The organism is Ruegeria sp. HKCCA5463 (assembly GCF_013034175.1).
In the GTDB taxonomy this organism is placed as follows: domain Bacteria; phylum Pseudomonadota; class Alphaproteobacteria; order Rhodobacterales; family Rhodobacteraceae; genus Ruegeria.
Genome location: NZ_WQFL01000007.1, coordinates 1 through 56,505 on the forward strand (window position 1 = coordinate 1; position 56,505 = coordinate 56,505).

Annotated in this window: 54 protein-coding genes (1 of these 54 only partly in view); 18 read left to right on the forward strand and 36 right to left on the reverse strand. The window is 59.0% G+C overall.

Annotated elements, in window-relative coordinates; genetic code table 11:
* Window positions 1-246: 246 nt before the first annotated feature.
* Window positions 247-1,008, forward strand: coding sequence for an NAD kinase (locus GOW09_RS14860; RefSeq protein WP_253283451.1), 762 nt, complete (start codon window positions 247-249; stop codon window positions 1,006-1,008).
* Between the two features lie 240 nt (window positions 1,009-1,248).
* Here the strand turns inward: GOW09_RS14860 and GOW09_RS14865 are convergent, their stop codons facing one another.
* The 4 genes from GOW09_RS14865 to GOW09_RS14875 form a co-directional block, all read right to left on the reverse strand.
* Entirely contained in the window at window positions 1,249-2,700 is a 1,452-nt protein-coding gene (locus GOW09_RS14865; RefSeq protein WP_171119410.1) for an amidase family protein, read from the reverse strand.
* Window positions 2,701-2,789: 89 nt separating this feature from the next.
* A complete protein-coding gene (gene prpE, locus GOW09_RS14870; protein ID WP_171119411.1) occupies window positions 2,790-4,679 on the reverse strand; it encodes a propionate-CoA ligase PrpE in 1,890 nt (629 codons plus the stop codon).
* A gap of 10 nt (window positions 4,680-4,689) precedes the next feature.
* A complete protein-coding gene (locus tag GOW09_RS22365) occupies window positions 4,690-4,881 on the reverse strand; it encodes a hypothetical protein (protein ID WP_217360281.1) in 192 nt (63 codons plus the stop codon).
* A 164-nt stretch (window positions 4,882-5,045) separates the two neighbouring features.
* Window positions 5,046-7,319, reverse strand: coding sequence for an NADP-dependent malic enzyme (locus GOW09_RS14875; RefSeq protein ID WP_171119412.1), 2,274 nt, complete (start codon window positions 7,317-7,319; stop codon window positions 5,046-5,048).
* Between the two features lie 185 nt (window positions 7,320-7,504).
* Between GOW09_RS14875 and GOW09_RS14880 the strand changes: the two genes are divergently transcribed.
* The 7 genes from GOW09_RS14880 (at window position 7,505) to upp (ending at window position 13,892) form a co-directional block, all read left to right on the forward strand.
* On the forward strand, window positions 7,505-8,209 hold the full coding sequence (locus GOW09_RS14880) for a hypothetical protein (RefSeq protein WP_171119413.1): 705 nt from the start codon (window positions 7,505-7,507) through the stop codon (window positions 8,207-8,209).
* Window positions 8,172-9,275: a cupin domain-containing protein gene (locus GOW09_RS14885; protein WP_171119414.1), complete on the forward strand. Its 1,104-nt coding sequence runs from the start codon at window positions 8,172-8,174 to the stop codon at window positions 9,273-9,275. Before GOW09_RS14880 ends, GOW09_RS14885 begins: the two co-directional genes overlap by 38 nt.
* Before the next feature lie 68 nt (window positions 9,276-9,343).
* Window positions 9,344-9,760 (forward strand): cytidine deaminase, encoded by a 417-nt coding sequence (locus GOW09_RS14890; protein ID WP_171119415.1) that lies wholly within the window; start codon window positions 9,344-9,346, stop codon window positions 9,758-9,760.
* 4 nt (window positions 9,761-9,764) lie between these two features.
* The gene (locus tag GOW09_RS14895) at window positions 9,765-11,072 is read left to right on the forward strand and encodes a thymidine phosphorylase (RefSeq protein WP_171119612.1); all 1,308 of its coding nucleotides are present in this window, start codon (window positions 9,765-9,767) and stop codon (window positions 11,070-11,072) included.
* A complete protein-coding gene (locus GOW09_RS14900) occupies window positions 11,069-12,280 on the forward strand; it encodes a phosphopentomutase (protein WP_171119416.1) in 1,212 nt (403 codons plus the stop codon). The genes GOW09_RS14895 and GOW09_RS14900 overlap by 4 nt, the downstream gene beginning before the upstream one ends.
* On the forward strand, window positions 12,277-13,263 hold the full coding sequence (locus GOW09_RS14905) for an adenosine deaminase (RefSeq protein WP_171119417.1): 987 nt from the start codon (window positions 12,277-12,279) through the stop codon (window positions 13,261-13,263). Before GOW09_RS14900 ends, GOW09_RS14905 begins: the two co-directional genes overlap by 4 nt.
* Window positions 13,260-13,892 (forward strand): uracil phosphoribosyltransferase, encoded by a 633-nt coding sequence (gene upp / locus GOW09_RS14910; RefSeq protein WP_171119418.1) that lies wholly within the window; start codon window positions 13,260-13,262, stop codon window positions 13,890-13,892. Before GOW09_RS14905 ends, upp begins: the two co-directional genes overlap by 4 nt.
* A gap of 6 nt (window positions 13,893-13,898) precedes the next feature.
* On the opposite strand, the gene GOW09_RS14915 is transcribed toward upp, so the two are convergent.
* Window positions 13,899-14,912 carry a hypothetical protein gene (locus GOW09_RS14915; RefSeq protein WP_171119419.1) on the reverse strand — a complete coding sequence of 338 codons (1,014 nt, stop codon included), beginning with the start codon at window positions 14,910-14,912 and terminating at the stop codon, window positions 13,899-13,901.
* Between the two features lie 159 nt (window positions 14,913-15,071).
* On the opposite strand from GOW09_RS14915, the gene GOW09_RS14920 reads away from it, so the two are divergent.
* On the forward strand, window positions 15,072-15,995 hold the full coding sequence (locus GOW09_RS14920) for a DMT family transporter (RefSeq protein ID WP_254442747.1): 924 nt from the start codon (window positions 15,072-15,074) through the stop codon (window positions 15,993-15,995).
* Between the two features lie 281 nt (window positions 15,996-16,276).
* Window positions 16,277-17,050, forward strand: coding sequence for a Hint domain-containing protein (locus GOW09_RS14925; protein WP_367396931.1), 774 nt, complete (start codon window positions 16,277-16,279; stop codon window positions 17,048-17,050).
* 56 nt (window positions 17,051-17,106) lie between these two features.
* Here the strand turns inward: GOW09_RS14925 and GOW09_RS14930 are convergent, their stop codons facing one another.
* The 8 genes from GOW09_RS14930 to GOW09_RS14965 form a co-directional block, all read right to left on the reverse strand.
* Window positions 17,107-19,308 carry a 3-hydroxyacyl-CoA dehydrogenase NAD-binding domain-containing protein gene (locus GOW09_RS14930; RefSeq protein ID WP_171119421.1) on the reverse strand — a complete coding sequence of 734 codons (2,202 nt, stop codon included), beginning with the start codon at window positions 19,306-19,308 and terminating at the stop codon, window positions 17,107-17,109.
* Entirely contained in the window at window positions 19,301-19,789 is a 489-nt protein-coding gene (locus GOW09_RS14935; protein WP_171119422.1) for a cupin domain-containing protein, read from the reverse strand. The genes GOW09_RS14930 and GOW09_RS14935 overlap by 8 nt, the downstream gene beginning before the upstream one ends.
* Entirely contained in the window at window positions 19,789-21,000 is a 1,212-nt protein-coding gene (locus tag GOW09_RS14940; protein WP_152457420.1) for an acetyl-CoA C-acetyltransferase, read from the reverse strand. Before GOW09_RS14940 ends, GOW09_RS14935 begins: the two co-directional genes overlap by 1 nt.
* Before the next feature lie 11 nt (window positions 21,001-21,011).
* A complete protein-coding gene (locus tag GOW09_RS14945; protein WP_171119423.1) occupies window positions 21,012-21,650 on the reverse strand; it encodes a glutathione S-transferase family protein in 639 nt (212 codons plus the stop codon).
* A 278-nt stretch (window positions 21,651-21,928) separates the two neighbouring features.
* Window positions 21,929-22,141, reverse strand: a complete 213-nt coding sequence (locus tag GOW09_RS14950) for a hypothetical protein (protein ID WP_171119424.1) — start codon at window positions 22,139-22,141, stop codon at window positions 21,929-21,931.
* Window positions 22,142-22,194: 53 nt separating this feature from the next.
* On the reverse strand, window positions 22,195-23,976 hold the full coding sequence (locus GOW09_RS14955) for an acyl-CoA dehydrogenase C-terminal domain-containing protein (protein WP_171119425.1): 1,782 nt from the start codon (window positions 23,974-23,976) through the stop codon (window positions 22,195-22,197).
* Window positions 23,977-24,018: 42 nt separating this feature from the next.
* Complete coding sequence (locus GOW09_RS14960; RefSeq protein ID WP_152457424.1) at window positions 24,019-24,420, reverse strand: MerR family DNA-binding transcriptional regulator; 402 nt, start codon at window positions 24,418-24,420, stop codon at window positions 24,019-24,021.
* A 267-nt stretch (window positions 24,421-24,687) separates the two neighbouring features.
* A complete protein-coding gene (locus GOW09_RS14965; protein WP_152457425.1) occupies window positions 24,688-25,056 on the reverse strand; it encodes a MerR family DNA-binding transcriptional regulator in 369 nt (122 codons plus the stop codon).
* Window positions 25,057-25,171: 115 nt separating this feature from the next.
* On the opposite strand from GOW09_RS14965, the gene GOW09_RS14970 reads away from it, so the two are divergent.
* The 3 genes from GOW09_RS14970 to GOW09_RS14980 are packed head-to-tail and all read left to right on the forward strand — an operon-like array spanning window position 25,172 to window position 27,430.
* Window positions 25,172-25,591, forward strand: a complete 420-nt coding sequence (locus GOW09_RS14970) for a PaaI family thioesterase (RefSeq protein WP_171119426.1) — start codon at window positions 25,172-25,174, stop codon at window positions 25,589-25,591.
* A gap of 1 nt (window position 25,592) precedes the next feature.
* Complete coding sequence (locus tag GOW09_RS14975) at window positions 25,593-26,111, forward strand: PaaI family thioesterase (RefSeq protein ID WP_152457427.1); 519 nt, start codon at window positions 25,593-25,595, stop codon at window positions 26,109-26,111.
* Between the two features lie 2 nt (window positions 26,112-26,113).
* Window positions 26,114-27,430 (forward strand): MATE family efflux transporter, encoded by a 1,317-nt coding sequence (locus GOW09_RS14980; protein ID WP_171119427.1) that lies wholly within the window; start codon window positions 26,114-26,116, stop codon window positions 27,428-27,430.
* On the opposite strand, the gene arsC is transcribed toward GOW09_RS14980, so the two are convergent.
* Genes arsC through GOW09_RS15000 form a run of 4 tightly spaced genes read right to left on the reverse strand, consistent with a single transcriptional unit; the run spans window position 27,427 to window position 29,586 of the window.
* Window positions 27,427-27,768, reverse strand: coding sequence for an arsenate reductase (glutaredoxin) (arsC, locus tag GOW09_RS14985; RefSeq protein WP_171119428.1), 342 nt, complete (start codon window positions 27,766-27,768; stop codon window positions 27,427-27,429). The genes GOW09_RS14980 and arsC overlap by 4 nt on opposite strands.
* Window positions 27,765-28,823, reverse strand: a complete 1,059-nt coding sequence (locus tag GOW09_RS14990; RefSeq protein WP_171119429.1) for a quinone-dependent dihydroorotate dehydrogenase — start codon at window positions 28,821-28,823, stop codon at window positions 27,765-27,767. The genes arsC and GOW09_RS14990 overlap by 4 nt, the downstream gene beginning before the upstream one ends.
* Window positions 28,820-29,251, reverse strand: a complete 432-nt coding sequence (locus tag GOW09_RS14995) for a DUF1330 domain-containing protein (protein ID WP_171119430.1) — start codon at window positions 29,249-29,251, stop codon at window positions 28,820-28,822. Before GOW09_RS14995 ends, GOW09_RS14990 begins: the two co-directional genes overlap by 4 nt.
* Window positions 29,248-29,586 carry a DUF952 domain-containing protein gene (locus GOW09_RS15000; protein ID WP_152457432.1) on the reverse strand — a complete coding sequence of 113 codons (339 nt, stop codon included), beginning with the start codon at window positions 29,584-29,586 and terminating at the stop codon, window positions 29,248-29,250. The genes GOW09_RS14995 and GOW09_RS15000 overlap by 4 nt, the downstream gene beginning before the upstream one ends.
* Before the next feature lie 107 nt (window positions 29,587-29,693).
* On the opposite strand from GOW09_RS15000, the gene GOW09_RS15005 reads away from it, so the two are divergent.
* A complete protein-coding gene (locus tag GOW09_RS15005) occupies window positions 29,694-31,277 on the forward strand; it encodes a bifunctional UDP-sugar hydrolase/5'-nucleotidase (RefSeq protein WP_171119431.1) in 1,584 nt (527 codons plus the stop codon).
* Between the two features lie 62 nt (window positions 31,278-31,339).
* On the opposite strand, the gene GOW09_RS22665 is transcribed toward GOW09_RS15005, so the two are convergent.
* Both GOW09_RS22665 and GOW09_RS22670 read right to left on the reverse strand, forming a co-directional pair.
* Entirely contained in the window at window positions 31,340-32,353 is a 1,014-nt protein-coding gene (locus GOW09_RS22665; protein WP_254442748.1) for a sulfotransferase, read from the reverse strand.
* Between the two features lie 39 nt (window positions 32,354-32,392).
* The gene (locus tag GOW09_RS22670) at window positions 32,393-32,953 is read right to left on the reverse strand and encodes a lipopolysaccharide assembly protein LapB (RefSeq protein WP_254442749.1); all 561 of its coding nucleotides are present in this window, start codon (window positions 32,951-32,953) and stop codon (window positions 32,393-32,395) included.
* 94 nt (window positions 32,954-33,047) lie between these two features.
* On the opposite strand from GOW09_RS22670, the gene GOW09_RS15015 reads away from it, so the two are divergent.
* Entirely contained in the window at window positions 33,048-33,713 is a 666-nt protein-coding gene (locus tag GOW09_RS15015; protein WP_171119432.1) for an SOS response-associated peptidase, read from the forward strand.
* Window positions 33,714-33,760: 47 nt separating this feature from the next.
* Entirely contained in the window at window positions 33,761-34,813 is a 1,053-nt protein-coding gene (gene mnmH, locus GOW09_RS15020) for a tRNA 2-selenouridine(34) synthase MnmH (RefSeq protein WP_171119433.1), read from the forward strand.
* Here mnmH and selD read toward each other — a convergent pair.
* Genes selD through GOW09_RS15055 form a run of 7 tightly spaced genes read right to left on the reverse strand, consistent with a single transcriptional unit; the run spans window position 34,804 to window position 42,896 of the window.
* Window positions 34,804-36,963 (reverse strand): selenide, water dikinase SelD, encoded by a 2,160-nt coding sequence (gene selD / locus GOW09_RS15025; RefSeq protein WP_171119434.1) that lies wholly within the window; start codon window positions 36,961-36,963, stop codon window positions 34,804-34,806. The genes mnmH and selD overlap by 10 nt on opposite strands.
* 5 nt (window positions 36,964-36,968) lie before the next feature.
* The gene (locus tag GOW09_RS15030) at window positions 36,969-37,355 is read right to left on the reverse strand and encodes a Na+/H+ antiporter subunit G (protein ID WP_152457438.1); all 387 of its coding nucleotides are present in this window, start codon (window positions 37,353-37,355) and stop codon (window positions 36,969-36,971) included.
* 7 nt (window positions 37,356-37,362) lie between these two features.
* A complete protein-coding gene (locus tag GOW09_RS15035; protein ID WP_152457439.1) occupies window positions 37,363-37,632 on the reverse strand; it encodes a K+/H+ antiporter subunit F in 270 nt (89 codons plus the stop codon).
* The gene (locus tag GOW09_RS15040; RefSeq protein WP_171119435.1) at window positions 37,629-38,126 is read right to left on the reverse strand and encodes a Na+/H+ antiporter subunit E; all 498 of its coding nucleotides are present in this window, start codon (window positions 38,124-38,126) and stop codon (window positions 37,629-37,631) included. Before GOW09_RS15040 ends, GOW09_RS15035 begins: the two co-directional genes overlap by 4 nt.
* Window positions 38,126-39,670, reverse strand: a complete 1,545-nt coding sequence (locus GOW09_RS15045) for a monovalent cation/H+ antiporter subunit D (RefSeq protein WP_171119436.1) — start codon at window positions 39,668-39,670, stop codon at window positions 38,126-38,128. The genes GOW09_RS15040 and GOW09_RS15045 overlap by 1 nt, the downstream gene beginning before the upstream one ends.
* Window positions 39,667-40,026 (reverse strand): Na+/H+ antiporter subunit C, encoded by a 360-nt coding sequence (locus GOW09_RS15050; RefSeq protein WP_152457442.1) that lies wholly within the window; start codon window positions 40,024-40,026, stop codon window positions 39,667-39,669. Before GOW09_RS15050 ends, GOW09_RS15045 begins: the two co-directional genes overlap by 4 nt.
* Entirely contained in the window at window positions 40,026-42,896 is a 2,871-nt protein-coding gene (locus GOW09_RS15055; protein WP_171119437.1) for a monovalent cation/H+ antiporter subunit A, read from the reverse strand. Before GOW09_RS15055 ends, GOW09_RS15050 begins: the two co-directional genes overlap by 1 nt.
* 256 nt (window positions 42,897-43,152) lie before the next feature.
* Here GOW09_RS15055 and GOW09_RS15060 point away from each other — a divergent pair, with 256 nt between their 5' ends.
* Together GOW09_RS15060 and GOW09_RS15065 are read left to right on the forward strand one after the other, a co-directional pair.
* Window positions 43,153-43,593: a rhodanese-like domain-containing protein gene (locus GOW09_RS15060; RefSeq protein ID WP_171119614.1), complete on the forward strand. Its 441-nt coding sequence runs from the start codon at window positions 43,153-43,155 to the stop codon at window positions 43,591-43,593.
* Window positions 43,590-44,414 carry a PHB depolymerase family esterase gene (locus GOW09_RS15065; protein ID WP_171119438.1) on the forward strand — a complete coding sequence of 275 codons (825 nt, stop codon included), beginning with the start codon at window positions 43,590-43,592 and terminating at the stop codon, window positions 44,412-44,414. The genes GOW09_RS15060 and GOW09_RS15065 overlap by 4 nt, the downstream gene beginning before the upstream one ends.
* On the opposite strand, the gene mdoH is transcribed toward GOW09_RS15065, so the two are convergent.
* The 10 genes from mdoH to GOW09_RS15115 form a co-directional block, all read right to left on the reverse strand.
* Window positions 44,415-46,286, reverse strand: a complete 1,872-nt coding sequence (mdoH, locus tag GOW09_RS15070; RefSeq protein WP_171119439.1) for a glucans biosynthesis glucosyltransferase MdoH — start codon at window positions 46,284-46,286, stop codon at window positions 44,415-44,417. It abuts the gene before it with no gap.
* Entirely contained in the window at window positions 46,283-47,782 is a 1,500-nt protein-coding gene (locus tag GOW09_RS15075) for a glucan biosynthesis protein (protein WP_171119440.1), read from the reverse strand. The genes mdoH and GOW09_RS15075 overlap by 4 nt, the downstream gene beginning before the upstream one ends.
* Window positions 47,779-48,996 (reverse strand): OpgC family protein, encoded by a 1,218-nt coding sequence (locus GOW09_RS15080; RefSeq protein ID WP_171119441.1) that lies wholly within the window; start codon window positions 48,994-48,996, stop codon window positions 47,779-47,781. The genes GOW09_RS15075 and GOW09_RS15080 overlap by 4 nt, the downstream gene beginning before the upstream one ends.
* Window positions 48,997-49,024: 28 nt before the next feature.
* Window positions 49,025-50,395: a tetratricopeptide repeat protein gene (locus GOW09_RS15085; RefSeq protein WP_171119442.1), complete on the reverse strand. Its 1,371-nt coding sequence runs from the start codon at window positions 50,393-50,395 to the stop codon at window positions 49,025-49,027.
* A gap of 179 nt (window positions 50,396-50,574) precedes the next feature.
* Window positions 50,575-51,759 carry a CaiB/BaiF CoA-transferase family protein gene (locus GOW09_RS15090; protein WP_171119443.1) on the reverse strand — a complete coding sequence of 395 codons (1,185 nt, stop codon included), beginning with the start codon at window positions 51,757-51,759 and terminating at the stop codon, window positions 50,575-50,577.
* Window positions 51,746-53,365, reverse strand: coding sequence for a thiamine pyrophosphate-binding protein (locus GOW09_RS15095; RefSeq protein ID WP_171119444.1), 1,620 nt, complete (start codon window positions 53,363-53,365; stop codon window positions 51,746-51,748). The genes GOW09_RS15090 and GOW09_RS15095 overlap by 14 nt, the downstream gene beginning before the upstream one ends.
* A 78-nt stretch (window positions 53,366-53,443) precedes the next feature.
* Window positions 53,444-53,902 carry a DUF302 domain-containing protein gene (locus GOW09_RS15100; RefSeq protein WP_171119445.1) on the reverse strand — a complete coding sequence of 153 codons (459 nt, stop codon included), beginning with the start codon at window positions 53,900-53,902 and terminating at the stop codon, window positions 53,444-53,446.
* A 58-nt stretch (window positions 53,903-53,960) separates the two neighbouring features.
* Window positions 53,961-54,731, reverse strand: coding sequence for a precorrin-6A synthase (deacetylating) (gene cobF, locus GOW09_RS15105; RefSeq protein WP_171119446.1), 771 nt, complete (start codon window positions 54,729-54,731; stop codon window positions 53,961-53,963).
* Window positions 54,724-55,452, reverse strand: coding sequence for a uroporphyrinogen-III C-methyltransferase (cobA, locus tag GOW09_RS15110; RefSeq protein ID WP_171119447.1), 729 nt, complete (start codon window positions 55,450-55,452; stop codon window positions 54,724-54,726). Before cobA ends, cobF begins: the two co-directional genes overlap by 8 nt.
* Window positions 55,449-56,505, reverse strand: partial view of a cobyrinate a,c-diamide synthase gene (locus GOW09_RS15115; protein WP_171119448.1) — the 3' portion only. It continues 266 nt past the right edge of the window; the window shows 1,057 of its 1,323 coding nt (coding positions 267-1,323); its start codon lies beyond the right edge, outside the window; its stop codon occupies window positions 55,449-55,451. The genes cobA and GOW09_RS15115 overlap by 4 nt, the downstream gene beginning before the upstream one ends.

Here is a 56,505-nt window from a genome sequence, read left to right on the forward strand (position 1 = left end):
GATCGAGCCAAAAAGCTCGGGATCACGATCAGAAAGGGACTGGGTGAAAAATCCGGTATCACGAAGATTGGCGTTCATGGGCGCTCCACATGGCTGGGTAAAAATCTTGCGGATTTCCTATCGGAAACGCCACATTCGCAAAAGGCTTAAAGCGACGATTTGGCCCGCTGCGGCGTCAAGACTGGCCTATCGGGGAAAGGTATGTTTGTTTCGGAACCAAATGTGCAGCACCGGAAACCGGAAAACATGAAAAAAAGAATCGCCTTTCTTGCCAGTGAGGTCAAAGTGGCGCAAACGGCCCGGGATGCTCTGGTGTCCAAACACGGTAATGTGGCGCCCCGCGATGCAGATGTTGTGGTTGCTCTTGGGGGTGATGGCTTCATGTTGCATACCCTGCACAACATGCAGCATCTTGATACACCGGTATACGGGATGAACCGTGGCACAATCGGGTTTCTGATGAACGCGTATCACGAAGACGACCTGATGGCCCGCCTGGAGGATGCCGAGGAAGAGGTCATCAATCCGCTGGCGATGCGGGCGATGGATCAGTCCGGAAAGCTGCACGAGGCGTTGGCGATCAACGAAGTGTCATTGTTGCGGGCAGGCCCGCAGGCCGCGCGGCTGAAGATCAGCGTTGATGGCCGCGAGCGAATGGATGAACTTGTATGCGATGGAGCGCTGCTGTCCACAGCAGCGGGGTCCACGGCGTATAATTACTCGGCACACGGGCCTATTCTGCCGATTGGCTCGGACGTTCTCGCGTTGACCCCAATCGCCGCATTCCGCCCCCGCCGATGGCGTGGTGCCTTGCTGCCAAAAATCGCGAAGGTACGGTTCGATGTGCTGGATGCGGACAAGCGACCCGTTATCGTTGCCGCTGATTCCGTAGCTTTCCCAGACATTGACTGGGTCGAAATCCGGTCCGAGCCTACGATTTCACATCGCATTCTTTTCGACCCCGGGCACGGTTTGGAAGAACGACTGATTTCCGAGCAATTCACATAAAATTGCGTCTCTGTGAGGATTTTTTGAAACTGTGTGAAGCAGTTCACAGGGAATCTATTGGCAATTGGCTAATGTGAAATTGCCCGGAGAACACGCCAAGGTGGGAGTGAGTGGCCACCTGAACGGCGTATTCGAATGATTGCGCAGATTTTGCGCTGGCGAGGGTGGGTGGTGCTACGCTCGTCATCAGAAATCCGGGCTTATTTTAGCAGTCGGGCCCCGGGTACAATGTCCCGGGGTCTATTTTTTGCAGCCGCCCAGCAACTCTGATTTTTCCCAAAGCGGCAGGCACATTTGCCCCACGCGTGCCTCGATTGCCGCGGCCGCATCCGCCGCCAGATCTTCGCGCCAACGCTGTGCCGCAATCTGAACACTGATCGGCTGTGGGCCCTTAGGCAATTCAGCCAGCCGGGCCGGGACACATGCTGCAGGCAGGCCCAGAAAGTTCATCGCATAGGAATAAACGGCGCACCCCAGAACCTCATGCACTCCATCGGCGCCTTCGGTGTCCCGGTCAGGTTTGAAGAACGGTTGTGGCAGGAAAGGCGACAGCACCAAAGGGTAATCCTGCAAAAACAGGGACCATTCCCGCGCATAGTGGCTTCGTTTGGCCAGCATCCGAACCATCTCGGTTTCGACAATTGGCGGGAATTCCTGAAAATACACCGCAAAGATATTCTGAATCGTTTTCGAACCAGCGGCTTCGATATCTGATTTCATAAGCGTCAGCACTTCGCCCATCAGCGTACGATAACCGATTCGACCGCATTCAAAAACGTCAGGCGGGTCAATCTCTTGCACCATATAGCCCGCATCGGTCAGTGCGTCCCGTGCCGTGTCTAGCGCTTTCTCGACCTCGGGGTGCAAGGCATAGCCGAATGTGTTCTTGGTGAAGGCTACCTTGACGGGCGCGTCGGGATCAGGACCACGCCAGGGCATCGGCACGTGAAACGGGTCACGCGCGTCGGCGGTGATCAGGCTGGGCATGGACAGATGCAGGTCAGCGGCCGACCGGGTAATCAGGCCCTGAACTGACATCGACTGCGCCAGCAAACCGCGTTCGACCTTCTGGCTTGGGTTCCATGCCGGGACACGCCCCAGCCCGGGTTTCACCGTCACGGCTCCGTTGGCCGCCGCGGGAAAGCGCAGGCTGCCGCCGATATCGTTGCCGTGGGCCAGCGCGCCGATTCCGGCCATGACCGCAGCGCCAGCCCCACCGGAAGAGCCGCCGGGCGAGATATGCCGCCCCCAGGGGTTGTGCGTACGGCCATACAGCGGATTGTCCGTGTCGGCGCGGAAAGAGAACTCGGGCGTGTTGGTCCGCCCGACAACAACAGCCCCGGCCTTTAGCAGATTGCTCACAACCGGGGCGTCATCCGGTGCAATCACATCCTTCAATGCGACGACACCGTTGGTTGTCGCGTGGCCTTTTTGGTCAACGTTCACCTTGATCGTGACCGGCACGCCATGCAGCGGACCCGTCGGTTTGCCGCCAGCCCGCGCATTGTCCAGCGCTTCGGCACGTTCCAACGCTTGCTCGCGCAGGTCTTCCACAACCGCATTCAAATCCGGGTTGACCTCATCCATTCGCTCGATCGAGGCCCGAACCGCCTCGGTCGCACTCAGGTCGCCGCGTCTTGTCAGGGTGGTCAGGTCTGTGGCGCTGAGACGCCAGATATCGGTTTGTGTCATGGGTCCTCACTGTCTTAACGTGACAGTAGAGGGGCTGCTTCCGGTTGCAAGAGAAGACAAAAAATGGGCGGCTAATGCCGCCCCTCGGGTTACTTGGCGTAACCGATTGTCTGCAAGGCCTCTTTGATCTCGTCAAGAATGGCTGGATCATCGATCGTTGCAGGCATTTTGTAATCCTGACCGTCTGCAATCGACACCATCGTACCCCGCAGGATTTTACCCGAACGTGTCTTGGGCAACCTATCGACGACGACGGCCAGTTTGAAGGCCGCCACCGGGCCGATCTTTTCCCGCACCATCTTGACGACCTCCTGAACCACGTCGCCATGATCCCGATCAGCGCCGGCATTCAGGCACAGGAACCCAACGGGCATCTGACCCTTTAGCTGATCCGATACACCGATCACCGCGCATTCGGCCACATCCGGGTGAGCGGCAAGCACTTCTTCCATCCCCCCGGTCGACAGACGGTGGCCCGCGACGTTGATGACATCATCGGTGCGGGCCATGATGTAAAGATATCCGTCCTCGTCGATCATACCGGCATCGCCGGTTTCATAATACCCGGGGAAATGTTCAAGATAGGATTTCCTGAACCGCTCCTCGGCGTTCCACAAGGTCGGCAGGGTGCCCGGAGGCAAAGGCAGTTTGACCGCGATGGCCCCCAGTTCGCCGGCTTTCATCGGGTGGCCGCCTTCGTCGAGAATTTGCACGTCATAGCCGGGCATCGGTTTCGCGGGCGAACCCAGCTTGATCGGAAGCTCTTCGATGCCCAGCGGATTTCCGGCGATGGCCCATCCGGTTTCGGTCTGCCACCAATGGTCGATCACCGGAACCTTCAGCGCATCCTGCGCCCAGATGATGGTGTCGGGGTCAGCCCGTTCCCCCGCAAGATACAGTGCCCGCAGATGAGACAGATCATACTTGGCGATCAATTCGCCTTTGGGGTCTTCTCGTTTCACGGCACGGATCGCCGTAGGGGCGGTGAAGAAGCTTTTCACCTTATGTTCAGAGATCACGCGCCAGAAGGTTCCCGCATCAGGGGTGCCGACCGGTTTGCCTTCGAACACAATCGTCGTGTTCCCGTGGATCAGGGGGGCGTAGCAGATGTAGGAATGTCCAACGACCCAACCCACATCGGATGCCGCCCAGAATACATCACCGGGATCAACGTTATAGATGTTCTTCATGGTCCAGTTCAGTGCCACCAGATGCCCGGCAGTGGGGCGCACGACGCCCTTGGGCGCCCCCGTGGTGCCCGAAGTGTACAGGATATACGCCGGATCGTTTCCGTCGACGGGAACACATTCCGCCGGTTCGACACCGTACTGGAACCCGTGCCAGTTGTAGTCGCGCCCTTCGATCAGCTGAGCAACTTCTTGTTCGCGCTGAAAGATGACGCAGAAATCCGGCTTGTGCTCGGCAAGTTCGATGGCGCCGTCCAGAAGCGGCTTGTAGTGCACGACCCGGCCAGGTTCCATACCGCAGGACGCCGCAATGACGGCTTTGGGTTTGGCGTCGTCGATGCGGACCGCCAGTTCATTGCTGGCAAATCCGCCGAACACTACGGAATGCACAGCGCCCAGACGTGCGCAGGCCAGCATCGCCTCAAGCGCCTCGGGGATCATCGGCATGTAGATGATGACGCGATCACCTTTCTCGATGCCTTTCGCCCGCAGCGCGCCGGCAAGATTGGCCACGCGGTTGCGCAGCTCGACATATGAAATCTCGCGCTTGGTATGGGTGATCGGGCTGTCATAGATGATGGCGGTCTGCTCGCCGCGCCCGTTTTCCACGTGGCGGTCCACGGCGTTCCAGCAGGTATTGACCCGTGCGTCGCTGAACCATTCGTACAAGGGCGCGTTGTCGTCGAACAGAGCTTTGCTGGGTTCTTTGACCCAATCGATCCCCTTGGCTGCGTCCATCCAGAACGCCTCGGGGTCTTTCTTCCAACTGTCATAAACGTCCTGATACGCCATCTCGTCCTCCTCACAACGACTTGGTCTTTGTGTTAGGACCCAGAAAACTATCGGGCAAGCGCGTCAAATGACGACGCGTCAGTTTATCGCAAAATATTTGCAGTAATTCGCGCAACGACTTGCAAATTTTTGCAAACTTCTTTCTCACCATTGGATTTTCTGCGCCGAAGAGGCCATTTTGCAAACTTGCAAACTCGACCATGCAAAAGATCACGTCCAAGGCGAGTCGGCACAATGCCAATTCGCCATTCTTCCGCGTGCCCCAGGGTTCCCACGGAGATGCCACGACATATAGCCGTCAAAGTGTGAGAATTGTGTTAACCGCACCCCCGCGGGGGATGCGGTTCATGGTGTCGGGCAGCCGGTTTACCCGTAATGTGCCACCGGCGTCCCCGCGATGGCAGCCATGTTCAGCAATCCGCGTGCGGTAATGGATGGGGTGACGATATGTGCCTTGTTGCCCATTCCCATCAGAATGGGGCCGACTTCGATCCCGTCCGCTTTCATTTTCAGGATATTGCGCACGCCGCTGGCCGCATCCGCATGGGCAAAGATCAGCACATTTGCCGCGCCCTGTAGGCGTGAACCCGGAAAAATCCGCGCCCGAAGATCCGCATCAAGGGCCGCATCCAGGTTCATTTCGCCTTCATAGACAAAGTCGCGCGGTTTCTGGTCCAGGATGTCCAATGCGGCGCGCAGGCGTTTTCCCGATCCTTCCGCCTGATTGCCGAATTGCGACTGCGAGCAGAACGCGATCTTGGGTTCGATCCCGAATCGGCGAACATGCCGCGCGGCGCCAATGGTCGATTCGGCCAACTCCTCCGGCGTCGGCAATTGCCGGACATGCGTATCGGCGATGAACAGGGGGCCGTCTTCCAATATCATCAGCGACAACGCGCCGTGCGGACGCAGGTTGCCATCGTCAAGCACCTGTTCAACATAGTTCAGATGCCAGCGATATTCGCCGAACGTGCCGCAGATCAGACTGTCGGCCTCGCCCCGATGCACCATGATCGCGCCGATGGCGGTTGTATTTGTGCGCATGATCGCCTTGGCCAGATCCGGGGTCACACCTCGGCGCTGCATGATCTGATGATACGAGCTCCAGTAATCGTAATAACGCGGATCGTTTTCTGGGTTCACGATCTGGCAGTCTGTGCCCGGGCGAATGGTCAGGCCCAGTTTTTCGCATCGGGATTCGATGACTTCGGGACGTCCGATCAGGATCGGCGTTTCCGTTGTTTCCTCAAGAATGGCTTGTGCAGCCCGCAGCACCCTTTCATCTTCGCCTTCGGCAAATACGATGCGACGGGATGCGACGGCTGCCGCCTCGAATACGGGGCGCATCAAAAGCGCCGACTTGAAAACCGACTGGTTGAGTTTTTCCTTATAGGCCTCAAGATCCTTAATGGGGCGCTTTGCGACGCCGCTTTCCATGGCTGCCTTGGCAACGGAAGATGAGACGACACCCACCAAACGCGGATCAAAAGGTTTTGGAATCAGGTAATCCGGCCCAAAGGTCAATTGCTCGCCCTTGTAGGCGGCTGCCGCCTCGGCGCTTGTCGTCGTGCGGGCCATTTCCGCAATGCCGTCGACGCAGGCGATCTGCATTGCGTCATTGATCTCGGTCGCGCCCACATCCAGAGCACCCCGGAAGATAAACGGAAAGCACAATACGTTGTTGACCTGATTGGGAAAATCGCTGCGCCCCGTGGCGATGATCGCGTCAGGTGCAACCTCACGCGCGGCCTGAGGCAGGATTTCTGGCGTTGGGTTGGCCAGTGCGAAGATGATCGGACGATCGGCCATTTTCTGAACCATTTCAGGCTTCAGGACATTCGGGCCACTAAGGCCCAGAAACAGATCCGCACCGCCGATGACATCTTCCAGAGTCCGCAATTCCGTTTTCTGCGCAAACTGCGACTTGTGCGGGTTCATATCCTCGGCGCGCCCCTCGTAGACGAGCCCGTGAATATCGCACAGCCAGATGTTTTCCTGTTTCACACCCAGTTTCACCAGCATGTTCAGGCAGGCAATCCCAGCAGCCCCGCCGCCGGTTGATACGACTTTGATGTCCGCAAAGGATTTCCCCGCCACATGCAAAGCGTTCTTGGCCGCGGCCCCGACGACAATGGCGGTTCCGTGTTGATCGTCGTGGAAAACGGGAATGTTCATGCGCTCGCGGCACAGCTTTTCGACAATGAAACAATCCGGTGCCTTGATGTCTTCCAGGTTGATGGCCCCGAATGTCGGTTCCAGCGCGCAGACGATATCCGCCAACTTTTCCGGATCAGGCTGGTCTACTTCGATATCAAAACAGTCAATGCCAGCGAATTTCTTGAACAGGACGGCTTTGCCCTCCATCACTGGTTTCGAGGCCAGCGCCCCGATATTGCCCAGACCAAGAACCGCGGTGCCGTTGGATACCACGGCGACAAGGTTGCCGCGCGCCGTGTACTTTTCCGCGTTTGCGGCGTCGGCTTTGATTTCAAGGCTGGCCTCGGCCACGCCGGGCGAATAGGCGCGCGCCAGATCGCGACCGTTGGCCATCGGTTTCGTGGCCTTGATCTCAAGTTTTCCGGGTTTCGGATGGGCGTGATAGTCAAGCGCGGCCTGTCGCAGGCTGGGGGTGTCAGACATTGAAGTTTCAGTTCCCTCTTAGAATTTGATTTAACATTAAACTATTCGTCCAAGCTTGGCTACGTTGCGTAATTTTGCCGACGTGGCGCAGTTGCACACCCGAAATGGGTTGAATTTTGACATATTTTTTTTACATCTAGGCAACTTTGCGAAACGAACAAACACTCAGGCAAGACGAAGCAGTAATGACTTTCAAGGCAAATGATCAGGTCGATGGCCTGTTCTCCGGTTCTGTGGCGGATACCGGAGTTGTGCGGCTAACCCTTTCGTTTGCGGTGCTGTCAGGTGTTGTGCTTCTTGGTGCTGTTGGCATCTGGCCAGAACAGGCACTGGTTTTCAATCAGGAAGGCGGGTTGTTTGAAACAATTTCCGCGGCGTGTTTGTTTGCAGCGGGTGTGGCCGCTTTGTGGCGATATCCGGGTGTCACCCGGCTGTATATCGGGCTGACATTACTGTTGTTGGCCGAGCGAGAGCTGGAAGCAGGCGTTTATCCTGAAGGCAGCTTGCCGTTCATGATCCTTGACGGGCTGGATTCGGTGCTGGACGTCACTCTGGTCAGGGTCTTGCTGGCCTGCGTTGTCCTGGGCGGTGTCATGTGGCATGGGATCCCGACGGGATGGCGTGCTGTCAAGCGGCGCGCGCCTTTTATGATCGTGTTCATTGCGGCCGGCTGTCTTGCCGTCATCGCTCAGCTTCTTGAAGAATTCACCGGGCTGCACGGCGAAGCTTTGTCGTCAGTTATGAAGGCGCGGCTTTTCGTGATGGAAGAAACGCTCGAGATGTTCTTTTCGATTGGCATTTTGGCCTCTGTTCTGATCGGATGGTCAAAATCGAGTTCTGACGAGACATCTCATGACAAAGACATCCGAGCCTTCCCGGACCCAAGCTGAATTTCGTTTGCCTACCCAGGAAATTCGAAACGACATCCCCTTTTATACCAAGATGTTGGGGATGCAGATGGACATGATCTATCCCGCGGACGATCCGCGCGTCGCAGTGTTTTCAGGGCACGGTCTGCGGCTGCGGATTGAAAAAGACGCGCCCGAAGGTCCGGGAACATTGCGCATCCTGACAGATGACCCGGAAAGCTTTGCAGATGGCCAACGCGTTCTTGTCGCGCCGAATGGGACCCGGATCGAAATCGAAGAGCGTAACCCGCCGCTGGTGATGCCTGAAACGGTTCATTCCTTCTTGGTGCGCAGGCTCAAGGATCAGGCGCCATGGATCATCGGTCGGGCGGGGATGCACTATCGCGATCTGGTGCCGGATCGTCTGGGCGGATCGATCATCGCCAGCCATATCCGCATCCCGGACGGGGGTCCGGTGCCCGATATGGTGCATTTTCACAAGGTTGGGTTCCAGCTGATATTCTGCATTCATGGCTGGGTGGATGTCGTTTACGAGGATCAGGGAGAAAAAATGCGCCTGACCGCAGGGGATTGCTTTATCCAGCCGCCGGAAATTCGTCATCGCGTGCTCGAGGCGTCAGACAATGTTCAGGTCATCGAGATAGGTGTGCCAGCGGAACATGTCACGGAAATCGACCATGACATGCAGCTTCCCACGCCGCATTTTCGCCCGGACCGTGAATGGCAGGGACAACGCTTTGTCTTCAACCAGGCCAAGGGCGCTGAATGGGTGCCATTCCGTCTTCCAGGTTACATCTGCCGCGATACGACGATTGCCGAGAACACCAAAGGGGTCGCTGGCGTCCAGGTCGTCCGCAAGGGGCAGGGCGATACCGAATGGGCCAGTCACGATACGGACATTCACTTTACCTTCGTGATGAACGGGGCGGTCACGCTGGAAGGCGAGGGGCGCGAGCCCTACCGGCTGGAGCAAGGTGACGCCTTTGTCATCCCGCCCGGGATGCGCACGCGCTTGTCCTCGCCCTCGGACAACATCGAGTTGCTGGAAGTCACCTTGCCCGGTACGTTCACGACAACACTGGGCTGACTGAAAAATACTGGCTGGGGGCTTCAATTCCTCGACCATTTTGCTTAACGATCCAAATTTCTGACCAGATGATCAAAAAACGGGGAATCGCCATGTCGCTCAAAGACGCCGCCTTGTCAGTCCGCGAAAACGCCTATGCGCCTTACTCGAATTTCAAGGTTGGTGCAGCGCTTCGGGCTTCGACGGGTCAGATCTTTTCCGGGTGCAACGTTGAAAACGTGGCCTATCCCGAAGGCACTTGTGCCGAGGCCGGCGCAATCGCCGCGATGGTCGCCGCAGGAGAGCAGGAACTGACCGAGGTCTATGTGGTCGCCTCCAGCCCTCAGCCTGTGCCGCCTTGCGGTGGGTGTCGCCAGAAACTGGCCGAGTTTGGCAAGCGCGACGTGAAGGTTACTCTGGCAACCGTGGACGGTTCCGAATTCGAGACAACCATCGGGGATTTGTTGCCGGGCGCATTCGACGCGTCACACATGGAGGATGTCTGAACGCATGGATGCCCGCTCGATCATAGCAAAACTGCGCAGGCAGGAGGTGCCCGGTCGCGAGGAATTGATCTGGTTTGCGCAGGGGCTTGCGGATAGAAGCGTCAGCGACGCGCAGGCCGGGGCATTCGCCATGGCTGTCTGCATGGGCGGATTGGGCCCTCGGGGGCGTGCGGATCTGACGATTGCGATGCGCGACAGCGGTGACGTTCTGACCTGGGACGTGGACGGGCCGGTGATCGACAAGCACTCGACCGGAGGGGTCGGGGACAGCGTCAGCCTGGTTCTTGCTCCGGCGTTGGCGGAATGTGGGGCGTATGTCCCAATGATCTCGGGCCGGGGTCTTGGGCATACCGGCGGAACGCTGGACAAGCTTGAGGCGATACCGGGGGTCAGCACTCAGATCGGGCAGGACCGTCTTGCGCAGATTTTACGCGATACCGGCGCGGCCATCGTCGGGGCGACGGGCCAGATCGCGCCGGCAGACAAGCGCCTTTATGCAGTGCGGGATGTGACCGCGACGGTCGAGAGCCTGGATCTGATCACAGCGTCGATCCTGTCCAAGAAACTGGCCGCCAGCCCGGATGCACTGGTTCTGGATGTCAAAACCGGCAGCGGTGCTTTCATGAAAACGATGGAAGATGCCCGCAAATTGGCCACCGCATTGACCCAGACCGCAAACGCAGCAGGATGCCGCACGTCGGCGGTGATCACGGATATGAACCAACCATTGGCCCCGGCGTTGGGCAATGCCTTGGAAGTCGCGGAAGTGATGAAGGTGCTGACCATGTCGAATGCGTCCCCTTTGGCAGACATTTCCGCCGAGCTGGGGGGGGTCCTGCTGACCGATGCAGGAATGTGCGGAACGGTCGAGGAAGGGCGTGAGAAGATCTTTGAAATCATCCGTGACGGCCGCGCTGCCGAACGGTTCGGGCGCATGATGGCAGCGGTCGGTGGCCCGGTTCAGTTTGTCGATACCTGGGCCCGGTTCCTGCCTGAGGCGAATGTCATCCAAGAGGTTCCGGCCCCGCGGGACGGCTTCATCTCGGCCGTTGACGGAGAAGCTCTGGGTCTTGCCGTGGTTGCGCTGGGCGGTGGCCGTCAGGTCGAAAGTGATGAGATCGACCCCGCCGTCGGGATATCCAGTATTCTTCGGCTTGGGGACCGCGTGTCAAAAGGCACGCCGATTGCAGTGATCCATGCTGCTCGGGAAGATGCAGCGCGCCGAGCCGCGGAAACCGTGCTGAGCGCGATTGAGATCAGCGATACGGCCCCGGCGCTTCCGGATCTGATCCACGAAAGGATCAGCGTATGAGCCGTGCATTTCTCGTCGTCATGGATTCCGTTGGAATAGGCGGTGCGCCTGATGCCGATCGTTTTTTCAATGGCGACGTCCCGGATAGTGGAGCAAATACGCTGGCCCATATCGCGCAGGCCTGTGCCGAAGGGCGGGCCGAAGACGGGCGCTCGGGCCCCTTGAACCTGCCGAACCTCGACGCGCTGGGTTTGGGTGCGGCTGCGCGGCTGGCGTCTGGGGACGCAATCCCCGGATTGAACGCGAAACCCAATGGGCTGTGGGGCTGCGCGCGCGAGCATTCGCCCGGCAAAGACACGCCCTCGGGCCACTGGGAACTGGCAGGTCTGCCGGTGCCGTGGGATTGGCACTATTTCCCGGATACGGTTCCGGTTTTTCCTGCGGACCTGAGCCGCGCAGCGGCCCAGGCCGCCGGGACCGAAGGCATCCTTGGCGATTGCCATGCCTCGGGCACGGCGATCATCGCCGAACTGGGTGCCGAGCATATGCGAACCGGCTGGCCGATTTGCTACACCTCAGCTGACAGTGTGTTTCAGATCGCAGCCCATGAGGAGAGTTTCGGACTGGACCGTTTGCTGGACATGTGCCGCGCACTTGCACCGCGCTTGCACGAGATGAAAGTGGGCCGTGTCATTGCGCGCCCCTTTGTCGGCTCGCCAGAGGCGGGTTTTGAACGGACTGCCAACCGCAAGGATTTCGCCATTCTGCCGCCCGCACCGGTTCTGACCAATTGGGTGCAGGATGCCGGGCGGAAGGTGCACGCGGTGGGCAAGATCGGCGACATCTTTTCCATGCAGGGTATCGACACGCTGCGCAAAGGGTCGGACGCTGAACTCATGCGGCACCTTTCAGATCTGGTGGATGACGCCGAAGAGGGCAGCCTGACTTTTGCCAACTTTGTTGAATTCGACAGTCTTTACGGCCACCGTCGCGATATCAGCGGCTATGCCCGAGCGTTGGAATGGTTCGATCACGAGATCGGCAAGATTCTGGCCAGGCTGCGCCCCGGCGACTTGTTGGTGTTGACCGCCGATCATGGCAATGATCCCAGCTGGACCGGGACAGATCACACACGTGAACAAGTGCCGGTTCTGATTTCCGGGTCGGGCACGGGGCAGATCGGCCAGGTAGACTTTGCCGATATTGCCGCCAGCATCGCCCATCACCTGAACATTCCGGCGCAAGGGCCGGGAAGGAACTTTCTATGAGCGTCGCCGATCTGCCGAAAATAGAACTGCACCTGCATCACGAAGGCGCCGCCCCCCCGGCATTCATACGTCAGCTTGCGCATGAAAAACGGGTGGACCTGAGCGGTATCTTCAAGCCGGACGGATCCTATGATTTCCGCGATTTCGCGCATTTCCTGAATGTGTATGAAGCTGCTTGCGAAGTCCTGAAGACGCCCGAAGACTTTCGGCGGCTGACATTGGCCATTCTCGAAGAAAGCGCCGAAAACGGTGTCGTCTATTCTGAGACTTTTCTGAGCCCTGATTTTTGTGGCGGCGGCGACCTGCACGCCTGGCGGGACTATCTGAACGCCATTCAGGACGCGGCGGACGAGGCAGAGCGCAAGTTTGACATCACCTTGCGCGGCGTCATTACCTGTGTGCGCCATTTCGGCCCCGATCAAGCCAAGCGCAGCGCCTATTGCGCGGCAGAGACTGCGGGCGACTGGATCACCGGTTTTGGCATGGGTGGAAACGAATCCGTTGGCACTCAGGGCGATTTCAAATGGGCGTTCGATTGCGCGCGCGAGGCCGGCCTGCGGCTGACGACACATGCCGGTGAGTTCGGAGGTCCGGAAAGCGTGCGAGATGCCGTCCGTGATCTGGGGGTCGAGCGCATCGGGCACGGTGTTCGCGCCATTGAGGATCCGGACCTTGTTCGCGAACTGGTCGACCGGGACATCACTCTTGAGGTCTGTCCGGGATCGAATGTGGTTCTGGGGCTTTTCCCGGATTTTGCGACACATCCAATCGCGGCCTTGCGTGATGCGGGCGTGAAAGTCACCGTCTCAACGGATGACCCGCCATTTTTTCACACGACCATGCGGCGGGAATATGAAATGCTGAACGCAGCTTTCGGCTGGGAGGCCGAAGATTTTGCGGCCCTGAACGAAACCGCCCTGGAAGCGGCCTTTTGCGATGACGCTACCCGTGCACGGGTCAAGAAGAGACTGGAGAAAACATGAGCGAACATCTGACCATCGTCGATCACCCTCTGGTGCAACACAAACTGACGCTCATGCGGGACAAGGGCACCTCGACCGCCGTGTTCCGGCAGTTGCTGCGCGAAATAACGCTGCTGCTGGCCTATGAGGTCACGCGCGAAATTCCGTTGACCACGCGCCATATCGAAACACCGATGGAAGAAATGGATGCACCCATTCTGGCGGGCAAGAAAATGGCGCTGGTGTCGATCCTGCGTGCTGGAAACGGGATGCTGGACGGGGTGCTGGAGCTTGTTCCTTCTGCGCGTGTCGGCTTTGTCGGTCTGTATCGCGACGAACAAACGCTTAAGCCCGTGCAGTATTACTTCAAGGCACCCGAGAGCCTGAAAGACCGTTTGGTTATCGCGGTGGATCCGATGCTGGCCACCGGCAACAGCTCGGCTGCGGCGATTGACCTGCTGAAAGAGGCGGGGGCGACGGATATCCGCTTTCTGTGCCTGTTGGCCGCGCCGGAAGGTGTGGCGCGTATGAAAGAGGCGCACCCGGATGTGCACATCGTCACCGCTGCACTGGACCGCGAGCTGAACTCGAAAGGCTATATCATGCCGGGTCTGGGCGATGCGGGCGACCGGATGTTTGGAACCAAGTAAACCGGCTTATTCACCGCATATGTTTTGCAGCCGGACCCAATCACGGTCCGGCAACACCTGTTCCAGTGTCCGGCCGGCCATGGGATCAGCCTCGATCAGGCCCAATACTGACTCTCCGGTAATATCCTGAGCATAGGCGTAAGGGGTGGAAGGCAGGGCGCTTTGCGAGAACATCGCCAGCAAGTCTTCGTCCGGAAGGGAAGGTCGGGGCTGCGAGAGGACCTGTTCGGTATAGGTGTCGATGATCTCAGGTGTCAGTTCCCCGGTCGTCAACAGCCGAAAGGCCGAGGCCGCCCCGGTTCTGTCCAGCAGATCATCCAGCGGGTCGTTGAGCGCCGTCCGCGCGCGCTCTGCAACAACATAGCCTGCTGCGACAGCAGGGTCTTCGTGATCTTCAACCAGCGCCCGGTTCAACAGAACGGTGCCACCCGGCAAGCTGAGGCTGTCCTGAACGCCGGCGGGCAGAATAACGATCTGCCGTACGCCCGTACGACTGGCCAACCGATCCAGTGAAGCCTGCGCATCCACAGACGTGCAGGCCGGGCCCGAGACGCGCTCGATCCGCCGCAAAATTGTGTCTCCGATCTCCTGTCGTTTGATTTCGGGCACGACCGAGACAACATGGTTTTGCAACGCACCGGGCAGCCAAAACAACAATACCGCCAGAACCGCGGCCACAACGCCTCCGAGGCTCATCCAGCGTAAACGACCGGGATGAGGACGAGAGCGTTCGATGGCACGTTGCAGTCGGTCGATCGCTTCAAGCATCGTGGTTTCGGATTCTCCCAGTTCCAGTGTCTCATCCGGATCGCCGTCGGGGCAAAAAACAGCCGGAAAGACACCGGGGTTCTGCCGTTCAAGCGCTGCCAAAGACCAATGCGTCAAAGCCCTGTCATTGAAATCGGAAATGGTCAGGGTGGCCTTGCCAATCGATACCACAACTTCGCGCCGCTGTTCATCGGGCGAAGGGCGCCACAGACCGGTGGCTTCGATCCGCTGGTACTGTTTCAGGGCCGTCATCTGGTTGGGGTCTGCTCGAAATTGTTTTGCCACAGCTTAGCATGGTGAAATCGCCGGGCGCAAACCTGTTGCGCAGGTATTCCGATTTGTGCTGGATACCCGTCAGGAAAAAGATCGTCGATCTTTGATCGCAAAAAAGGCGCGAACATGCAGCAAGACATGACCACCTCTCCGGTGCTGGCTTCGGTCCTTATGGTGGCTGCAATGGCAATCATCGGCGTGATCGACAATGTTGTGATCCTGCTGGCCGAGACGGTCGGGCTGTGGCAATTCCATTTCATGCGTGCATTGCTGATGCTGCCGCTGATTGTCGGCCTGTCCCTTATGGGGCTGGGCGGGCTGAGGCCGCAACGGTGGGGAGCGGTCATCTTACGCAGTCTTCTGATTACGACGGCCATGTTTTTCTATTTTGCGTCGCTGTCGATGATGCCGATTGCGCAAGCCCTGGCAGGGTTGTTCACCTCGCCGATTTTCGTGCTGTTGATTTCGTCCATAGCGCTCGGGCAAAAGATCGGGCCGTGGCGCATTCTGGCCGTTCTGGTCGGTTTTTCGGGCACTCTTCTGGTTTTGCAGCCAAACCCGGTTGCATTTGACATGCGTTCGGTTTTCCCGGTTGCCGCTGGTTTTTTCTATGCCTTGAGTTCGATCATGACGCGGACATATTGCGCGCGTGAAAGCACGGTAGCGATGCTGGCAGCCATGGTCATTACCCTTGGGCTGTCAGGGGCCGTGGGTGCCGCCTTGTTCACAGTTGCACCCGTTGCCACGCTGGACGGGCCGGACGGCTTTGTTACACGGGGTTGGGTCTGGGAAGTGGGGCCCGCGCTGCAATGGATTGTTGTTCAGGCCGTCGGGTCGACGATTGCCGTCTTCATGCTCATCAAGGCCTATCAGGTAGGCGAGACCTCTTACGTGGCCGTGTTCGAGTATTCGGTGATGATCTTCGGGCCGCTCTTTGCATTCGTCGCACTGGGTCAGGCCCTTGATTTGATGCAAGTGTCCGGGATTGTCCTGATCGCGGCGGCAGGGGTTTTGCTGGGCTGGCGGGCCAGGCGGTCATCCACCCAGCAGGAACTTGCCTGACACGTACACCAGCGCACTACCAACGGATTTTGCGCGCTGCAACCTCACAAGGGGGGGCATTTCAACGGATCAGGTGTAGATGGATTCGTAAGATCCATGCATGCTGACCGTTTCGGGATTTGCACAAAAGCCTGTTTATGCCTTGTGAGTGTTTACCAAATCACCTTGGGAACGCGCTGAGACGGTCCAAATTGGGCATAAATATGTCCGAAATAAGACAGCCCCGGTATTTGATGCTAGCTGTTTTGCATAGTGAGTTTGTGCCAAAGGGGGTTAGGCACGTGTCTGAAGTTACGAGTATTTCTGTTTATCTTGATCAATCGTCCGATACTGATCCATCCGGTTTGAACCACGCGGTGAACGCGCGCCGTGGTGGTTTTTTGAACGGCACGAAGGTTGCGACAACCAGTGGGTGGAAACCGGTTGAGCGCATTGCAGTCGGCGATCTGGTCCGAACTCTGGATCACGGGTTCAAAGAGGTGCGCCGCATCTCGACAAGCGTCGTGGTCATTCCTGCCGAAGAGCGCCGTTCCGAGTATTTGCCGGTTTTCGTACCGGCACGCGCCGCGTATAACGGGCGCCCCGTTTGGCTGATGCCCGAACAGGGCATTGCTCTGAACCTGTCGCAGATTGATGCCGATGTCAGCGGATGTTCCGTCGTATCCGCAAGACTGCTGAATGGCGTGGGTCGGTTTATGTCGCAGGCACCGGGATCGTCGTTTGAGGTCCGTTCCCTGTTCTTCGACGAAGATCAGGTGATTTTTGTCGAGGGCGGCCTGCAAGCTTACTGCCCTTCCGGCCTGTTCAACATGCGCGGCAGGGTCAGCGGGGCTGGTTACGATGTCGCCGATGAAGAGACCGGCACAAAGCTGGTCAACCTGATTGCAAGCAGGGGAGATATGTCAGCCCTTGCCAACCCATTGGGTGCCCTGCCTGCACCCATTCCGCAGGAACCGATATTTCCGATCCGTCCGCCCTCTGGGGTCAGGCGGCCGGGTCGACCGGGGCGTCCAAACGCGCCGGTGCTGTTTCTGCGGCCCGAATGGCAGATCTAACCAAACACTGACAAAAACGATGCAGGCGCGTGATCTCACGCGCCTGCGTCACTGATTCAGGCAGCCTTTGCTTCGGGGTTGAAACGCCCGTAGAAGGTTTGACCCTTTTCTGCCATCTCACGCAGCAGCGGCGGGCAGGCAAAGCGTTCGCCATACTTCTCGGCCAGCTGATCACATCTTTCGGCTGCGTAGGGCGTACCGATTATGTCGAGCCAGCTGAGCGGACCACCGGACCACGGCGCAAAGCCCCAGCCCAGAATGGCGCCCACGTCGCCTTCACGGATGTCTTCCAGCACACCTTCTTCCAGCGCCCGAACCGCTTCCAGAACCTGAGCGAACATCAAGCGCTCCTGTACCTCGATCAGGTCGGGCTGGTCTTTGGCAAGCGGATACTTCTCCTGAAGACCCTTCCAGTATTCGACGCGCTTGCCTTTTTCGTCATAGTCGAAGAAGCCGGCGTTTGCCTTGCGGCCCAGGCGGCCCTGTTCTTCCATCCAGAAGATCAGATCGTCCGAGGGGCTTTCCGGATAGGCATTGCCCATGGCTGCCTTGGTCGCACGGGCGATCTTGGCGCCCAGATCAATCGAGGTTTCATCGGTCAGCTGGATCGGACCAACCGGAAAGCCCAACTGACGTGCGGCGTTGTCAATCAGCACGGGGCTCACGCCTTCGGTGATCATCCGTGCGCCTTCGTTGATGTACGGAATGATGCAGCGATTGGCGTAGAAGAAGCGCGCATCGTTGACCACGATCGGCGTCTTGCGGATCTGGCGCACGTAGTCGAGCGCCTTGGCAACGGCGCGATCACCGGTTTCCTTGCCCTTGATGATCTCGACCAGCAACATCTTCTCGACCGGTGAGAAGAAGTGGATGCCGATGAATTGGTCGGGACGCACGCTTGCCTTGGCCAGATCGGTGATCGGCAGGGTCGAGGTGTTCGAGGCAAAGATGCAGTCCTCGGGGATGATTGCTTCGACCTTTTTTGTCATCTCGGCCTTTACGCCCATGTCTTCAAACACGGCTTCGATGATCAAGTCACACCCTTTCAGATGGTCCAGATCCGGTGTCGCCGTGATGCGGGCCAGCATGGCCTCTTTCTTTTCGGCCGTGACCTTGCCGCGCTTGATACCCTTGTCCAGATAGGTTTCGGTATAAGCTTTGCCTTTGTCGGCCGCCTCCTGATCGCGGTCGACTAGAACGACTTCCATGCCAGCTTGGGCCGAAACCAGCGCGATACCGGCCCCCATCATGCCAGCGCCCAGAACGCCGATCTTCTTGACACGCTGATCGGGCACACCTTTCGGACGGACCGCGCCTTTTTCAAGCGCTTCCTTGTTGAGGAACAGTGACCGGATCATCGCCGACGAGGACGGGTTCATAAGAACGTTGGTGAACCAGCGGGCTTCAATTTTCAAAGCGGTGTCAAAGTCGACCAGCGCGCCTTCATAGATCGCGCTCAGAAGGGCTTTGGCCGCGGGGAAGGCGCCTTGTGTTTTCCCGTGAACCATGGCGCTCGCGCCCACGAAGGTCATGAAACCGGCAGGGTGGTAAGGCGCGCCACCGGGCATCTTGTAGCCCTTCGCGTCCCAGGGTTTCACCAGATCAGCGTCCTTGGCATTCAGAACCCATTCCTTGGCTGCGGCAACCGGATCGTCGGCAACCGCGTCGATCAACTGCGCGCCCTTGGCCTTGGCCGGGTCCATCATCTTGCCTTCAAGCAGTACGGGGGCCGCCGCCATGGCGCCCACCATGCGGCTGTAACGGATGGTGCCGCCGCCGCCGGGGAAGATGCCCAGCAGGATTTCGGGCAGCCCGATCTTGGACTTTGGATTGCTTGTCATGACGCGGTGATGGCAGGCCAGTGCGATCTCAGTCCCGATCCCGGCGCAGGTTCCGTTGATCGCGCAGGCGATGGGCTTGCCACCTTTCTTGGTTTTGGGGTCCATGCCCGCCAATTCCAGCTTGCGCAGGATGTGATGCCCGCCCATGACGAAATCAAACAACGCCTGCGCAGGTTCGTCCCCGGCTTCCTGACGGATAGTGGCCAATGTGTTCAGGTCCATTCCGCCGGCAAACGAGCCTTCCTTGCCCGAGGTAATGACAATACCTTTGATCTCGTCGTCGCTCAGGGCCTGATCAATCAGTTGGCTGACTTCTTGAAAAGCCTCGCGGGTCAGCACGTTCATGGATTTTCCCTGGGCGTCCCAGGTCACAAAGGCGACGCCGTCCGCGTCTTTGGTCAGAGTGAAATCAGTCATTGTCATCTCCAATCTGGTCAGCCGTCAGCGGGCTGCCGTCTTTCCGGGTGAAAGAGAATCCGTTTTCATCATCCTTCACCATCATGTCTATGTCGCTGTAATAGCCGGTCTCGGTCGGGGTCCGTGTGCCCACCACCAGAAAGGTCGCGGGCGCATCGGTCTTGTTCACAAGGTGGTGGCCATTGGCCTCACCAGCGGGCCAAGCGGCGCAGTCACCGGGCAGCATCTCATGCTCACCATCGTCATCGATCAGCACGCATTTGCCGCTGAGCATGATGGCAAACTCGTCCTGCTCCATATGGTAGTGGCGCAGCGACGAGAGGCCCTGAGGCTCCAGCCGCACGATGTTGACCCCGTACTGGGTCAGCCCGCCCGCTTCCCCGACGCGCTGCACGAAACGACCAGCGGTCGCCTCGGCCAGCTTGCCCGGATAGGACGAGCCCCCCTTGAACGGGATCTGAGAGAGATCCAGCTTGGGCATCAGACCCGCTCGATAATCGTTGCCGCACCCATGCCGGACGCAATGCAAAGCGTGGCCAGACCGGTTTCCTTGTCCTGACGCTCCAGTTCATCCAGCAAGGTGCCGATGATAATCGCACCGGTTGCGCCCAGCGGGTGACCCATCGCGATCGATCCGCCGTTGACGTTGACCAGCGCCGGATCGACGTCAAAGGCCTGCTGGAAGCGCAGCACGACCGAAGCAAAGGCTTCGTTGACTTCGAACAGGTCCAGATCGCTGATCTTCATGCCGTTGTCGGCCAGGATCTTCTCGGTCACAGGAACCGGGCCGGTCAGCATGATGGTCGGGTCGGTACCGATCTTGGCGGTGGCCTTGATGCGGGCGCGGGGTTTCAGGCCGTATTTTTCACCAAATTCCTTGTTGCCGATCAGCACGGCCGCAGCCCCATCCACGATGCCCGAGCTGTTGCCCGCATGGTGGATGTGATTGATCCGCTCAAGATGTGGGTATTTCAGCATCGCCACCTTGTCGAAACCGGGCATCTGCTCGCCCATCATCTGGAAGGATGGGTTTAGGGCGCCAAGGCTTTGCATGTCGGTGCCCGGGCGCATGTACTCGTCGCGGTCCAGAATGGGCAGGCCGTTCTGGTCTTTGACCGTGATGATCGACTTTTCGAACCGGTTTTCCGCCCAGGCTTCCGCCGCGCGCTTTTGCGATTCAACTGCCAGAGCGTCAGCGTCATCGCGGCTGAACCCGTATTCCGTGGCAATGATGTCGGCCGAGATGCCCTGCGGCACAAAGTAGGTCTCCATCGCCAGAGAGGGGTCAACGGCAATCGCCGCCCCGTCGCTGCCCATGGGAACACGGCCCATCATCTCGACGCCACCTGCGATGTAAGCGTCGCCCGCGCCGCCCTTGACCTGGTTTGCGGCCAGGTTCACGGCTTCCATCCCGCTCGCGCAGAAGCGGTTGATCGCCAGGCCGGGGATCGACTGGTCCAGATCCGAGGCCAGAACCGCCGAACGTGCCAGACAGCCGCCTTGCTCCATCACCTGCGTGACGTTGCCCCAGATCACGTCCTCGACGGCGTGGCCTTCCAGGTTGTTGCGTTCCTTCATCGCGTTCAGGGTCAGGGCGGACAGACGTACCGAGGTCACCTCGTGCAGGCTGCCATCCTTGCGGCCCTTGCCGCGCGGGGTGCGCAGGGCGTCATAAATATAAGCTTCGGTCATGGGTCTTCTCCTCAAGCTCGATCCGACGGGTTGCCGGGCATCAGGTCATATGGGTGTTTCCAGCCGGGCTGTTCGGACAGGCGAGTCAGCCAGGCGTCGATATGGGGCCAGTCGGCGCGGTCAAAGCCGAATGGTTCAGGGTAATACAGATAGCCGCAGCAGCTGAGATCGGCGTTGGTCACGCCGTCGCCGACGATCCAGTCGCGGCCTTCCAAATGCGCGTTCAGCACCTGGTAGGCGGCCTTCAGGCGGCCCTGGTTGAAGGCGATCACATCCGGGTTGCGGTGCTGTTCGGGCAGAAAGTTGATCAGGAACCGGGTCAGGCCCGCCATCGAACTGAGCTTGTGATTGTCCCACAGCACCCAGCGCAGGATGTCATAGTTCTCTTCCCGCGTTTTGCCGCCGAACTTGCCGGATTTTTCAGTCACGTAGGCCTGAATGGCACCGGATTGGGAGGTTTGAAAATCACCATCGACCATGAAGGGCGCTTCGCCCATCACGTTGATTTCCGAACGGAACTCGGGGCTTCGGGTGACGCCGTTGAAGAAATCGACAAAGACCGGTTCCCAATCGAGGCCAGACACTTCCAACGCCAGAGCGGCCTTGTAGGAATTGCCGCTTTCTCCGAAGCAGTGCAGTTTAATGGTCATGCAATCGCCCCTCCCGTGGCGCACGTGGCTAAGCCGGATTTGAGTATTTTTGAAAAGATGAAGGCCAGTCGGTAACCTTTGATCAACCATCTTCCTATTCAATGGTCCTGCGGTACAGGCTGGAGAGCCGATGACCGCAAAAGGTGAAGTCGTCCCTGTCCTGATGGCGAGTGCGCCCGGTGGCAGGGACGCGTCGCAGCTTCATCTTTTCATAAATACTCCCGCCGGAGGCATCCGGCATTCAAGTTAGCGGTTTCGTAAAAAATCGTCGCTGGCATTCACTTTTTCCGGGCCTCCAGTTCGGAATTAAAGATGCGCAGGCGATGGATCAGGTTGTCCTCGTTGATTACGCTGTTGAAATTTTCGAACAGAAAAGACAGCGCTTCGCCTTCATCTAATCCTGCCTCACGGGCAAAAGCCCTGAGCTTTCGATAGCCGTCCTCGGTCATGGCGACCGGGAATCGGCGGGTCAGGCGAAATCGTTTTGGCATTGTATCTCCTCCGAAAACCGGCTCCGGGGCGGGACCCCGGAACCGGAGAAAGATCAGAAGTTTGCAGCTTCCAGCGCCATGACCGTATCTGCGCCGGTTTGAATGCGCGACAGATGCAACGCCGTGGCGGGCAGACGGCGGGCCATGTAGAAGCGCCCGGTGTTGATCTTGGTCTCGTAGAACTCTTTGTCCGACGTGCCACTGTCCAGCGCTTCTTGTGCGGCCTTGGCCATACGCGCCCACATCAGGCCCAGGCAGACATGACCGAACATGTGCATGAAATCGTAGGAACCGGACAGCGCGTTGTTCGGATTTTTCATGCCTTCCTGCATGAAATACATACCAGCCGCCTGCAGATCCTTGGACGCAGCCTTCAGCGGTTCGATGAAGGCTTTGTCATACGCCTCGTTCTGGCCTGAGTTTTCCTTGCAGAAGGTTTTGACCATGTCGAAGAAGGCCATGACGTGCTTGCCGCCGTCCTGCGCCAGTTTGCGGCCAACAAGGTCCAACGCCTGTACGCCGTTGGCGCCTTCATAGATCATGGCGATCCGGGCATCGCGGGTATATTGCGACATGCCCCATTCCTCGATGTAGCCGTGCCCGCCATAGACTTGCTGCGCCTGAACGGTCATGTCGTAACCTTCATCCGTCAGGAAGCCCTTGATGACCGGGGTCAGAAGCGAGATCAGCCCGTCCGCGTCCTTGTCACCCGATCGGTGCGCTTTATCGATCATGGTCGCGCCCCAAAGGATGAACGCGCGTGCGCCTTCGGTGAAGCTTTTCTGATCCATCAGATTGCGACGGATGTCAGGGTGAACGATCAGCGGATCAGCCGGGCCATCGGGGTTCTTTACACCGGTTACATCGCGGCCCTGCAGGCGGTCTTTGGCGTATTCCAGAGCGTTCTGATACGCCGCTTCGGCCTGCGACAGGCCTTGCATGCCCACACCCAGACGCGCTTCGTTCATCATGGTGAACATCGCACGCATACCTTTGTGCTCTTCGCCCAGCAGCCAGCCGGTGGCCTCGTCATAGTTCATGACGCAGGTCGAGTTGCCGTGGATGCCCATCTTTTCTTCGATCTTGCCGACCGAGACGCCGTTGCGTTCGCCCAGCGAACCGTCCTCGTTCACGATGAACTTGGGCACGATGAACAGCGAAACGCCCTTGATGCCTTCGGGTCCGCCGGGGATTTTGGCCAGCACCAGGTGGATGATGTTGTCGGCCATGTCGTGATCGCCAGCCGAGATAAATATCTTCTGGCCCGAGATTTTATAGCTGCCGTCGCCCTGCGGTTCCGCTTTGGTGCGCATCAGGCCCAGATCGGTGCCGCAATGCGGTTCAGTCAGGTTCATGGTACCGGTCCATTCACAGCTGACCATTTTGGGCAGGTACTTGTTCTTCTGCTCGTCCGTTCCGTGCGCCAGAATCGCCGAGGCCGCGCCGTGCGTCAGGCCCTGGTACATGGTGAAAGCCTGGTTTGAGCCCGAGAACATCTCACCCACAGCAGTGCCAAGCACATAGGGCATGTTTTGGCCGCCATACTCTTCCGGCATGTCGAGGCCAGTCCAGCCGCCTTCCTTCATCTGCTCGAAGGCTTCCTTGAACCCGGTCGGGGTGTAGACAATACCGTTTTCCAACCGGCATCCTTCGGTGTCGCCGACAACGTTCAGCGGATGCAGAACATTTGTGGCAACCTTGCCGGCTTCTTCCAGAACCGCGCCGGTAAACTCGGCTTCCAGTTCGCTATAGCCGGGTATGTCCGACTGCGAGACATTCAGCACGTCGTGCAGGATGAACTGCATGTCTTTGGTTGGCGCGTTGTAAACGGGCATGTGAAGCTCCCTTAATTCATATGTCCGGATGACAGGTCGAGGTTACTCGGCTGCCTTCTTTTCCTGTTTCATCGAGGCGATGACTTTCTCGCCCCAGCGCAACTGCTCTTTCAGATCGTCGATGGCCTGCGTCAGCTCTTCGCGGCGCGCTTCCATGTCCTCCAGACGCTCGCACGCGATTTCATAGGTGCGGGTCATCTGTGTGACCTGCTGGTCGCCTACATGGTACAAATCCAGCAGTTGCCGAATTTCTTCCAGGCTGAACCCAAATCGTTTGCCGCGCAGGATCAGTTTGAGCCGCGCCCGATCACGCTTGGTGAACAGACGTTTCTGGCCTTCACGGATCGGGAACAGAAGTTCCTTGGCCTCATAGAACCGCAAGGTGCGTGGCGTGACATCATAGGTCTCGCACATCTCACGGATGGTCATCACATCTTCGGTCATTCGTCATACTCTCGTCACTGGCGTCATGAGATATGAGTTGCGCAGTTGGTACGCGCTTTACAACACGAGAGTGACGTTTACGTAATCCAGACGCTGCGTCATTTCAAAGTTGACGTAACATCCGGTCACGTAAGCACGGTCTGACGCAATTTTCTTTCCGTTGCGTCATGCGGAATTTCCCGCCAAATCTGGCGCAATTGAGGAAACACCGCGCATCTGTTTGCGCAGATTCAGGGTGATCAATTCGAATTTTCGGATTGGGGGCGGCTATCCCAAGGACTTGGCCGTCTGGTCGCGCAAACGCTTGAGTTCGTCCATGGCTTCGTCCAGTTGCTGGCGCTGCTGCTGAAGCTCGTTCATCTGGCGATCCGCCATCTCGACGAAGGTGGCCATTTGCGCCTCATTGCCCTGATCTTCGTAGATCAAAAGCCATTGGCGGATCTCTTCCAGGGGAAATCCGAACTTGCGGCCGCGCATGATCAGCTTCATCCGCGCGCATTCGCGCGGGCCGTAAAACCGGGACCGACCTTCACGGTCCGGTTGCAAAAGTTCGATGTATTCGTAATAGCGCAGAGTGCGCGGGGTCACGTCGAACTCGGCGCACATCTCTTTGAATGACAAACGGTTGTTGGACATTCCCGATCTCCTTGTCAGCAACCTAGGCGGTCCCGATCCCAAGCGCAACAGGTGGGCTTGCCCTTTGCGGAAACAGCGGCTCATAAAGGACGGGCAGAGAACAGGACGCAAACCAATGGTCGACAAGACAGTTTTAGCCCGCCAGTTTATCGAGGCGATACCCCATGCGCGGGCATTGAACCTCAAGCTCACGCAGATCGGTGAGGGCGAGGCAGAGATCACGTTGCCCTACAATGAGGATCTGATCGGGGATCCGCGCACAGGGGTGATTCACGGTGGGGCGATTTCCACAATTCTGGACACATGCTGCGGTGCTGCTGTGATGAGCCACCCCTCGGCCCCCGGCGGGACAGCCACGATCGATCTGCGCATTGACTACATGCGCGCAGCGACACCGGGTCAGACGGTGACAGCGCATGCCGTCTGCTATCACATCACGCGGAACGTGGCGTTTGTACGAGCGACGGCTATGGACCATGACCAAGACCTGCCGGTGGCCACGGCCTCGGGGTCCTTTACGGTTGAGGGGAAATAACATGGCAAGACCTCGTCCCGAACCAATGCAGGTGGTCAAGCAGCGACGCGACGCAGCGTTGCGTGCGCTGGTTGATGGTGTCCCTTATATCCGATTTCTCAATATCAGCTTCGACCGGCGCGGGGATGAACTGACCGGCGTTCTGAACTTCGATGACAAGTTGATTGGCAACCCGTTCCTGCCTGCGATTCACGGCGGTGTAACCGCGGCATTCCTCGAAGTGACCGCTGTCATCACCCTCAGTTGGGAACATATGTTCCCGCGTATCGAAAGTGGCGAGATCGACGGAGAGGCCATTGTGACCGACCCGAATATCCGCTTTCCCAAGACCATCGACTTTACCGTCGACTATCTGCGCTCGGGCCTTCCACGGGACGCATATGCACGGGCCTTCATCAGCAGATCCGGGCGGCGGTATGCCTCGGTCCGTGTCGAAGCCTGGCAGGACAATCATGCGAAACTGTTTGCGCAGGCTTCCGGACATTTCCTGATGCCGCAACCTCCCAGAGACAAGAGCTGACCGTGCAGGACGCCTCGGCGCCCATCACGCACAGGCGGGTGCTGAAGATAGCGGTGCCCATAGTTCTGTCGAATGCCACCGTGCCGATACTGGGTGCGGTGGATACCGGCGTTGTCGGTCAGATGGGCGAGGCGGCCCCGATCGGGGCGGTCGGCATCGGGGCTGTGATCCTGTCCACAATTTATTGGATCTTCGGTTTCCTGCGGATGGGCACAACCGGGATGGCGGCGCAGGCACGCGGGGCAGGCGATACCGTCGAAACCCGGGCGCTGCTGATGCGCGGCCTGATCCTTGGAGGCGCGGCAGGACTGTTCTTTATCCTTGCGCAGGTGGCCGTGTTTGCGGGTGCATTCGCGCTTTCCCCGGCAAGCCCCGAAGTCGAAGCCCTGACCCGATCCTATCTGGAAATCCGCATCTGGGGGGCGCCTGCAACCATCGCATTATATGCCGTTACCGGCTGGCTGATCGCCGTCGAGCGTACGCGCGGCGTGTTCATCCTTCAGGTCTGGATGAACGGGTTGAATATCGGTCTCGACCTGTGGTTCGTTCTGGGCCTGGGCTGGGGGGTCGAAGGGGTTGCGATTGCCACCCTGATCGCAGAATGGACCGGTTTGGCCTTGGGGGTGTGGCTTTGCCGGGATGGGTTCGCAGATGGAATCTGGCGCGATTGGGCTAGGGTTTTCGATGCCGCCCGGCTGCGGCGCATGTTGCAGGTCAACGGTGATATCATGCTGCGATCGGTTCTGTTGACCGGATCGTTCACGACATTCCTTTTTGTTGGCTCGGATCTGGGTGACGTGAATCTGGCGGCCAATCAAGTCTTGCTTCAGTTTCTTGAAATCACCGCCTTTGCGCTTGATGGGTTCGCCTTTTCCGCCGAAGCGCTGGTCGGAGGCGCAGTCGGTGCCAGAGACAGGTATCAGGTGCGTCGCGCCTCTGTCATGGCCTCGCAATGGGGTGTTGGGGGCGCGCTGTTGCTGGCGGCGGTTTTCTTCGTCGCCGGTCCGGCGCTGATCGACCTGATGTCAACTTCACCGCAAGTGCGTGAAGCCGGGCGCGAATACCTGTTCTGGGCCGCGATCGCCCCGGTGATCGGGGTGGCAAGCTGGATGTTCGACGGTATCTACATCGGTGCCACCTGGACCCGCGCCATGCGAAACGCGATGATTCAGTCGGTGGCGATCTATGTGGTCGCTTTGTTCATGCTGGTGCCTGTCTTCGGCAATCACGGCCTGTGGGCCGCGCTGATGGTTCTCAATATCGCACGTGGTGTGACAATGGGCTGGCGCTATCCCAAGCTTGAAGCCCAGGTGGCCTAGAGCAACGTCAACAGGTTTTCCGGCGGACGTCCGATGGCGGCTGTGTCTCCGGCAATTGCAAGAGGGCGCTCGATCAGGATCGGGTTTTCGGCCATGGCACGGATCAGGTCTTCGTCGGGCGAGGTTTTGGCCAGCCCCAGTTCCTTGAACCGTTTTTCTCCTGTGCGCATCATTTCGATGGGCGACAGCCCAAGCGCGGATTGCGCAGCGCGCAACTCGTCGATTGACGGTGCGTCTTCCAGGTACTTTCGAACGCAGACCTGCGCACCGTTTTCTTCCAAAAGCGCCAGACCGGCGCGGGATTTGGAACAGCGGGGGTTGTGCCAGTATTCGATCACAGCCAATCCTCTCGTTTGCTGCCGACGGCTTGCGATACGGTGTCAAAACCGTCACGCGCCAACAAGTCATCCAGACCTTTGGCGATGTCGGCCGCCAGGGAAATGCCGCCATAAACCATTGCAGTATAGAACTGCACGGCCGATGCCCCGGCACAGATCTTGGCATAGGCCTGCTCGGCAGTGCTGATGCCGCCCACGCCGATCAGGGGGATATCCCCTTCCGTCAGTTTGCTCAGCTGAGCCAGTACGCGGGTCGACTTTTCAAACAGCGGGGCGCCCGACAAACCACCACTTTCGTCTTTCTGCGCGCTGCGCAACCCGTCGCGGGACAAGGTGGTATTGGTGGCGATCACAGCGTCCAACCCGGTTTCGCGTGCGACCTCGGCGATGTCCTGCAATTCCGCCTCGGTGAGATCCGGAGCGATTTTCAGGAAGATCGGCAGCCGGCGCGGCAGCGCATCACGTGTCTCGATCACACCGCTCAACAACGCGGTGAGAGCGGCTTTGCCCTGCAAATCCCGCAGCTTCTCCGTATTCGGGGATGACACGTTGACGGTTGCAAAATCTAGGTGTTCGGCACAATGGGCCAGCACTTTGACAAAATCGCCCGCGCGGTCTTCGCTGTCCTTGTTGGCCCCCAGATTCAGGCCGATGACCGCGTCTTTGGGGCGGTCTGCCAGCCGTTTCGCCATCACCTCCATGCCTTCATTGTTGAAGCCAAAGCGGTTGATGGCTGCCTTGTCCTCGGTCAGGCGAAAAAGACGGGGTTTGGGGTTTCCCGGTTGCGGGCACGGCGTGACCGCCCCGACCTCGACAAAACCGAACCCGGCGCGGGACAGCGGGGCCAAAACCTCACCATTCTTGTCGAACCCGGCAGCCAGCCCAACCGGGTTCGGCAGGGTCAACCCGGCAACGACCGTTTTCAAGCGCGGCGTCGTTACCGGCCCGGGTGCGGGTGCCAGCCCTGACTTCAACGCCCTAATCGACATCCCGTGGGCTGTCTCGGGGTCCATGCGGTGCAGGGCGGCAAGGCCCAGTTTCTCTGTCAGTTTCATCCGAACGTCGCCCCGGCTTCACCTGAACCGCATCGGATCAGGCGCGACGTTTCCACCGCCGCCTGACGGTGGATCACCGCCGCCCGATAGGCTGGGTCGGTGACCATTTCCAGAAATGCGTGTGCCGTCGGATAGCGGGCGATGAAGACGGCATCCCACGCCTCGTCCGCCGGGCCAATCAGGGTTGATTCAAACACCCCACGCCAAAGGATGCGCGCCCCGATACGTTCAATGATCGGAGCGGTTTCGGCTCCGTAGTTCTTGTAGGCTTGCGCTCCGGTCAGGTCTGCATTCGCCAGTTCATGCGCGGGTGGGTACTGCGCCTTGGCCCGAAACTTCACCAGGTTGAGCATTTCGATCGGCTGGTCCCGATCCAATGCCTTGAAGGCCTCGAACTGGTCGCGGTCCGGGTCGATATAGGATGTCATGACATGTCCTTTGGGAACTGGTGCGCGGTGCCGTCAAACGGCAGAGGGCGTGACCAGACAACATCGCTCATCCGGATCTGGCGATAGAGATGCGGGAACAGGGCACCGCCGCGCGAGACCTCCCATTTCAGGTCGTCGCCCATCGCATCTGCGTCACAGGCCAGCAAAACCAGACCATCGACACCGGCAAAATGTTTGGCTGCGGTTTCAGCTGCTTGTTCAGCGGTGGAAAAGTGGACAAACCCGTCAGCGACGTCGATCGGAGCACCGTTCGAGGCACCTTGGTCCTGCAAGGTGGCCCACTCTTCGGCTCGGAAAATCTTGTAAATCAGCATACGGACCTGATGCCCCGCGTACGCGTTGGAATCAAGCCGGATTTCTTCTTTGACTCTTTGGCGTCATCGGCGCACGATCCCTGCAAATTAAAACAGGGAGATTCAATATGTTGACGCGTTTCCTGGCTTCGGCTGCAATTCTTGGCCTGACCGCTGGCGTGGCGGCGGCAGAATACAAGCTGACCATTCTGCATACTAACGACATTCACAGTCGTATCGAGTCGATCAACAAATACGACTCGACCTGTGACGCAGAAGGCGAAGCCGAAGGTAAGTGTTTTGGCGGCGTTGCACGCCTCAAGACCATGGTAGACGCCCGACGCGATGCGCTGGCGGATCAGAATGTGCTGCTGCTGGATGCGGGGGATCCGTTCCAGGGATCGCTTTACTACACAACATATAAGGGCGCGGCAGAGGCCGAGTTCATGGAAGCCATCGGTTACGATGTTATGGCCGTTGGCAACCACGAATTCGACGATGGTCCGGAAGGTCTGGCGTCGTTCATCGACGCGGTCAGTTTCCCAGTGATCTCGGGCAATCTGGACCTGTCGTCGTCGGCCGAGTTGAAGGACAAGGTCGGCAACCATGTTGTGCTTGACGTTGGCGGTCAGAAGGTCGGCATAATTTCAGCACTGGCAACGGACACGGTTGAAACGTCAAGCCCCGGCAAGGACGTAATTTTCAAGGATGAGATAGAAAGCCTGCAGGCTGATGTAGCTGCCTTGCAGGATGAAGGTGTCAATATCATCATTGCTTTGAACCATGTTGGATTGGCCAAGGATCTGGAGATCGCAGAGCAGGTGCCGGGGCTTGACCTTGTTGTCGGCGGCCATTCGCACACGCTGCTCTCGAACACGCAGGAAGGTGCGGCTGGGTCATATCCGATGATGGTCGGTGATGTCCCGATCGTGCAGGCCTATGCCTATTCCAAATATCTGGGCGAGATCACGCTGACCTTTGATGATGACGGCAACCTGATTTCAGCGGAAGGTGAGCCTATCCTGCTTGATGCGTCTGTCACGCCCGATGCGGATATCGCTGCACGCGTGGCCGAAATGGGCGCACCGATCGAAGAAATGAAGCAACGCGTCGTTGCCAACTCGGCCGCTGCAATTGAAGGCGATCGGGCGATTTGCCGCGTACAAGAATGCGAAATGGGTAACCTTGTCGCCGACGCCATGCTGGCGCGGGTTGCCGAACAGGGCGCTCAGATTGCGATTGCGAATTCTGGCGGTCTGCGCGCGTCGATTGACGAAGGCGAAGTGACCATGGGCGAAGTGCTGACCGTGCTGCCGTTTCAGAACACACTGTCCACTTTTGAGATCACCGGGCAGACCGTCATTGACGCGCTGGAAAACGGCGTAAGCCAGGTGGAAGAGGTCAAGGGCCGGTTCCCGCAAGTGGCGGGCCTGCGCTTTACCTGGGATCCCAGCGTAGCGCCGAACGAAGGGCGTATCATTGATGTGATGGTCGCCGAGGGTGATGGGTTCGTTCCGATTGATCCGAACAAAACCTACCTGGTCGTAACCAACAACTACGTCCGCAACGGTGGCGATGGGTATTCGATGTTCGAGGGCGATGACAAGAACGCCTATGACTTCGGTCCGGATCTTGCGGATGTAACCGCAGAATATCTGGCCGAAAACGCGCCGTACCAGCCTTATGTCGACGGACGCATCCAACAGAAGTGACCCTGTTTTTCGAAAAGGACAAAAGCCGCGTTGTTATGATGCGGCTTTTCCGCTTCTGCGGATTAACTGAAATCGTATTCCGGCCAAAGTTCCGGGTCAAAGCCATCCAGCATCGGTTTGATCTGATCCGCGACCTTGCGCCAGCGCCCGATTGACTTGGTCGAGATCTTGTTGCGCACCTGATCCACGCTGGCCGTACGCACCTGTCTGGTGTTCTTTTCGGGGTGTACCATGGATTGGCACCACTCAATACCGCAAAACTCCGCAACGCGCTGGCTGTGGGTCACGGGGTCCGCTACCAGATCTTCATAGGGCATTGTCAGAATGCGGTTTCCGAACAGCTTATCCCAATGAGACATGTAGCGGCGATACAGATTTGCGGTATGCGCGATCGCTTCAAGGTTGGATGTGTCGTTCATGCCTTCTGCTAGGAACCGCTGGATCCATTTTGACAAACCGACATCGCGTGGATCCCGCAGCATGTCGATGATCCGGGCATTCGGGAAGGCCGCAAGAATGAAGCCGACATTTTGATAGTTGTGCGGCATCTTGTCGACAAAGGCGATTGAATCCGTCGGAATCCCAGGCATCTGGTCCAGGTAGCTTTGGGCAATCGCCTTCGCGGCTTCTGAATCGAGCGACGTGCCGGACGTATGAAACTTGGCGGAAAGGTCGGTCATCAGCATCAGTTCACCGCGACCGGCGATACCGGGCGCAGAGCTCAGCATCATCTCCATCAAAGTGGTTCCGGATCGCGGCTGACCGATAATAAAAATTGGTACCGGCATACTGTTTTGCTCTGCACTGACCCGAGGCGACCCTTGAGGGAACAGGTCCAGAATATCGGATATTTTGTTCTCTTCGATTTCGGGGTCGTAGGGTAGAATACTCTGTTGGATTGCGTTTGCCTTTGCAAATTGCGGCAACGCCTTGGCCAAGCCTTCGCTTTTTTCGATCAGATGTGCCTTGGCAAACTCGAGCTCTTGTAAAGGTTGATCTGTCTGAGCGATGGCCTCGTTCAACGCAGGGATCATCTGCGGCACGTTTTCCTGTGCGGTCAATATTGCGGATTGCAACAGGGCATTCGGGTTGTGGGGATCGGTTTCCAGGATGTTTTACAGAACTTTGATCGCTTGGGCTCTGTCACCGGCCTGATGCAGATTGATAGCCATTTGCAATGCAATCGTTGTGTTCTTTGGTGCCAGCTCGTACGCGCGTTGGATATCCCGCGTGCTTTCCTCGACAAAACCGATGCTTTGGAAGGCGCGGGCACGCTTTGAAAGCAATTCCGCGTTGTCCGGATCTGACGCCAGTTTGTGTGTAGGAAACTGGATGATGGATCGCCAGTTTTCCCCTTGGCGTTGTATTTCGTCGATGACTCTGGTGAGTTCCCGATTGTTGGGAAATCGTTCAATCTTTTTCTCTGCGTAGGTCAATGCCTGCACAATTTGCCCTGTTTGCATCAAGGCGTTAGCCAGATTCTCGGCAAATTGCGGATCATCGGGCTTCATCCGCGAGGCTTCAATGAAATGCGGAATGGATTTCCTGTACTGCTTCATCTCGGTCAAAACGAAACCGGCGATGGCTTGGTAATCCGAGTCCTTCGGGAATTTCTTGATGCCCAATTGGGCCTTTTTCAGCGCCTGTGGAAGCTTGCCCGCATCCAAAAGGGCCATCGCTTTACTCTTGAGGGATTGCGTTTTTGGGTTTTCCGTGTGATCCCGTGAGATCCTGTGCCAGTATCAAGATTGTATCGTCGGTTGATTACCTATGTGCGGACGGTTTGCAATAACTCTTCCCAATGACGCGATGGCGCAGCTGTTCTCCGCGCGTCCGGCAAACGCGTTGCCGACCGTACCGAATTTCAATGTTTGTCCGACAAATCAGGTGCATGTGGTTCGGGGTGGTGACTCAGGTCGGCGTCTGGATGCGCTGCGTTGGGGGTTCTTGCCACATTGGTACAAGACGCAAACCGCCGGGCCTTTGCTGATCAACGCCCGCGCCGAGACTTTGGCGGAAAAGCCTGCCTTTCGCGATGCCTGCCGGTCGCGTCGCTGTCTGATTGCCGCAACGGGGTTCTACGAATGGACCAAGACGGACGAGGGAACGCGCTTGCCATGGTACATCCATCGTAGGGACGGCGCCCCCATTGCCTTTGCCGGGATCTGGCAGGATTGGGGGGTGGATGAAAACCGTCAGGGCACCTGTGCCATCGTGACGACCGCGGCCAACGAAAACCTTGGTACCATCCATCATCGGATGCCCCTGATCCTCGAACCCGAACATTGGTCATTGTGGCTGGGAGAAGCGGGAAAGGGCGCTGCTCGTTTGATGCAGCCGGGGGCAGAGGATGTGCTGACGTTTCATCGCGTTGATCCAGTCGTGAACTCGAACCGGGCCAGCGGACCTGATCTGATCACGCCTTTGCACGAGTGACGGCGTGCGGCCTTTTCTTTGCAGACGCGGCAAGCTAGACCATCGGCATGGCCCTGAATTTTTCTGATCTGACACAGCTTTATGCGCATGGTTTTGACACGGTCATCGATGTGCGCAGTCCGGCAGAGTTCGCTGAAGATCATCTGCCAGGCGCGATCAACCTGCCGGTTCTGAACAACGAGGAACGCGCCCGTGTCGGGACCATGTATGTACAGGAGAGCCCGTTTCTGGCGCGTAAACTCGGGGCCGCTCTGGTATTCCGCAATGCGGCCAACCACATCGAGCAACATCTAAGCCACCACGAAGGCAGCTGGCGCCCTCTGATCTATTGCTGGCGTGGCGGACAGCGTTCCGGGTCGTTCACATGGATGCTGCAACAAATCGGCTGGCGCGCGGATGTGATCGAGGGCGGCTATCGCACCTACCGCAGGCTGGTGAATGCGTATTTGTACGATGATCCGTTGCCGCATCGGTTGGTGGCGCTGGATGGCTATACCGGAACGGCCAAGACAGAATTGCTGGCACGTTTGCAGGCACGCGGGGTGCAAGTTCTTGACCTCGAAGCACTGGCCAATCACCGAGGGTCTCTGCTGGGGGAAAGACCGAGCGGCCAGCCCAGCCAGAAAGCTTTTGAATCGGCCCTGGCACGGGCGCTTTGTGCGATGGATACGGCGCGCCCGGTCGTCATCGAAGCGGAATCGTCCAAGATCGGCAGCCTGATACTGCCGCCCAGCCTGTGGAACGCTTTGTGCGCAGCCCCACGGGTGAACATCACGGCTCCGCTCGAGGCGCGCGCTGCCTATCTCGTTCAGGCCTATGACGACATCCTGTCTGACAGTGACCGTTTGAGGGACCGTTTGTCGCCGCTGCGCTTTCATCGCGGGCACGAGGTCGTGGATGGTTGGATGCAGCTGATCGAAGCAGGTCAAAAACAGGTGCTGACCCAGGCCCTGATGGAGCAGCATTACGACCCGGCATACGCAAAGTCGCGGCGGTCCCGTTCCGTCAAGGTTCTGGCCGATATTGAGATCGCCGTTCTGAACGATGCCGGCCTGAGCAAGGCGGCCACCCGGATCGAAACCCTGCTGGATCAGTCCTGAAGGCGCAGTCCCGGTGCATCGGTGAGCTCGCCGATTGCCATGGCCGGATATCCGGCGTTCCTGAGGTCTTTCAAGACGGTTTCGGCACCCTTTGCCGCCACTGCGGCCAGCAGGCCGCCTGCTGTCTGCGGGTCGAATATCAGGGCGGCTTTGCCCGCGGCAGGCAGGGCAGGTGCTATTGCCCGGTTGTCTGCAAAAAGGGTTGATCGAACACCCCGGTCCGTCAGTTCCTGCGCGCCATCCATCAACTCCGCGGCATCCAAATCCATAATGGCCCCGCATCCGGAAGCGTCGCAGATACCTTGCAGATGTCCGGCCAGACCAAACCCGGTCACGTCGGTCATCGCATGGGCCCCGGCCAATATGCGGGCCGCCTTACCCTGCGGCTGCGCCATATGCCGGTAGGCTGCGGCGACCCAGGCACCGTTGGCCTGGCCTGCCATCTCGGCCGCCATGAGAACGCCGCTTCCTATGGGTTTGGTCAGGATCAGACAGTCGCCCGGTTGCCCGCCGGCCAGCGTAATCGGGTCGGCGTCGCACAGGCCGGTCAGTGTGAAACCGATTGTCATCTCGTCACCCATGGAACTGTGCCCGCCCACGATATCGGCACCGGCGTCCCGCATGATGTCTCCTGCGATCGACATGATTTCCGACATGGTACGGCGTTGCAGGGCAGCAGACATGCGCGGAAGGATGATCGTTGCCGTGGCAGCCTGAGGCGTGGCCCCCATGGCCCACACATCCCCCAGGGCATGTACAGCGGCGATGCGCGCCATAAGTGCGGGATCATTGGTAAAAGCCCGCAGGTGATCTGATGTCATGACCTGCCGAACCCCGCCCGTCTGAAGCAGAGCCGCGTCGTCGCCGGGCAGGGGGATGATATCCGGGCGAACGGGATCGGGCTGCGATTTCAGCGCCACCTGCAATGCTCCGCGCCCGACCTTGGCACCGCATCCGCCACACATCGGTTTTTCACCCAGCACCTCGACAAGCCCGGCGGCATGCGCGCGCGGCAGCGCGGGGGGCTTCATCTGCGGCAGGTCCCGGAACTTGTTCATGAAAGTCTGGTCGATGTGGTTCTTCCATTTCCACATCATCGCTCCGCTGTGGGACAACCCCAAACGCTCACCCAGCGCTGATTTGCAGCCCAGCGAAATCAGCTTCAGGTAATCTTTCTGCGGGACGTACTTGCGCATCCGTCCAACCCCCAGCGCCGCGCGCAGATTGTCGAACAGAACCGGTGCTTCGCGCACTGCATATACACCGGCTTTGGGTCTGGGATTGTCCGTCAGATGGGCGCAATCACCGGCGGCAAAAACCACGGGATCGCTGGATTGCAGGTAGCTGTTTACCCGGATGAAGCCATGCTCAAGGTCCAGCCCGGTCTTTTCGATCCAGCCATAGGGGCGGGCTCCGGCCGCACCTGTCACGAAACCGGCCGGGATTTTGCGCCCGTCCTGCAATGCGACGTGATCCGAAGCGATCCGGTTGATCGCGGCGTTTTCGATCACCTCTACACCAAGATCCTGCATCGCACGGCGGATCGTCTCTGCTGCTTTGGGCCTGGTGGCCGTCAAGGCAATGGCATTGTCGATCAGCGTAACCTGCGCTGACCGACCCTTGGCCCTGAGCGCATGAGCCATCGCCATGGCCAGTTCAACCCCGGCGACCCCACCGCCGATTACGACGACCGAGGCAGGGCCGCTGCCTTCCAGATAAGCAGCCCACTTTGCCGCGAATGGCCCCAGTGGTTTGGCTGGTACCGCATGTTCCGCAAAGCCGGGCATTGCGGGCATGTCCGAAGTGATCCCAACATTGACCGACGCCACATCGAAACCTACCGGAGGACGCCCGGGAACATGGATTTCCTGACGATCGGTATCGATTCCATCGACCGCGCCCAGAATGACGCGCGCGCCTGCGAAGCGGGCCAGTCTGACCAGATCGATGTCCAGCTCCGACCGGTCATAATGCCCGGCGACATAGCCTGGCAGCATCCCGGAATACGGGGCCGTCGGGCCGGGGTTTATCACGGTCACACGCGCCCCCGGCAACGGGTCCATCCCCCATTTGCGCAGCAGCAGCGCGTGGGTGTGACCTCCGCCAACAAGAACCAGATCGCGGGTCAGGGGCAGCGGAGGAATATGCATCGGTTTCAATTCGCGCTATGATCCGGAACGTCTTCGACCTGCTCGACGGCGTGGGTGGCCCAAAGTTCATCCTCGCCGGCATCCGGCAGGTCTTCGGGTTTTTCATGCCGGTGTATGTGCCACTTTGCAATGAACAGGGCCGTGATCGGAGCGGTCAGGAACAGGAACAAAGTGATCAGCAGCTCGTGCAGGGACAGCTTTCCTTCCAGAAGAACAGAATGCACTATCGAAGCCAGAAGCACGCCGCCCACCCCCAAGGTCGTTGCCTTGGTCGGGGCGTGCAGGCGGGACATCGGGTCTTTCAGCTTGATCATGCCAAAAGACCCGACAAAGCCGAAGATACCCGAGACGATCAGGAAAAAGGCGATCAGCAGTTCCACGATGAATGTCATCCCGCCCTCATTCGATAATGTTGCCGCGCAACATGAAGCGCGCATAGGCCACGGTGGAAACAAAACCGAGCATGGCAATGATCATGGCGGCCTCGAAAAAAATCTCGGTCCCCTGATCCAACCCATATAGGATCATCAGGGCGATGGTGTTGATTACCATAGTGTCCAAGGCCAGAACCCGGGTGCCGACCCCGTCAGCGGTTATGATACGCCACAGACACATCATGATCGCCGCACCGAAACAGGCAAATGCAAAATAAATCGCGTAGTCGATCATTCGAAAATCTCCTTCAGGCGACGTTCATAGCGCTGTTTGATCTGGTCCCGCACGGCCTCGGGGTCGGGGGCATCAAGACAGTGCACCAGCAGATTATGCCCCTGAGCTGACAAATCACAACTGACGGTGCCCGGAGTCATCGTGATGGTGCCCGCAAGAACCGTGATCGCTTCGGGTGTGCGCAGTTCAAGCGGGACGCAGATCCAGTTGGGCTGGCGGTTATCATTGCGTTTGAACAGGATGATCCGGGCCACTGTCACGTTCGCAACCACGATATCCCAAAGCACCACCAGCATGTATTCCACAACCATTGGCCAGTTGCGAAGCTTGGGACGATCCGGCCAGTAGGGTTGCGTGACGAACGGAATGATGATCCCGAGGATCAGACCAAAGATCAAAGAGTTCAGCGAAGGCTTGTTCGCCAGCAGAATCCAGACAAGCGTCAGCAAAATCGTCAGGTGAGGGTGCGGGAAAATTCGGCGCAGCAGTTTCATCACTCTTCCCTTCCCAAGACGGCAGAGATGTAGTTTTCAGGGGTAAACAACTGCTCTGCGGTTTTGCTCGTGTACTCCAGGGCCGGACCCGCGAACAGGGTCAGCAGGACCAGACCTGCCACGGCCCCGAACACAGCCGTAAAAGCAAGGCCGGGTTGCGGTTCGGGGGCGGCGGGTGCAGACGCGTTTTCGCCTTCGGCGGTTTCATCGGTTGTGACAACCTCAGCGTCGTAGCTTTTCCAGAAAATCAGCGTCCCGGCACGGGCCAGCCCGACGATGGTGACGAATGATCCAATCAGGATAACGGCCCAGACCGAGGTGGCATCGGATGCATCACGCGAAGCGTCCAGAACCAAAAGCTTGCCAACAAAGCCGGACAACGGCGGCATTCCAGCCATCGCGATGGCGCCGACAAAGAACAGGGCAGCAATCAACCCGCTTTGCGGCATCGGCGGCTTGGGGGCTATGGCCCCTCCCTGCCGTTCCATGATCAGGTCAGCAATGAGAAACAGCAACGCGGTCGCAAGTGTCGAATGGAACACGTAATAAAGGGCGGCTGCCGTCGCGCCGGGCGTGAACTGCGAAATCGCGATCAGCAAAGTCCCCATGGACGCAATGGCGCAAAAGGCAACCATGCGGGCAATATGCTGCGATCCCAGAATGCCGACGGCACCGACGGCAAGCGTCAGCAGCGCCGCAGGTTGCAACCAATCGCCAACCAGACCCTGCGTGACTTCGACGTCGGGGCCGAAGGCCAGAGTGTACATTCGCAGGATCGAATAGGCCCCTACCTTGGTCATGATTGCAAACAGGGCCGCAACAGGCAGCGGGGCGTTGGCATAGCTGGCGGGCAGCCAGAAGTGCAGGGGCAGAACGGCAGCCTTGATGCAGAAGACCAGCAGCAACAGCACCGCACCAACCCGCAGCAATGCGGTATCTTCGGCTGGTATCTCTGCAACGCGCAGGGCGATGTCCGCCATGTTCAGCGTACCGGTCACGCCATAGATCGTGCCAAGGGCAAACAGAAACAGAGTCGACCCCAACAGGTTGTACGCTACATATTGCACACCCGCTTTCAACCGTACCGCGCCACCGCCATGAGTCATTAGGCCGTAAGACGCGATCAACAGCACCTCGAAGAACACGAAAAGGTTGAAGGCGTCGCCGGTCAGGAAGGCGCCACAGACGCCCATGAGCTGGAAATGAAACAGCGCGTGGAAATGCTTGCCCCTGTCATCCCAGCCCGAGGCGATGGCATAAAGCACGATCGGCAGGGCCAGCAGGGCGGTCAGCAGAACCATCATTGCGGACATGCGATCCAGCACCATAACGATGCCAAAGGGGGCGGGCCAGTCGCCAAGCTCGTACACCTGAATGTCCCCGCCCGAGGCCTGAGCCGTGATTGTCAGCGCAATCCCAAGCAAAGCCACGACACCCGCGACCGAGAAGATACGTTGCAAGTCCAGATGGTATCGCAGGACCATGATGATGAAAGGGGCCAGAATCGCGGGCAGGACGATCGGCGCAACGATCCAGTGGTTCATGCGTCATCTCCCGGCGCGTCAACACTGTCCTGGGCGGTCATGTCGATATGGTCATTCTTGGCGGACAGGTATGCGCTGAGCGAGATCATCACGATCACGGCTGTCATCCCGAACGAGATCACGATAGCCGTCAGGACCAGCGCCTGTGGCAGTGGGTCGGTATAGGGGACGTCCTCGTACTTGTTCAGAACCGCTGGTGCGTTCAGCGCCAGTCGTCCGGTCGCGAACAGGAAGACGTTCACCGCGTACGTGATCAGCGACAGGCCCAGAATGACTGGAAACGTCCGGCGGCGCAGGATCAGGAAGATCCCGGCAGCGGTCATGATACCGACGGCAGAGGCTACGAGCGCTTCCATCAGGCCTGCTCCTTCTCTTGTTGTTCTTCCGGAGGGTTGTCTCGCAGGGGGTTGATATCCATCGGGAATTCCTGTGCCATCCCCGGTTGCCACGCAAAGCGGGACAGGCTGTCCAATGCCAGCATGACCGCACCCAGAACCGCCAGGAATACGCCTGTATCAAACAGCATGGCGGTGGCCCATTCGAATTCCTCAAGCGGAGGCCAGTTGATGTAGCCGAAATCGCTGGTGAGGAAGGGACGTTCATTGAACCACGCGCCCAACCCGGTTGCCGCGGCGATCAGAACGCCCCAGCCGATGGTGCCGTGGTAATAGAACCTCTGCCGCTCGATGGCCCAAGTATAGCCGCTGGCCATGTATTGCATCAGATAGGCGATGGCGACGATCAGGCCGGCGATAAAGCCGCCACCGGGCTGGTTGTGCCCGCGAAAGAAGATGTACGCCCCGACCATCAGTGCGATCGGCATCATGACGCGGGTGACCACAACCATCATCAGCGGATGCGAATCCCCGGATTGCGGCCAATGCGGTTTGCGGTTCAGCAGATAGCTGCGGACATTTGTACCGAGAACGGATTCCGTCAGCGCAAAGATGATCAGCGCGGCGATGCCCAGAACGATGATCTCGCCAAAGGTATCAAAACCCCGGAAGTCGACAAGGATCACGTTGACCACATTGGTGCCGCCGCCGCCTTTGTAGGAATTGGCCAGATGGAACTCTGAAATCGTCGGGAACGCGAAATCGCGCATCATCATCGCGTAGATCAACGCACCGGTGCCAAGGCCCGCGACCACGGAAATCGCCGCGTCCCGCCAGCGCCGTGCCGCCGAACTGTCCCAGGGCGTTTCGGTCGGCAGGAAGTTCAGCGACAGCAACAAAAGGATCATTGTCACCACTTCGACCGAGATCTGCGTCAAGGCAAGATCGGGGGCCGAGAGATAGTTGAAGGCAACCGAAACGATCAGGCCGACGACGCCGATCAATACCAGTGACAAAAGACGATTCCGATGGAACCACATAATGCCCAGCGTCGCACCCACAAGACAGATCCAGCCAAGTATAGGAATGATCTGAGCCGGCAGCGGAACGCGGGTTTCAATGCCGATGGTTCCGGTCGAATACGCGTAATAACCCAGGCCAACGGTAAAGGCGACGAAGATGATCGCATAGCGGCTAAGGACCCCGTTGTGCATCTCATCCGTGATCCATCGGCTCAACCTGGTCAGCGCTTCTATGATTGCTTCAAAGATCTGCTTGGCTTCGGGGCGGGGCAGAGCGTTCCAGATCTGCTCACCTCGTCTGTGCAACGCCAGCAGGAATAGACCACCCAGCGTGGCCACGACCGACATGTAAAGGGCCGGTGTGAAGCCATGCCAGAGTTTCAGCGAGTAATACGGAAGCTTCTCGCCGCCAATCACCGCGCTGGACACCACTGCGACCAATGGGCCGACAATGGCCGCGGAATAGAGGCCGATCAGGATGACAAGTACGACCAGGAACGCGGGCGCAATCCACAACCCAACGGGCGGATCATGCGGATGTGCCGGATAATCTTCCCGCTGAGGTCCAAGAAAGACGTGGCTGACGAAGCGGAAGGAATAAGCGGCCGAGAACAACGCAGCCAAAAGCGCCAGCCCCGGCACCAGGTAATGAGAGTGCAGCCATGTGGTGTGCACGGTTTCTTCAAGCATCATCTCTTTGGACAGGAAACCGTTCAGAGGCGGCAGCCCGGCCATCGAGAGGGCGGCAATCGTGCCGATTGTGAAGGTGATCGGCATCAGGTGGCGCAAGCCACCCAGTCTTTTGATATCGCGCGTGCCGGTTTCGTGATCCACGATCCCAGCGGTCATGAACAAGGCGGCTTTGAACGTTGCGTGGTTGATGATGTGGAACACGGCAGCGACGGCGGCAATTTTTGTGCCAAAGCCCAGCAGCATGGTGATGAGGCCAAGATGCGAAACGGTCGAAAACGCCAGCAGCGCCTTAAGGTCGTCCTTGAACAACGCGATAGACGCGCCAATCAGCATGGTGATCAGCCCCGTCGTGGCGACGATGTAGAACCACGCATCCGTGCCGGCCAGAACCGGCCACATCCGTGCCATCAGAAACAGGCCCGCTTTCACCATTGTGGCAGAGTGCAGATAGGCCGAAACCGGTGTTGGCGCGGCCATGGCGTGCGGCAGCCAGAAATGAAACGGGAACTGCGCCGACTTGGTGAAACAGCCCAGCAGGATCAGGATCAGCGCAGGCATGTAGTAGGGTGAGGCCTGGATCAGTTCTTTGTTCTGCAAAATGACGCTGAGGTCGTAAGACCCCACGATATTGCCGAGGATCAGCATCCCGGCAATCATCGCCAAACCGCCAGAGCCAGTGACAGCCAAAGCCATGCGCGCGCCCTGACGACCTTCGGGAAGGTGCTTCCAATAGCCGATCAGCAGGAATGAGCTGAGCGATGTAAGCTCCCAGAATATAAGCAGAAGCAGGATGTTGTCGGACAGGACAATCCCAACCATCGCGCCCTGAAACAGCAAAAGATAGGTAAAGAACTGCCCCATCGGATCTTCGCGCGACAGATAGAACCTTGCATAAAGGATGATCAGCAGCCCTATGCCCAGGATCAGCAACGCGAACAAAAATCCCAGGCCGTCCAGCATGAAATTCGCGTTCAGCCCCAGCCCCGGTATCCAGTCGAACCGGGCGGTCACGACGTCTCCGCGCATCACCGCAGGGATATGGATCAACAGGCCCATCAGGGCCAGGAATGTGGTCAACCCGGCGGCGGATGCGGCTGCGTTCCGGCCTGCCCGGATCAGCAGGGCAGGAAAAACAGCGCCGAGAAAGGGAAGGGCCGCGATGAGGAATAGGGACAAGTGCGATACTCCGGTCTGGGCGGTCAGTGTGAAGCCAATTTTGTAAGGATATTTTCCCGACTGTCCAGATATTGTAACTTTTTTACAGAGTCCTATAGGCCGCATCAAAAACTCTGCAAGGATTCGAAAAAATGACGTGATCTTGATGCGGGTCGGGTTTTTCGACGCCCCGGTTTCAGACCATCTGTGATAGAACACATGTCAGCGAACAGGAGGCTGAATCTTGGCCGAGAAAGTGAACCGAGTCCGAAGATGGATGTTGATCGGCGCATGCGCGGCGATTGCAGGCGGGTTTGCGATCAGGGAATACCGTTTGATCCCCGAAGACCACGGCGGCGGCCGGATAACGGTTGCCGAGGCCCATGAGCAGGCCTCGAAGGGAAACGTTCTGTTGATCGATATCCGCACGCCGCGTGAATGGCGCGCATCGGGCATTGGCGAAGGTGCCGTGCCGCTGGACATGCGGCGCGAGGATTTTGTCAAAGCACTGACGGAATTGGCTGGCGGCGATCCGGCGACCCCGGTGGCCTTGATTTGCGCGCGCGGCGTGCGCTCGGCGCGCCTGAGCAACCGCCTGATCGAAGCTGGATTCACCAATGTGATCGACGTGCCCGAGGGTATGTTGGGTTCGGCCGCAGGGCCGGGATGGGTTCGGGCCGGATTGCCGGTGCGCAAATATGATGAGGATGCAGGATGATCCGGGAATTCAGTCTGGCGTTGGCCTTGGCAGTGACCGGGCAAATCGCTTTCGCGGGGTGTGCCGGACAAGAGGATACCTGTGAGACACCCATGGGTGCCTATCACATCGAACTGCCCGACGCGGACAATGCGCCCATGGTGGTGTTCCTGCATGGGTATGGCGGCAGCGGGTCGGGCACGATGCGCAATCGCGGGATGGTCGAGCCGCTGCTGGAGCGCGGCTATGCGGTGATGGCCCCTGAGGGGTTGGAAAGGCCCGACCGGGGCGGCACCAAAAGCTGGAATTTCTATCCCGGTTTTGGTGAGCGGGACGAAACCGCCTTTCTGACCGAAGCGGTGCAAGACGCGGCACGGCGGTTTGGCATCGACACTGACCGTGTCCTGCTGGGCGGGTTTTCCGCCGGAGCCTTCATGGTCAACTATCTGGCCTGCGAGAGCCCCGATACGTTTTCGGCCTATGTCCCGGTGTCCGGTGGTTTCTGGCGCCCGCACCCTGAAACCTGCAACGGTCCGATCCGCATGTTCCATACGCATGGCTGGACCGACAATGTGGTGCCGCTGGAAGGGCGTTTGCTGGGCGGAGGACGCTTTCAGCAGGGAGATATCCATGCGGGTCTCGAAATCTGGCGCGATGCGAACGGTTGTGTCGATCACAAACCGACCGGGTTCAGCACGACGGGGGATTTCATGCGCCGCCGCTGGACCACATGTGCCGAAGGCAGCGCGCTGGAATTTGCTCTCTTTCCCGGAGGGCACACCGTTCCCGCGGGCTGGGCCGATATGATAGTCGATTGGTACGAAGGGCTTCCCGGCAGTTGATCACTCGGCCGGGGTCATGTTGCCTTTGCCTTCGACCAGTCGCTTCAGTTCATCGCGATAGCGGCGTGCTGACCGGGTAATGGCGGGTTCGCTGAAGTCTTCCCGCATTCCGACCATCTTGCGCGCGGCACCTGCCGAGACACCGCTGAGCGCTGACAACGGGATAGCCAGCGCCAGACTGATTGCGATCGGGGCCAGCCAGATCGACACCAGACCGGACAGGATACCGACACTCAGCGCCACTCCAATGACGGTTTCAAGCGCATGGCACAGGATCAGCGTTCGCAGACCATAGGTGCCACCGTCGCGGGCCTGAGGCGACCAGCCGCGCTGAATGCCGAAAGCCGTACGGAATACAGCGATCATCTGTTGCACCATCAGGATCGGAGCGTAAAGGATCGACAACAGAACCTCGGCCAGGAAAGAGGCAAGGAATTTGCGCCCGCCACCGAAATCCGCGTAGCGTACACCGCTCAGCGGCAGGGCCAGAACGCCCAGAACCTTGGGGGCCAACAACATCGCGTACATGACCAGAATGATCAGCACGTGGCGGGTTTCCGACATCTCGGGCCATTGCGGGAACAGAGGATTGTCGGGGCTGAAATAATGCAGGACAGAGGCATCCTGACCCTGACCGATCAGCGCCCACATCAACAATAGCGCAAACCACAACGGGGACATCAGATAGCCGACCGCGCCGTGGAACATGTGGAATCGCGATACGGCACGGAATCCGGAAGAACCCAGAAGTTTCAGGTGTTGCAGGTTGCCCTGACACCAGCGGCGGTCCCGCATGGCGTGATCGATGAGGGTCGGCGGTGTTTCTTCATATGACCCGCGAATACGCGGCAGAAATCGCACGGCCCATCCGGCGCGGCGCAGCAGGCCGGCCTCGACGAAATCGTGGCTCATGATCAGCTTGTCCTGACCGCTGAACGAACGCAGCTTGGGCAGGCCGGCGCTGGTGGCAAAGGCCTTGGTGCGGATAATCGCGTTATGGCCCCAATAGTTGCCTTCTTGCCCGCACCAACGGGCCAGACCTTCGGCAAAGGCGATGCCATAGACACCATTTGCAAATTGCTGCATCCGGGCAAAGACCGACTGTGCGCCGATCAACTGCGGATAGCTTTGAATCAAGCCCGCACCCGGATCGCATGCCAGTGCATCGGTCAGGCGATGGATCGCGCGCCCGGTCATCAGGCTGTCGGCATCCAGCACCAGCATGGTATCCCAATCCGCGCCCCAGCGGCTGACCCAGTCGGCGATGTTGCCGACTTTGCGGTCGGTATTCTGTTCGCGGCGGCGATAATACAGCTCGAGCCCGGGTGCCAGCGTGGTGCGCAGTGCTTCGACGCTGGCCTGTTCCTGCACCGCAATCTCGGGATCGCGCGTGTCCGACAGAATGAACATGGCATAGTGGTGTTTGCCGCCGCGCGCCTGAAGATCCTCCAGCATGGTGCGGGCATTGCCCAACACGTTCCAGGGGACTTCATTGTACACCGGGGTCAGCAGGGCCACCCGCAGGGGTTGCGCCGCGGTCCGGCGCTCGGGCCGTTCCTGTTTCGCCAGCGACACCATGCCCAGCAAAACGGTGCAGACGGTGAAGGAAATCCAGAAGAAGTTGAACGAAATCAAAGCCAAAAGGATGGCTTCGACCACGTTTATGCCTTCCGCGCCGAACCAGTCGCACAAGACCCACAGCAATGCCAGAGTGGCGGCCATAGCAGGCGAAAAAACCAGCGCGCGCCAGAATCCGGCAGAGGATTTGTGCTGACCGGAAGGCGCATCGGCATCCCGGAACCGTGCGCTGAAGTTTTGCGCCGGCATCGCCAGAGGCGCCTCGGGCGGCATGATATGCAGATCGCGGCTCATGTGGTCCAACGGTACAGCCAGACTTCCGAGGCAGGCTGTTTGTCTTTCAACAATTGCGCGCGTAACTCGACATGGTTGCGTTCGCCGGGCTGGAATGAAAACGCCAGGCGTGGACCACCGGTATCCGGGTTGCGCTGCAAGACGCCTTCCGAAGTTTCCGCATGTGGCGAATCCACAAAGACCGTGATTGCGCCCAGGTCCTCGAACAGTTCGCTGTCTTCAAAATCGACGACGGCCAGCCGGCCTTCGCCAAAGGTGTTCTCGCCCATCGCGGTGTTGATCACGCGCGGCATCGGTGTGCGCTGGGGTTCTTCCCCCCAGATCAGGCGATAGGACAGATCAACCTGACTGCCTGCCGCATAGGGCTCAGCGGGCCTCCAATAGGCGACGATGTTGTCATAGATTTCCTGATCTGCCGGGATCTCGACCAGCGTGACCGAGCCTTTGCCCCAGTCTTCCCGGGGCTCGACCCACAGGCCCGGGCGCTTGTGGTAATTGGCCTCGAGATCGGCATAGTCCGAAAACTGTCGTTTGCGCTGCATCAGACCAAACCCGCGCGGGTTTGTGTCGACGAAGGATGAGACCTGCAATCGGGTCGGATTGGCCAACGGACGCCACAGGACCTCGCCCGCGCCATTGCGGATCATCAACCCGTCGCTGTCGTGCACAGCAGGGCGGAAATCGTCGAACCGGCTGTGGTTGGTCTGGTCGAACAGGAACATCGAAGTTCCCGGAGCGATGCCCACATGGGACAGGTCTTCGCGCGGGAACAGCGTTGCCTCGATATCCATGATGCAATCCGCGCCCGCCGTGACGTTGAAACGATAGGCGCCGGTCACGCTGGGGCTGTCCAGCAATGCATGCACGACCATGTTGCGTTGGCCCGGTTCGGGACGCTCCAGCCAGAACCGGATGAATTCGGGGAATTCCTCGCCATCCGGATCGCCGGTTTTCAACGCCAGACCCCGCGCGGACAGTCCGTAAACCTCATGCAGGCCAATGGCGCGGAAATAGCTGGCCCCCTGCCAGACGCAGAATTCATCTGTCTTGCCGGGGCGGTGCATTTCAGTGCGCAGACGCAGGCCCGAGAAGCCCAGCGTGTCATCGATTGGCAGTTGCGGCACGTCTTCGGACTTGTCGAACATTTCCAGATCGAAGGCGACCGGCTTGGTCATGCCGTTCTCGACCGTTTCCACCTTGACGGTGCGCGGGAAGTACAGGCCGGGGGTGAAGAAATCCACGTTGAAGGGCGTCTCGGTTTCATACCACAGCGCCCGGTCAAGCCGGAACCGGATGGAACGGTATTGCTGATAGGTCAGGTCCTGCCATTCCTGCGGTACCATCTCGCGTTCCACATAGGGGCGGCTGGCCAGATCGCGGGCCATTTCGATCACATAGTCGCGGTCAAAAGGCGTCTCACCGCCCGTCGCATAGGCGGATGGAGCGAAGGCCAAAGCAGTCGTCGAGACGAGGAATGCGCGACGGGTAAAATTCATTTCTTCGACTTCCAGGGTTGTGACTTGAACCAAGCTGCCAGATAGGCAACGCCGATGATCATCGCAAACCCAATCATGTTGGCGACAAAAACAGTGGCGACATCCCGCCCAGCCTGATCCAGCGCGACGCCGATCAACCGGGCCGCGGCCATGGAAAACACAAAAACGGCAAGGGATTGCTGGCCGACCTTGGTGATAACGGCCAGCAGGAATTGCCAGATGCGTGCGCCCACACCATGACCCGTCGCGATCAGGCGGTGGCCGTGCTCGCCCGCTGCAACCCATCCCAGATAGGCCAGCGACAGAAAGTGGACATATCGAAGAAGGCCGAACTCGGTTTTGCCACGCAGCTCTTCGGTCAGGGGCCAGCCCTTGCGGATCACTGCGCCAAGCTCGGGTGCAGCCGTGTTGATCCAGGTGAAGACTTTCCATGACCCGAACGGGGCTGACAAAACGACAAAGGCAATCGCCACCCAGATCAAGGATTTCGACACGGGCGGGGCCGGAATCCAACCGCGCATGAAGGCGAAGCCGGTGAAAAACAGCAATTGCCATCCGAAGGGGTTGAAGAACCACTGGCGCTCGGACCAGGGTTCGGCGGGAAGGGCAAGCGCGCCGGTTTGGGCGATGAACCAGATGGCCACGCAAACTGCCGCCATCAGCCAGAAACTGACGCGGTAGAGCGCCATGTAAAGCGGCATCAGCGCCAGTACGACCAGATACATCGGCAGGATATCGAAGTAGTTCGGCACATAGGTCAGTGTGAAAATCCCGACCAATTGCGGGGCCGGGTCATTGAAGAAATGCTGAAGGTTCAACGACGAGACATAGGTTTTCTCGAACGCGCCGGTCTGATCCAACGCGGCCATTGTCATTGCAACAAAGAAGAACAGGGCAATATGCGCCCAATAGACCTGCCAGATGCGGTAGGCCACTCGGGCGGTGCCCATCCACCATCCTTTGCGTAGAAATGCCCCGCCAAACGCAATGGCCGAGGCCATGCCCGAGCAGAACACAAAAATCTCGGTAGCGTCCGAGTACCCAAAGCGGGCAGGAATCCACTTTGCCCAGGGATCGTTGGGAATATGGGCGATCAGAATGATGAACATCGCGATGCCGCGATAGAAATCCAGACGCGGATCACGCGCACTGGCAGGGGCTGCGGCCGGGGCCGCAGCGGGTACAAAATCAGAAGCGGGCGATATGGTCGCCATACGTTTTCTGTCCTTCTTGGTCTTCTTGTTATTCGGCGGGGACGCTTTGGACGTCACCGCTGTCGCGGGCCGCGTCGATCAGGGCGCGACGCGCGATGGCATAATTGTCTTCGCCCCCGGCGCGCTTGGCGCGACGGTCATCCAGAATGCGTTCCACCGCGTCCAGGCGACCAGCGCGCAGGCCGGAATCAATGGTAATGCGTTCAAATACATCACGTTGCGCGTGGCTGCCACCGGCCAGTTGCATGGAATCGCGCGCCGCCAGCAGATGATCAAACGCCGTTCCATAATGGCCGTCACCAAAGGCCTCCAGGCCCATGGCCGCAGCGATACCTGGGTCTGCCATGCGGCGGGTGGCGTCGTCGTCGGCGCGGGCCGCATCCTTGTTCATGCGGTTCAGCATCTTGGCCGTGGCATCGGCGCGATTGTCACCGGTCAGTGCCAGCAGATAGTGCAGATCGGCAAAGATCAGGCAGCCGTCTTCAGTACGCGCTGCACTTAGATCAGCCAGCTCTTCCCAGCGATTTCCGACATTCACGCCCTCAAGTTCAAGCCGCATCAGCAGCGAAGTACCGTTCGAGATGTCACGATAATCGTCGGTTTTGTCCTTGCGGATATGGTTGTCATACAGTTCCATCACCTGATCGACCTGACCCAGATCCAGATGCATCAGTGCCTTGTGCCACCACACGTGGTACCGGAAGTTGTTGCAGTGGGCCCAGGCCGCCTCGCGCCCGGCCAGCCAGTCAAGGCCCAGCTGCGCATTGCCCGTCATCTCATGGACATGGGCCACCGCGTGCAGGCCCCAGGCATCATCGGACACCATCCACAGCGCCTGACGGCCCGCGATTTCGGCCTTTTCATAAGCGCCTGTTTCTTCCAACGCGAAGGAATGACAGCCCAGCAGATAGCCGCGCCCGGGGTGGTCCGGCTCATATGCGGGCATCACCCGCTCGATCGAGCGGCGCATTCCGTTTGCATCGCCCAGAACAAAGCGGGTCGCATGGCTTAGTTTCATCGCCAGAGTGTCCTGCGGATGGTCACGCAGAATCGCTTCGAATTTCTGAACCGCCTGTGCCTGCTGTCCGGCCAGATACAGGGCCAGCGCATCTACGTAGAGACGTTCGCGTTCAGTTGCAGGTTGACGTTCCATCGCCGCGTTGGCAGCAGCCAGCGCTTCGACAGCAACCGCCATCATCTCGCGCCGCCCAAGCAGCGCCATGAACAGACCTTTGACCGCTTGACCCAGCGCGAAGTCGGGCTCGAGTTCCAGCACTTTGCCCAAGTGCTGCGGCGTGACAGCGGCATGAGCCATGAACCCAAGCAGAACACCATTCCACGCTTCGACTGCCGCCGGCTGGGTCAGGGTGTTCATCTGTCCGAAAACGTCTTGTTTCATACTTGGGTCCAATCTGATTGCGATATTTGACACTGTTCGATGTACCAGAGTGTGCGAGAGGGACGTAACAGTATCGACGCTGCTCTCGAATTGGTGAAATGACGTGTGCGAAAAAGATGAAAAAAACCGCCGATTCAAGGGCATGTTTCAGCGACTTGCCGCCTAAATGTGCAAGTATTTCAATCCTCGAACGGGTTTTCGGCGCTCAGAACAGCCTCAGTATCGGCCCCACAGACCGGCGGGGCGTTACGATATGTTACAGGTGTCCGAGACAGGTTCAGAGGATTCCCGATCAGGTTGACCTGACCCGGCTGGGCCTGCATGGCAATCTGCATCTGTCTTGCGGCCACTTGTTCCGTGTTGAACACCTGATCCAGCGTCTGCACCGGGCCGACGGGCACTTTGACAGCCTCCAGACCGGAAATGACGGTCTGGGTGTCCAGCGCCTTCACAGCGGGGCGAAGAATCGAATTCAGCGCGTCACGATGCTCCAATCGGGCCGGGTTGGTCGCGAATCTCGGATCGTCTGCCAGTTCAGGAGCATTGATGAAGTTGCAGAGTTTTCTGAACTGGCCGTCATTTCCAACCGCGAGAATCACGTGCCCATCGGCGGTTTCGTAGACGTCATAAGGGACGATGTTGGGGTGCCCGTTTCCGCGTCTTTGCGGAACGTTGCCTGACGTCAGATAGTTGACGCCTTCATTGATCAGCCAGGCGATCTGAGAATCCACCAGCGCCAGATCGATCTGCTGGCCCTCGCCGGTCAAGTCGCGGTGGCGCAGCGCGGCCAGGATACCCACGGTTGCATACATTCCGCACATCACGTCGGCGATGCCAACACCCACCTTCATGGGCGCGCCCTCGGGGTCGCCGGTCAGCGACATGATCCCGCCATAGCCCTGCGCCATCAGGTCATAGCCAGGCTTGCTGGCATTCGGGCCGGTTTGGCCGTAGCCCGAGATTGAACAGTATACGAGGCTTGGAAACTCTTGCGACAGGGTGGCATAGTCCAGCCCGTATTTGGCCAGCCCGCCCGGTTTGAAGTTCTCGATCAGGATGTCCGCATGTGACGCCAAGCGTTTGATTTCCGCCTGACCCTTGGCCGAGGAGATATCCAGCGCGACGGATTTCTTGTTGCGGTTGGCAGACATGAAATAGGCGCTCAGATCCGAGCGGTTGCCCTCGGCATCGCTCACGTAGGGCGGACCCCATTGCCGCGTGTCATCGCCCCCGGTTTCCGGGTTTTCGATCTTGATGACGCTTGCGCCCAGATCGCCCAGAAGCTGCGTGCATGTTGGGCCTGCCAGGATCCGGCTAAGGTCCAGAACCTTGACACCCTTCAACGGGCCTTCAGATGCGGCCATCATAGCCTCCACGCTCAACTTCAGCAGCAATCACCGTAAATGTATCAGCCTTTACAGCAGCTTCCAGTGCGGCGTGCAACTCTGCCCTGTTGCGAACCGTATGGCCATTGCCGCCAAAGGCCCGGCCCATGGCGGCAAAATCATGATGGCCGAAATCCACGCCCGTGTTGCGCATCTGTCGCTGGCGTTGTTTCAGCTCGATCAGGGCAAGGCTGGCATCCACGATGACCAGAAAAATCGGGTTGCCGCCCATTTCAGCCGCTGTCGACAACTCGCCCGCAACCATCAGGAACCCCGCATCCCCCGAGAAGCTGATCACCGGGCGGTCGGGTTCGGCCAGTTTCAGGCCAATGGCCATGGGTACGGCGCATCCCATCGTGCACAAAGCCGAGGACTGGATCAGCCCGCGTTCTTCGCCGCACGCCCACATCTGGCTCAACAGAATGCGGTGTGCGCCGCTGTCGGCCGTGGCCAGTGTTTCAGGCGGCAGGACAGCACGGGTTTCGGCAATGACGGCAGCGGGCCCCCAGCTTTCATCGGTGGGGAAGGCCTTTGCCAGCGCGGCTTTGACCTGCTCGGGTTCGTTGCCCGGCCATGTTTCACGGGCCGGGTTGCCTTTGGCTATTGCCTCCAATGTCTCGCCCGTGTGGGCAACAAGGTTCAATCCAGCCTGATGCATGTAGTGGTCGTTGACCACGGCAGAGATATCGATGACGCGCTTTTCATCCGGATCCCAGATCTCACGCCAGCCGGGGCGCATTTCGATCGGGTCATATCCCAGGCACAATACCAGATCCGATTGTTCGATCAGAGGCACAAGATGCTTGTCAGCCAGCGGCGACAGCCCCGCGCCGCCCAGACAAAGCGCGTGATCCTCGGGCACGACGCCTTTGGCCTTGTAGGTCGTCACGAAAGGAATGCCAAAATGCTCCAGGAACGCCTGCACGACACTGCGCGAGTCGTCATAGAGGACATCCAGGCCGATGATGGCGATAGGGCGTTCGGCCTCGGCCACCCAGCGACGGGCCTTCTCAAGGCATTCACCACCGGGGCTGACCGGCGCGACCTTGGCCAGCCGGCGGCGTTTCACGTCGTTAACAGGCGTGTCGGCAACCGAGATCGGGACGTCGATATGAACCGGGCCGGGTCGTGGCTGCATGGCCAGTGACACCGCCTTGTCGGCAATGATATCCGCGCCTTTGGCCGTTAGCGTATAAGTGCCTTTGGTGATCGCGCGATAAACCCGGCTGTGATCCATGACCTGATGGGTATAGGTCAACGCTTCGTCCGCATCGACGCATCCGGTCAGAACGACCATCGGCACACGATCCTGCAAAGCGTTCGCCACCACATTGACCCCGTTCATTGCGCCCGGACCCAGAGTGGCGACCAGAATCGCAGGTGCACCGTCGCGATGATGAACGGCCTCGGCCATGAACCCGGCAGAGTTTTCGTGCTTGGTCAGATGAAAGGTGATCCCAGCCTTTTCCAGCGCATCGACCAGCGTCAGGACCTCGCCCCCCGGCATCCCGAATGCGTTTCGGCACCCCGCTTCATAAAGGCGTTGGGCCAGAATATCCGCAGCGCGGGGCGAGGGGTCTTGCATCAGTCATGCTCCGATAAAACCGTTTCAAGCAGATTGCGGAGGACGTTCCCGGACGCAAGGCGGTTCACGCCAGTGTGACTATTTGACTGCGCGTTCAGCGATCGATTGAAACGTCGAGTCAAGTTCGGCCGCAATATCCATCAGGTTCTGCCCACCTTCCGAGACGTAGGGCGCAAAGACGAAACTGGGGGTTTTATACGACAGGTTCGCCGTCCCGTCTTTGTTCTCGGTAACGTAAAACCGGATCGGGGCCTCGATCATCGCGTGGACCGAGGTTTCCAGAACCCGCACGGCGTAGTCATTGTTGAAAGCGCCGATCACGCGATTTCCGGGAATCGATATCCCACGTGCTGCCGCCGCTTTGGTCGGGCCCGCCTGAGTCACGACGATCAGCCCGTTTTCCTTGATCGCGGCTTTGGTTGCGTCAACCAGTTCTGCATACGGTTTCTGGGTTGGGTATACGGCCCAGCCCTCGGGCGCATCCTGAGCCCACAGAGGCAACGCGATCAGGCAGAGCAGGGGAATGAAGGCTTTCATCAACGCGTCTCCGGTATCTTGCTCTGACCTGTGTGCCAGACTTGAGAGTTCTGCGCGGTCACGAATCCGTGTTCGCCGCGCGCTGCTGCACGTCGCGTTTCTTCAGCAAGTAGATATCCATGATCCAGCCATGGTCGGCTCGGGCGCGGGCGCGCGTGTCAAGGATCCGCTGCGCGACTTGATCCAAAGGGCCGCTGATCAGCAGTTCTTCTTTCATGCCCACATAGGCCCCCCACCAGATGTCATACTCTGACATTCTGAGGGACTGGAACGAACATTCCCCGTCCAGCATGACGGCGACTTTCGAAGCGGTTTCAGGCCAGCCTTCCTTCCGGATACGACGCCCGGTGGTCACGACATAGGGTGCGCCCAGGTCATTGATCGGGATCGCATGAGCCGCGGTCAAAGCCTGCAAGGCCGTGATGCCCGGGATCACCCTGGTGTTGGGCTTGGGGTCCAGCCGCGCCGCAATGCGCAGCGAACTGTCATACAGGGACGGGTCGCCCCAAATCAGCAGCGCAATGTTCTGCGCCTCCGGGTGGGCCTCGATCGCCTCTTGCCAGCGCAGCGCAATGGCGTCGTGCCATTCGTCCACGCCACGCAGATAGCCGTCATCCGCCCGGCGCCTTGGGATGTCAAAATAGGCTATCCTTGGCGGTGTCTCGGTTACCCGATCAATGATGTCCTCACGCAGCCCGGCCAGATCGGCCTTGTTTTCGCCCTTGCGGGGGATCAGAATCAGATCGGCCGACCGGATCGCCTGCGCCCCCTGAAAGGTCACGTGATCCGGGTTGCCGGTGCCGATGCCAATCAGGCTCAGGTTAATCATCTTCGAACTCCGCCAGCGGCCCGTAAAGGATCAAGGCCGGAGCCGTGCCGATCTCGGATTTCAGCTGTTCGGCCAGGGCACCGATGGTGGCGCGCGTCAGCTTCTGATCCGGGGTCGAAACAGATTCAGCCATCAAAGCAGGCGTATCCAAAGGCAGGCCGTGTGAATGCAGTGCTTCTGCCAGAAGCGGGAAAGTACGTTTACCCATGAATACGACAGTGGTGGCCTGAGAATCGGCCAAGGCTGTCAGGTTCAGGTCTTTCGGCAACGCGCCACTGACGTCATGTCCCGTCACGAACTGCACCCGCCGTGCGGTCAGACGACGCGTCAGCGGGATGCCTGCAGCAGCAGCGGCAGCCACCGCAGACGGTACGCCGGGGATGATCTCGAATTCAATGCCCGCATCACGAAGGGCAACAAGCTCTTCTTCAAGCCGCCCGAACATGCCGCCATCGCCGGATTTCAACCGCACGACATGTTGGCCGGTCTGGGCGTAGTCCACTAGCAACCTGCTGACATGGTCCTGTTTGGGCGAGGGGCGACCTGCCCGTTTGCCCACGCCCACAAGATCGGCGTCCTCGCGCGCGTGGCTCAGAATCGGCCCGCTGCTGAGGTCATCGAACAAAATCGCATCGGCTTTTTTCATCCTGTCGACGGCCTTCAGCGTCAGCAGTTCCGGATCGCCGGGGCCCGAGCCGATGAAAGAGACAAATCCGCTCATGCAGTTGCCTCCGCAATCAGGTGAAAGAACGTACCTGTGACATTGCCGCGAACAGAGCCGGTCTGAGGTCCCTCTGCGCCTTCGGCATCAAACACACGGGCCAGCGGCGGGTCAGGCTGATCCACGATCGAGGAATAGTGGAACTCATGCCCGCGCAGCGCTGCATTCCGCGCAAATCCCGGCATCGGGGCCAAAAGTTCGGCCTTGCGATAGCCTAGGTTGAATTTGCGTTTTTGGTACGACGTCACCAGCCCCAGCAGGCCAGCCATTTCATGCCGCACGCCATCCTTGTCGATCAGCGCATGACCCAGCGCCATATACCCACCGCATTCGCCATGCACAGGCCTTGTTTCCGCGTGCTTGCGCAGACCAGCGAGGAACGTTTGGGCAGCAGCCAACGTCCCGGCATGCAGTTCCGGATAGCCGCCGGGCAGCCAGACCAGATCGGCATCCGCCGCCGGCGCTTCATCGGCCAGAGGCGAGAAGGGCAGGATCTCGGCCCCAGCTGCGCGCCAGCCTTCCAGCAAATGTGGATAGGTAAAGGAAAATGCCGCGTCCCGTGCCAGTGCAATCCGCTGGGCCGGAGGGCGCGGCAGCGCGTCTGACGATGGCCCAATGGGGCCTGAGGAAGCCGCCCGTTTGATCGCTTCCAAATCCACATGTTCGCGCAGAAATGTAGCATATCCCACAATGGCGCTTTCCAGATCCGGGTGTTCGACGGCCTGGATCAACCCCAGATGCCGCTCGGGGAGGGTCAGATCGCCTCTGCGCGGCAGCACACCCAGAACCGGCAGGCCTGCACGTTCCATCCCCAACCGGGTCAGGCGCTCGTGCCGGGGGCTGGCACAGCGGTTCAGAATGACGCCGGCAAAGGGCAGATCGGGGTTGTACATCCTGAACCCCAGCGCGGTGGCCGCCGCAGATTGCGCCTGACCGCCGACATCCAGCACCAGTACGACCGGCCAACCCATCCGTGCAGCGGTCTCGGCGCTCGACCCATGACCCAACTCACCCGGCTTGGCCACGCCATCGAACAGGCCCATCGATCCTTCG

Bases quoted from the DNA above. Each gene is read 5' to 3' on its own strand.
- upp (WP_171119418.1), top strand. From the start codon at position 13,260: ATGAGCGAACATCTGACCATCGTCGATCACCCTCTGGTGCAACACAAA.
- GOW09_RS14890 (WP_171119415.1), top strand. From the start codon at position 9,344: ATGATCAAAAAACGGGGAATCGCCATGTCGCTCAAAGACGCCGCCTTG.
- GOW09_RS14920 (WP_254442747.1), top strand. From the start codon at position 15,072: ATGACCACCTCTCCGGTGCTGGCTTCGGTCCTTATGGTGGCTGCAATG.
- cobA (WP_171119447.1), bottom strand. From the start codon at position 55,452: ATGAGCGGATTTGTCTCTTTCATCGGCTCGGGCCCCGGCGATCCGGAA.
- GOW09_RS14880 (WP_171119413.1), top strand. From the start codon at position 7,505: ATGACTTTCAAGGCAAATGATCAGGTCGATGGCCTGTTCTCCGGTTCT.
- GOW09_RS15085 (WP_171119442.1), bottom strand. From the start codon at position 50,395: ATGAAACAAGACGTTTTCGGACAGATGAACACCCTGACCCAGCCGGCG.
- GOW09_RS14975 (WP_152457427.1), top strand. From the start codon at position 25,593: ATGGCAAGACCTCGTCCCGAACCAATGCAGGTGGTCAAGCAGCGACGC.
- GOW09_RS15080 (WP_171119441.1), bottom strand. From the start codon at position 48,996: ATGGCGACCATATCGCCCGCTTCTGATTTTGTACCCGCTGCGGCCCCG.
- GOW09_RS15015 (WP_171119432.1), top strand. From the start codon at position 33,048: ATGTGCGGACGGTTTGCAATAACTCTTCCCAATGACGCGATGGCGCAG.
- GOW09_RS15035 (WP_152457439.1), bottom strand. From the start codon at position 37,632: ATGATCGACTACGCGATTTATTTTGCATTTGCCTGTTTCGGTGCGGCG.
- GOW09_RS14935 (WP_171119422.1), bottom strand. From the start codon at position 19,789: ATGCCCAAGCTGGATCTCTCTCAGATCCCGTTCAAGGGGGGCTCGTCC.
- GOW09_RS15000 (WP_152457432.1), bottom strand. From the start codon at position 29,586: ATGCTGATTTACAAGATTTTCCGAGCCGAAGAGTGGGCCACCTTGCAG.
- GOW09_RS15040 (WP_171119435.1), bottom strand. From the start codon at position 38,126: ATGAAACTGCTGCGCCGAATTTTCCCGCACCCTCACCTGACGATTTTG.
- GOW09_RS14930 (WP_171119421.1), bottom strand. From the start codon at position 19,308: ATGACTGATTTCACTCTGACCAAAGACGCGGACGGCGTCGCCTTTGTG.
- GOW09_RS22365 (WP_217360281.1), bottom strand. From the start codon at position 4,881: ATGGTCGAGTTTGCAAGTTTGCAAAATGGCCTCTTCGGCGCAGAAAAT.
- GOW09_RS14895 (WP_171119612.1), top strand. From the start codon at position 9,765: ATGGATGCCCGCTCGATCATAGCAAAACTGCGCAGGCAGGAGGTGCCC.
- GOW09_RS15005 (WP_171119431.1), top strand. From the start codon at position 29,694: ATGTTGACGCGTTTCCTGGCTTCGGCTGCAATTCTTGGCCTGACCGCT.
- GOW09_RS22670 (WP_254442749.1), bottom strand. From the start codon at position 32,953: ATGGCCCTTTTGGATGCGGGCAAGCTTCCACAGGCGCTGAAAAAGGCC.
- GOW09_RS14915 (WP_171119419.1), bottom strand. From the start codon at position 14,912: ATGACGGCCCTGAAACAGTACCAGCGGATCGAAGCCACCGGTCTGTGG.
- GOW09_RS14965 (WP_152457425.1), bottom strand. From the start codon at position 25,056: ATGTCCAACAACCGTTTGTCATTCAAAGAGATGTGCGCCGAGTTCGAC.
- GOW09_RS14875 (WP_171119412.1), bottom strand. From the start codon at position 7,319: ATGTCTGACACCCCCAGCCTGCGACAGGCCGCGCTTGACTATCACGCC.
- GOW09_RS15050 (WP_152457442.1), bottom strand. From the start codon at position 40,026: ATGGAAGCGCTCGTAGCCTCTGCCGTCGGTATCATGACCGCTGCCGGG.
- GOW09_RS15030 (WP_152457438.1), bottom strand. From the start codon at position 37,355: ATGACATTCATCGTGGAACTGCTGATCGCCTTTTTCCTGATCGTCTCG.
- GOW09_RS14955 (WP_171119425.1), bottom strand. From the start codon at position 23,976: ATGCCCGTTTACAACGCGCCAACCAAAGACATGCAGTTCATCCTGCAC.
- cobF (WP_171119446.1), bottom strand. From the start codon at position 54,731: ATGATTAACCTGAGCCTGATTGGCATCGGCACCGGCAACCCGGATCAC.
- GOW09_RS14950 (WP_171119424.1), bottom strand. From the start codon at position 22,141: ATGCCAAAACGATTTCGCCTGACCCGCCGATTCCCGGTCGCCATGACC.
- prpE (WP_171119411.1), bottom strand. From the start codon at position 4,679: ATGGCGTATCAGGACGTTTATGACAGTTGGAAGAAAGACCCCGAGGCG.
- GOW09_RS14940 (WP_152457420.1), bottom strand. From the start codon at position 21,000: ATGACCGAAGCTTATATTTATGACGCCCTGCGCACCCCGCGCGGCAAG.
- selD (WP_171119434.1), bottom strand. From the start codon at position 36,963: ATGCATATTCCTCCGCTGCCCCTGACCCGCGATCTGGTTCTTGTTGGC.
- GOW09_RS14945 (WP_171119423.1), bottom strand. From the start codon at position 21,650: ATGACCATTAAACTGCACTGCTTCGGAGAAAGCGGCAATTCCTACAAG.
- mnmH (WP_171119433.1), top strand. From the start codon at position 33,761: ATGGCCCTGAATTTTTCTGATCTGACACAGCTTTATGCGCATGGTTTT.
- GOW09_RS14885 (WP_171119414.1), top strand. From the start codon at position 8,172: ATGACAAAGACATCCGAGCCTTCCCGGACCCAAGCTGAATTTCGTTTG.
- GOW09_RS15065 (WP_171119438.1), top strand. From the start codon at position 43,590: ATGATCCGGGAATTCAGTCTGGCGTTGGCCTTGGCAGTGACCGGGCAA.
- GOW09_RS15100 (WP_171119445.1), bottom strand. From the start codon at position 53,902: ATGAAAGCCTTCATTCCCCTGCTCTGCCTGATCGCGTTGCCTCTGTGG.
- mdoH (WP_171119439.1), bottom strand. From the start codon at position 46,286: ATGAGCCGCGATCTGCATATCATGCCGCCCGAGGCGCCTCTGGCGATG.
- GOW09_RS15095 (WP_171119444.1), bottom strand. From the start codon at position 53,365: ATGCAAGACCCCTCGCCCCGCGCTGCGGATATTCTGGCCCAACGCCTT.
- GOW09_RS14960 (WP_152457424.1), bottom strand. From the start codon at position 24,420: ATGACCGAAGATGTGATGACCATCCGTGAGATGTGCGAGACCTATGAT.
- GOW09_RS14995 (WP_171119430.1), bottom strand. From the start codon at position 29,251: ATGACATCCTATATCGACCCGGACCGCGACCAGTTCGAGGCCTTCAAG.
- GOW09_RS14970 (WP_171119426.1), top strand. From the start codon at position 25,172: ATGGTCGACAAGACAGTTTTAGCCCGCCAGTTTATCGAGGCGATACCC.
- GOW09_RS14905 (WP_171119417.1), top strand. From the start codon at position 12,277: ATGAGCGTCGCCGATCTGCCGAAAATAGAACTGCACCTGCATCACGAA.
- GOW09_RS15090 (WP_171119443.1), bottom strand. From the start codon at position 51,759: ATGGCCGCATCTGAAGGCCCGTTGAAGGGTGTCAAGGTTCTGGACCTT.
- GOW09_RS14900 (WP_171119416.1), top strand. From the start codon at position 11,069: ATGAGCCGTGCATTTCTCGTCGTCATGGATTCCGTTGGAATAGGCGGT.
- GOW09_RS14990 (WP_171119429.1), bottom strand. From the start codon at position 28,823: ATGAAACTGACAGAGAAACTGGGCCTTGCCGCCCTGCACCGCATGGAC.
- GOW09_RS15075 (WP_171119440.1), bottom strand. From the start codon at position 47,782: ATGAATTTTACCCGTCGCGCATTCCTCGTCTCGACGACTGCTTTGGCC.
- GOW09_RS14860 (WP_253283451.1), top strand. From the start codon at position 247: ATGAAAAAAAGAATCGCCTTTCTTGCCAGTGAGGTCAAAGTGGCGCAA.
- GOW09_RS15060 (WP_171119614.1), top strand. From the start codon at position 43,153: ATGTTGATCGGCGCATGCGCGGCGATTGCAGGCGGGTTTGCGATCAGG.
- GOW09_RS15045 (WP_171119436.1), bottom strand. From the start codon at position 39,670: ATGAACCACTGGATCGTTGCGCCGATCGTCCTGCCCGCGATTCTGGCC.
- GOW09_RS14865 (WP_171119410.1), bottom strand. From the start codon at position 2,700: ATGACACAAACCGATATCTGGCGTCTCAGCGCCACAGACCTGACCACC.